General features: G+C 47.5%; 43 protein-coding genes (1 of these 43 running past the window's edge). 17 read left to right on the forward strand and 26 right to left on the reverse strand.

Annotated elements, in window-relative coordinates; genetic code table 11:
* The 7 genes from AAAT87_RS06550 to AAAT87_RS06580 all read right to left on the reverse strand — a co-directional run.
* A partial coding sequence (locus AAAT87_RS06550) for a BRO family protein (RefSeq protein WP_349225995.1) occupies positions 1-1,014 on the reverse strand: 1,014 nt, incomplete at its 3' end.
* 358 nt (positions 1,015-1,372) lie between these two features.
* Positions 1,373-1,876 (reverse strand): hypothetical protein, encoded by a 504-nt coding sequence (locus AAAT87_RS06555; RefSeq protein WP_153096689.1) that lies wholly within the window; start codon positions 1,874-1,876, stop codon positions 1,373-1,375.
* 355 nt (positions 1,877-2,231) lie between these two features.
* On the reverse strand, positions 2,232-2,666 hold the full coding sequence (locus AAAT87_RS06560; protein ID WP_349225996.1) for a hypothetical protein: 435 nt from the start codon (positions 2,664-2,666) through the stop codon (positions 2,232-2,234).
* Positions 2,667-2,874: 208 nt separating this feature from the next.
* Positions 2,875-5,964 carry a type III restriction-modification system endonuclease gene (locus AAAT87_RS06565; RefSeq protein ID WP_349225997.1) on the reverse strand — a complete coding sequence of 1,030 codons (3,090 nt, stop codon included), beginning with the start codon at positions 5,962-5,964 and terminating at the stop codon, positions 2,875-2,877.
* 4 nt (positions 5,965-5,968) lie between these two features.
* A complete protein-coding gene (locus AAAT87_RS06570; protein WP_349225998.1) occupies positions 5,969-7,939 on the reverse strand; it encodes a site-specific DNA-methyltransferase in 1,971 nt (656 codons plus the stop codon).
* Between the two features lie 70 nt (positions 7,940-8,009).
* Positions 8,010-8,684, reverse strand: coding sequence for a DUF4391 domain-containing protein (locus AAAT87_RS06575; protein ID WP_349225999.1), 675 nt, complete (start codon positions 8,682-8,684; stop codon positions 8,010-8,012).
* A 1-nt stretch (position 8,685) separates the two neighbouring features.
* Complete coding sequence (locus AAAT87_RS06580; RefSeq protein ID WP_349226000.1) at positions 8,686-11,946, reverse strand: helicase-related protein; 3,261 nt, start codon at positions 11,944-11,946, stop codon at positions 8,686-8,688.
* 238 nt (positions 11,947-12,184) lie between these two features.
* Between AAAT87_RS06580 and AAAT87_RS06585 the strand changes: the two genes are divergently transcribed.
* On the forward strand, positions 12,185-12,379 hold the full coding sequence (locus tag AAAT87_RS06585) for a hypothetical protein (protein ID WP_349226001.1): 195 nt from the start codon (positions 12,185-12,187) through the stop codon (positions 12,377-12,379).
* A gap of 1,172 nt (positions 12,380-13,551) precedes the next feature.
* Here AAAT87_RS06585 and AAAT87_RS06590 read toward each other — a convergent pair.
* The 3 genes from AAAT87_RS06590 to AAAT87_RS06600 all read right to left on the reverse strand — a co-directional run bounded on the left by AAAT87_RS06590 (position 13,552) and on the right by AAAT87_RS06600 (position 15,233).
* Positions 13,552-13,806: an NgoBV family restriction endonuclease gene (locus AAAT87_RS06590; protein WP_349226002.1), complete on the reverse strand. Its 255-nt coding sequence runs from the start codon at positions 13,804-13,806 to the stop codon at positions 13,552-13,554.
* A gap of 156 nt (positions 13,807-13,962) precedes the next feature.
* Positions 13,963-14,313 (reverse strand): Rpn/YhgA-type helix-turn-helix domain-containing protein, encoded by a 351-nt coding sequence (locus AAAT87_RS06595; RefSeq protein ID WP_349226003.1) that lies wholly within the window; start codon positions 14,311-14,313, stop codon positions 13,963-13,965.
* A 44-nt stretch (positions 14,314-14,357) separates the two neighbouring features.
* The gene (locus AAAT87_RS06600; protein ID WP_349226004.1) at positions 14,358-15,233 is read right to left on the reverse strand and encodes an Rpn family recombination-promoting nuclease/putative transposase; all 876 of its coding nucleotides are present in this window, start codon (positions 15,231-15,233) and stop codon (positions 14,358-14,360) included.
* Positions 15,234-15,440: 207 nt separating this feature from the next.
* Between AAAT87_RS06600 and AAAT87_RS06605 the strand changes: the two genes are divergently transcribed.
* A complete protein-coding gene (locus AAAT87_RS06605; protein WP_349226005.1) occupies positions 15,441-15,632 on the forward strand; it encodes a hypothetical protein in 192 nt (63 codons plus the stop codon).
* A gap of 15 nt (positions 15,633-15,647) precedes the next feature.
* Here the strand turns inward: AAAT87_RS06605 and AAAT87_RS15545 are convergent, their stop codons facing one another.
* The 3 genes from AAAT87_RS15545 to AAAT87_RS06615 form a co-directional block, all read right to left on the reverse strand.
* A complete protein-coding gene (locus tag AAAT87_RS15545) occupies positions 15,648-16,076 on the reverse strand; it encodes an HNH endonuclease (protein WP_431997026.1) in 429 nt (142 codons plus the stop codon).
* The gene (locus AAAT87_RS06610; protein WP_349226006.1) at positions 15,994-16,359 is read right to left on the reverse strand and encodes a hypothetical protein; all 366 of its coding nucleotides are present in this window, start codon (positions 16,357-16,359) and stop codon (positions 15,994-15,996) included. The genes AAAT87_RS15545 and AAAT87_RS06610 overlap by 83 nt, the downstream gene beginning before the upstream one ends.
* Before the next feature lie 284 nt (positions 16,360-16,643).
* Entirely contained in the window at positions 16,644-18,218 is a 1,575-nt protein-coding gene (locus AAAT87_RS06615; protein WP_349226007.1) for an ATP-binding protein, read from the reverse strand.
* A gap of 652 nt (positions 18,219-18,870) precedes the next feature.
* On the opposite strand from AAAT87_RS06615, the gene AAAT87_RS06620 reads away from it, so the two are divergent.
* Together AAAT87_RS06620 and AAAT87_RS06625 are read left to right on the forward strand one after the other, a co-directional pair.
* The gene (locus AAAT87_RS06620) at positions 18,871-19,455 is read left to right on the forward strand and encodes an HU family DNA-binding protein (protein ID WP_349226008.1); all 585 of its coding nucleotides are present in this window, start codon (positions 18,871-18,873) and stop codon (positions 19,453-19,455) included.
* 68 nt (positions 19,456-19,523) lie between these two features.
* Complete coding sequence (locus tag AAAT87_RS06625) at positions 19,524-19,616, forward strand: smalltalk protein (protein WP_153090123.1); 93 nt, start codon at positions 19,524-19,526, stop codon at positions 19,614-19,616.
* A gap of 112 nt (positions 19,617-19,728) precedes the next feature.
* On the opposite strand, the gene AAAT87_RS06630 is transcribed toward AAAT87_RS06625, so the two are convergent.
* From AAAT87_RS06630 to AAAT87_RS06660, 7 genes are all read right to left on the reverse strand, one after another.
* A complete protein-coding gene (locus tag AAAT87_RS06630; RefSeq protein ID WP_296974304.1) occupies positions 19,729-20,367 on the reverse strand; it encodes a response regulator transcription factor in 639 nt (212 codons plus the stop codon).
* 102 nt (positions 20,368-20,469) lie between these two features.
* Positions 20,470-23,022, reverse strand: coding sequence for a DUF5686 and carboxypeptidase-like regulatory domain-containing protein (locus AAAT87_RS06635; RefSeq protein WP_296974307.1), 2,553 nt, complete (start codon positions 23,020-23,022; stop codon positions 20,470-20,472).
* Positions 23,023-23,140: 118 nt separating this feature from the next.
* Positions 23,141-23,995, reverse strand: a complete 855-nt coding sequence (locus AAAT87_RS06640) for an HAD family hydrolase (RefSeq protein WP_349226009.1) — start codon at positions 23,993-23,995, stop codon at positions 23,141-23,143.
* Positions 23,995-25,053: a lysylphosphatidylglycerol synthase transmembrane domain-containing protein gene (locus AAAT87_RS06645; RefSeq protein WP_349226010.1), complete on the reverse strand. Its 1,059-nt coding sequence runs from the start codon at positions 25,051-25,053 to the stop codon at positions 23,995-23,997. Before AAAT87_RS06645 ends, AAAT87_RS06640 begins: the two co-directional genes overlap by 1 nt.
* A gap of 19 nt (positions 25,054-25,072) precedes the next feature.
* Positions 25,073-25,987 (reverse strand): CDP-alcohol phosphatidyltransferase family protein, encoded by a 915-nt coding sequence (locus AAAT87_RS06650; RefSeq protein WP_349226011.1) that lies wholly within the window; start codon positions 25,985-25,987, stop codon positions 25,073-25,075.
* 104 nt (positions 25,988-26,091) lie between these two features.
* A complete protein-coding gene (locus tag AAAT87_RS06655; RefSeq protein ID WP_349226012.1) occupies positions 26,092-27,726 on the reverse strand; it encodes a nucleotidyltransferase family protein in 1,635 nt (544 codons plus the stop codon).
* A gap of 33 nt (positions 27,727-27,759) precedes the next feature.
* Positions 27,760-28,911: an N-acetyltransferase gene (locus tag AAAT87_RS06660; RefSeq protein ID WP_349226013.1), complete on the reverse strand. Its 1,152-nt coding sequence runs from the start codon at positions 28,909-28,911 to the stop codon at positions 27,760-27,762.
* Between the two features lie 193 nt (positions 28,912-29,104).
* Here AAAT87_RS06660 and AAAT87_RS06665 point away from each other — a divergent pair, with 193 nt between their 5' ends.
* The 13 genes from AAAT87_RS06665 (at position 29,105) to AAAT87_RS06725 (ending at position 47,797) form a co-directional block, all read left to right on the forward strand.
* Positions 29,105-30,451, forward strand: coding sequence for an MATE family efflux transporter (locus AAAT87_RS06665; protein ID WP_349226014.1), 1,347 nt, complete (start codon positions 29,105-29,107; stop codon positions 30,449-30,451).
* A gap of 90 nt (positions 30,452-30,541) precedes the next feature.
* A complete protein-coding gene (locus AAAT87_RS06670) occupies positions 30,542-31,483 on the forward strand; it encodes a serine O-acetyltransferase (RefSeq protein WP_349226015.1) in 942 nt (313 codons plus the stop codon).
* Entirely contained in the window at positions 31,467-33,017 is a 1,551-nt protein-coding gene (locus AAAT87_RS06675; RefSeq protein ID WP_349226016.1) for a THUMP domain-containing class I SAM-dependent RNA methyltransferase, read from the forward strand. The genes AAAT87_RS06670 and AAAT87_RS06675 overlap by 17 nt, the downstream gene beginning before the upstream one ends.
* Positions 33,018-33,522: 505 nt before the next feature.
* Positions 33,523-35,769 carry a S9 family peptidase gene (locus AAAT87_RS06680; RefSeq protein WP_349226023.1) on the forward strand — a complete coding sequence of 749 codons (2,247 nt, stop codon included), beginning with the start codon at positions 33,523-33,525 and terminating at the stop codon, positions 35,767-35,769.
* 100 nt (positions 35,770-35,869) lie between these two features.
* On the forward strand, positions 35,870-37,834 hold the full coding sequence (locus tag AAAT87_RS06685) for an HD-GYP domain-containing protein (RefSeq protein WP_349226017.1): 1,965 nt from the start codon (positions 35,870-35,872) through the stop codon (positions 37,832-37,834).
* 167 nt (positions 37,835-38,001) lie between these two features.
* On the forward strand, positions 38,002-39,270 hold the full coding sequence (gene purD / locus AAAT87_RS06690) for a phosphoribosylamine--glycine ligase (RefSeq protein WP_295023733.1): 1,269 nt from the start codon (positions 38,002-38,004) through the stop codon (positions 39,268-39,270).
* 130 nt (positions 39,271-39,400) lie between these two features.
* Positions 39,401-40,363 carry a hypothetical protein gene (locus tag AAAT87_RS06695; RefSeq protein ID WP_295023734.1) on the forward strand — a complete coding sequence of 321 codons (963 nt, stop codon included), beginning with the start codon at positions 39,401-39,403 and terminating at the stop codon, positions 40,361-40,363.
* A gap of 84 nt (positions 40,364-40,447) precedes the next feature.
* Positions 40,448-40,900 (forward strand): YqaA family protein, encoded by a 453-nt coding sequence (locus AAAT87_RS06700; RefSeq protein ID WP_089544912.1) that lies wholly within the window; start codon positions 40,448-40,450, stop codon positions 40,898-40,900.
* A 39-nt stretch (positions 40,901-40,939) separates the two neighbouring features.
* On the forward strand, positions 40,940-41,833 hold the full coding sequence (locus AAAT87_RS06705; RefSeq protein WP_349226018.1) for a metal ABC transporter solute-binding protein, Zn/Mn family: 894 nt from the start codon (positions 40,940-40,942) through the stop codon (positions 41,831-41,833).
* A 54-nt stretch (positions 41,834-41,887) separates the two neighbouring features.
* Positions 41,888-42,655 carry a metal ABC transporter ATP-binding protein gene (locus AAAT87_RS06710; protein WP_349226019.1) on the forward strand — a complete coding sequence of 256 codons (768 nt, stop codon included), beginning with the start codon at positions 41,888-41,890 and terminating at the stop codon, positions 42,653-42,655.
* A gap of 158 nt (positions 42,656-42,813) precedes the next feature.
* Entirely contained in the window at positions 42,814-46,248 is a 3,435-nt protein-coding gene (locus tag AAAT87_RS06715) for a glycosyltransferase family 117 protein (RefSeq protein ID WP_296974339.1), read from the forward strand.
* Positions 46,249-46,382: 134 nt separating this feature from the next.
* Positions 46,383-46,994: a polysaccharide deacetylase family protein gene (locus tag AAAT87_RS06720; protein ID WP_089544915.1), complete on the forward strand. Its 612-nt coding sequence runs from the start codon at positions 46,383-46,385 to the stop codon at positions 46,992-46,994.
* A gap of 59 nt (positions 46,995-47,053) precedes the next feature.
* Positions 47,054-47,797 carry a hypothetical protein gene (locus AAAT87_RS06725; RefSeq protein WP_349226020.1) on the forward strand — a complete coding sequence of 248 codons (744 nt, stop codon included), beginning with the start codon at positions 47,054-47,056 and terminating at the stop codon, positions 47,795-47,797.
* Between the two features lie 279 nt (positions 47,798-48,076).
* Here AAAT87_RS06725 and glmM read toward each other — a convergent pair whose 3' ends face one another.
* The 6 genes from glmM to AAAT87_RS06755 form a co-directional block, all read right to left on the reverse strand.
* On the reverse strand, positions 48,077-49,468 hold the full coding sequence (gene glmM, locus AAAT87_RS06730) for a phosphoglucosamine mutase (protein WP_295023739.1): 1,392 nt from the start codon (positions 49,466-49,468) through the stop codon (positions 48,077-48,079).
* Positions 49,469-49,496: 28 nt separating this feature from the next.
* Complete coding sequence (gene bamK, locus AAAT87_RS06735; protein WP_298530029.1) at positions 49,497-50,207, reverse strand: BamK family beta-barrel-assembly machinery protein; 711 nt, start codon at positions 50,205-50,207, stop codon at positions 49,497-49,499.
* A gap of 165 nt (positions 50,208-50,372) precedes the next feature.
* Positions 50,373-51,407 carry a DHH family phosphoesterase gene (locus AAAT87_RS06740; RefSeq protein WP_295023745.1) on the reverse strand — a complete coding sequence of 345 codons (1,035 nt, stop codon included), beginning with the start codon at positions 51,405-51,407 and terminating at the stop codon, positions 50,373-50,375.
* 15 nt (positions 51,408-51,422) lie between these two features.
* Complete coding sequence (locus tag AAAT87_RS06745; RefSeq protein WP_089544919.1) at positions 51,423-52,334, reverse strand: glycosyltransferase family protein; 912 nt, start codon at positions 52,332-52,334, stop codon at positions 51,423-51,425.
* A 181-nt stretch (positions 52,335-52,515) separates the two neighbouring features.
* Positions 52,516-54,915: a translocation and assembly module lipoprotein TamL gene (gene tamL, locus AAAT87_RS06750; protein ID WP_296974349.1), complete on the reverse strand. Its 2,400-nt coding sequence runs from the start codon at positions 54,913-54,915 to the stop codon at positions 52,516-52,518.
* Between the two features lie 10 nt (positions 54,916-54,925).
* On the reverse strand, positions 54,926-57,671 hold the 3' portion of the coding sequence (locus AAAT87_RS06755) for a translocation/assembly module TamB domain-containing protein (RefSeq protein ID WP_349226021.1). Its footprint extends 1,988 nt past the window's final position; the window shows 2,746 of its 4,734 coding nt (coding positions 1,989-4,734); the start codon falls outside the window, past its right edge — the gene reads right to left on this strand; its stop codon occupies positions 54,926-54,928.

Below are 57,671 nucleotides of genomic sequence, written 5' to 3' on the forward strand. Positions count from 1 at the left end.
CGCCAGTCCCATGTGCGCATACTCCGCATAGAGCATGTACTGCCCGCTCTGGTAATACTGGATATGCAGGGCGCACAATGAGCGGTTCAGCTCCTGCGCCGTGATACCCAGCTCCTTCGCCACCTGGGTGGTGGTGAAGCAGGAAACGGAATCCAAGACATTGTCCGAGTAGATCGCCTTCGGCATCAACCCATCCACCTGGTGCTCCAGATGGATGATGTTCTCACCCTTTCGGGCGATATTCACCACCTGCTCATCCACCACGCCATTCAGTCTTCGGATTTCCACATCCTGCTCGCCGATGAGCTTCTTGTCAAGTCCCATCTGCACCTCCTGCTGATGCAGCAAAGCCTTCTGCTGAATCAACCGAGCATCCTGGTCTGCTATCCAAGCCTTCTGCCCATCTAATCGGGCCTTCTGCTCCTCGATCAGCTTTCTCTGCTGCTCCAGCAGTTCCTCCTTCTTCTTCAGGGTAGCCCGGAGAATCTCCTCGGCATTGCGAATCGTCTCCTCCTCGCTCTCCCCCTCCTTCACTGGGATATAACCGCCAGTCTTGCGAATCTGCGGCAGCACCACCGAGGTAACCCAATCCTTGAACTTCACCGCCGTAGTCAGTTTCGAACCGAGCACCAGGGCATAGAAGCCGCTCTCGTTAACGAAGATCATCTGCACAACCTGCATCTTACCTTCGCAAACACCAAAGCGGTTTTTAGCAAGTCTAGCAACATAGCGTTTTGCTACATCGCTAGACCTAACATGCTGGTTCACAGCGCAAGACGAATTCTTATACCCGAGCACATCACACAAATCCTTTGCACAGAACCAAGGATCGCCCTTCTCATCTATAGTAGTGCGAACCGTTCCGAACTCCGGATTCTCAAACACAGCAACCTGTACAGCCTGTTTCTTATTGGCTTCCTTCTTGTCGGCCACCTTCTTACCAGTCTGCACACTCTTCTTGGCAGAGCCGGCATTCTTGCCATTCTCTGCCTTCTGAATTTTTGAATTCATCATAAGCAAAAAAATTAAGTAAATATATAAAAGGTACCCGACGGATACCTCCGTAAAAAAATACACGCTAAAAGTTTCCGCAAATATTTTAAGTTGAGGAGTTAACTCCTCTAACTTCCTCACAAAAAGTTCTGCAATAAAAAATGTATCAACCTTGTCAAAGACCGATGGGCTGATACGCTGCGCCACTTACAACATGGCAGGAAAACTATCCCAGCATCCTGGCGATAGAAAACGCAAAAGCCCCAGACCTCAGAACCGGTATCGTTCTGAAATCTGGGGCAAAAGTACGGCGATATTTTGGATAAAAAATGGGGCGTACCCGTACGGTCGTACTAGTACTACTTACCAAAAAGCCGCATTATCGTAAATATTCTTTGATTTTTTCACCAAAATCCAATATAGAAGGCATAGAAAGCGCATCATTATAACGGGTTCTCATCACAGAAGGCTTCATATTCCAAAATCTCGAAAACACCTTCCATACATTATTTATCCCCAATGCAACGGATATCTGATATGCAAGATACGCCTTCTGATAACCGGAAAGATTGAGAGGTTGGAAATTCTCATCTAAAATCTCCTCCTTATATAATCTCATCAGGATTCTTGCCGCCTTCTCACTCTTTAATTCTTCAGGCAACTGAGGGATAAAAGGCAGAAGCGGCATAACTTTCTGAGAAAAACCAGATTTATCTTCTCCTTTATCCTGACCTTCATTCACATCCTCAAAGTCAGCTTCATTGAGATTGCTATCTGATGAAGAACCAGATGATGCTTTATCAGAAAACCCACCGAAGATGTTGTGACCAAAATGCCAAGCTGGTGCATTTTCGAAATTAACATTTAAGTTTATTGTCATCATTCAGCAGATTAACTAGTTGTTGAACACTTGTAGTCATCTCCAACATGCGCTTGCCGTTGAGATAAACTACGATACCTACACTCAAGCTGATTACGCCTATATTGGAAAGCGCAACCAACAGAAACAAAATTTTTTTAGCCATAATAATCCCTTTCTTAATCTTTAATTTTTGAAGGATTGACTAAAAACTACCATTGACTAGTTAGAGAGGGCAGCCCCCATGATTTTCATGAGGTGAGGCAGCTATCAAGGCGTTGTTGACTTATGACCAGCAAAACCCTAGTGGTTCATGTAATTTCTTTCATTTCTTTCGAGGTTTTTAAGAGTATTGATTGATTATTATTGTTTTGTATTATTATTCCGCCTTGTTCACAAACTGGCGGAGATCTACTTTCTTTTTTATCAAATCTTCCACCGCTTCAGCTCCTGCGCCGTAGATTTCTTTATATTCTCTTTGCAGTTGATTGATGCGGCCAAGTCTTTTGGTTCTATCTTTAATATGCTTTTTAGATTTGTAGTTCTCTACGGCCTCATATTCTTCATGCAGATAGTGACCTATTATATAGCAGAATTTTAGAATGGTTTCAATCTTTATTTTAGAATCGAAATTCAGGAAATTCCGAATCGTATCATAAGAGACATGGAATTCATTCACGATTGATTTCCGAGGAGAAATATCCTCACCAATCATGATACCGAGAAGAGTTCCAATCCTCTCGATATATGATAATCTCATCAACCTTACAGCCGGAGATTCTGAATTTTCTATTTCTTTTGCCTCTTCAACCATTGCTATTTTTATTTTTCCGTGTAAAATTAGCAATAATCGGTGGTATTTCCAAGCGTTTTACGTCTCTAAGGGACGTAAAAAGAGTGCGTATTTTTTTCTGATTGTCAAAAATATATATGAAAAAGAGAGAAAGTGAGCATTTTTAGTGCTACACTTCCTCTCCTCGACTTTTATGGATGGATAGGCAATTCTATTACCATTTCCACGGCTATTTCGTCACAGCATTATACAATGCCTGATAGTCCGTGACTACATCATAAATGTAACCATTCTCGCTGATGGCAGCAAAATGCTTTTTGGCACACGCTATCTTGCTTTTCTCGATGCCACGTAGATGTGAACCCAGAAGATCATTACCCTTGGTTTCTGCCACAAAATAAACATGCTTCACGCTGCCTTCACGGAATGCCACAGCCCAGTCGGGATTGTATTTGCCCATAGGAGTATTAATGTAGAAACCACGAGGCAGTTTGGTATAAACCACCACGTCATTTTCACGTTCCAATGACTCGGCAAAGTTCTTCTCTACACCCATACTGTCGAGCACTACCAGGTCGTAGAGCGACTTCTTTGACTCTATGGCATTGATACCCAACTTGCCTCGCAGAGCATCCACCGTAAAGATGTCGGTAGAGAACTCATCATTCAGCTTCTCGTATGTAATACTCTGGATAACAGCAGAAGCCTTGCAGTCGTTGATAATCAGACCGGTCTTGATGACAAATTCCTCAGGATTCATCTTGAACATGCTGAATGTTTCCGGCTTGATACCCTTCAGAATTTCCACGATGGTCTTTCTCGTCAACCCCGTAGCAGTTACCAGCTGACCTATCAGGTCGTATGTCACTTCCTTGCCCACAGCTTCCGTTACATGGATGGTTCGGACATCGCCCTGAGTCATTGCCACGCCCGCTTCAAGCGACTCCTTATCTCTGATTTCATCCATCGAACCGCCTTCTACCACGATGCGGATTTCCGTAACCCTCAACTTTTCATCAAGTTCCTCGATGGCTTTCTTCACAAGACTAGAAGTTTCAAAGCTTACCTGATAGTAGGTGCGGCGGTTGATGCGCTTCCAGAGATTCTGGAACTCCTTCTTGGCAAAATTGTCCTTCTGCAACTTGGCGAGCTTAGGCTTTCTACCATTCTCCGGTCTTACAGCCGCAGGATCAAAGACGGTATCAAGGGCTGCAATAATGCCCTCCCTCCAATCATTAGCCTTACCGAAGTCGAGCCTGTCATTGCGCTTATCCTCAAAATACTGAGCGGTCAAAGCACCGTTATCATCCACATAATCTTTGCGGATGAGGGCATTATAGATCGCTCTTGCCTGATTGATATCAAACTTGCCATTGGTTCCATCTGCCATCGTATATGACCTGCCCTCGAAAAGATGGGCGGTGATAACGATTGGTCGGTCGCCACAGGCTTCAGCCATCTCCGTCTGCAGTTTCTTGGCGAAATCATCATAACTCTCACTGGCTATCACGGTGAGGATATTGGTTTCAAACACATGGTCACCCAATACATCCGCATCCTGGCGTTCACCCTTCTGATTCACGCAAAGGCGCATTCCTCGTCCCACTTCCTGGCGTTTCTTGGTCTCATTGTCCGAGTTCTTCAAGGTGCAGATCTGGAACACGTTAGGATTGTCCCAACCTTCCTTCAAGGCGGAGTGCGAGAAGATGAAGCGTACAGGCTCGTTCAGCGAAAGCAGGCGTTCCTTTTCCTTCATAATCAGGTCGAAGGCACGCTCTTCATTCTCGCCCTGCTTTTCCTTCGATTCCACCGCCTTGCCCTTCTTATCCATGGAGAAGTAGCCCTGATGCACCTTGGATGCCGCATTGCGAGGGTCTGAAAGATAGCGCAGATAGGCTTCATCCGTAAATGATGGCAGCATTTCTGAAAGCACTCGGGTATATTCTTCCTCAAACATCTTGGCAAACTTACCCTTGCAGTCCTCACTATCATAGACTTTGTAGCTATCCACATGGTCGATGAAGAACAGACTGAGCACCTTGATATGCTGACTGAACAGCTGGCGCTCACGCTCCAGATGGGTGCGGATGGTTTCACGAATCTGAATACGACGGATATAGTCTTCGTTCACACTACCCACGGCATCGCCTTCATGCAGAGTCAAGCCGTTGAGGAAGCGGACGATTCCCTGCCTGCCGTCTATGCGTTCTACGATGAAGTTGTTGTCATACTCGGCAAGTCCCCCACTCTGTTCCTTCAGGTTGAAGCGCTCATCCACGAGTTTGCTTACCTGTTTTGTTCCAGTCTGCGTCTTGATGTCGAAGCTGATGCGAGCCTGCGGATTGCCCTTGCCGATGACGATTTCCTCCAGATAGACGTAGCCGTTGGTGGCGGTACTGCCTACCTGCCTGATACCCTTCACCTCTATCTTCTTCACCAGTTTCTGGTTGTAGGCATCGATGGCATCCAGCTTATACACCATATTATATATATCGCCCTTGCGGTGGGTGGCGCTATACAGAAGGGTGAAGAGCGGCTTGAACATGGCAATACCCTTACGGGTCTTGTTTTTCTTGTCCACACCCAATACCGTCTGAGGTTCATCGATAATCATGATAGGATGGGTCTGTGCCAGCACGTCGATAGGACGGCGGGAACCGAACTCATCACGTCGTTCGAAGATGATGCGGGCTGCCTTGTCAGCTTTCTTCAACTTGCCTTTCTCCATCTTATCGGTTGACTTCTCCTCATCCATAGATGCGTTGAATGCCTGGGTATTGATAATCATCACGTGCATGCCTGCATCGCTGGCAAAGGCATCTATCTTACTGAGCTGCTTGGAGTTATACATAAAGTATTGCATGCGCTTGCCGTATTCCTGGGCAAAATGCTCCTGCATGCTCTCAAAGCTCTTCAATACACCTTCTCGGATGGCGATGCTTGGCACCACCACCACAAACTTGGTCCAGCCATAGCGGGCATTCAGTTCATACATGGTCTTGATGTAGGTATAGGTTTTACCCGTACCCGTCTCCATTTCGATGGTGAGGGCGGTACCTACGCCTTGCAGCTGCTGCAGTTGTTCTACGGGTTTCAGCCCCTGTTCTGTCTGTATGGCTCTTACATTCTCGCAGACGGCTTCCGGTGCGAGAATAACGTTCTTGTTGCCAAAACCCTTTACTACAAAGAGGTCTTGATTTACTCCCTGGTCCACGATATGGTCGCTCTGTCCGTCGCTTTTGGGCTGACCTGTAAAGGCATTAGCCACAGCCAGCGCCGCTTCGGTTTGGAAGCGTTGATGTTTATATCTGAGTTTCATAGGCTTAAATCACTCTAATATTCTTCACTACTTCCTGGTCGCTCCAATCCAGTTTCTGCTTGAAGGTCTCGTAGATATTAATCTTGTCGGCATCCTGGGCAAAGCAACTGTCACGGAAAATGACACGCAAAGGCATCTTTTCTGCCATGGCCTTAACTACGTCTTCTGAAACGTTCTCTGCGAAGCAGGCCACCAGGTCGCCGTCGTTCACGGTATAGATGGTCTTGCCATCCACCACTTCCTGGGTCATAGGCAGAGAGAGCTGAACGCCCCAGTCGAGCATGCATCCAAAGAGCAGGTCGAGGTCGTTTCGGTCGGTCTTGATGTTGTTCAAGAACAGATCGAGCTGGTCTTGCTTGAATTCCTTTGGAGAACGTTTTACATCCTCGTAATTGCCTTCGTCGAGACGGAAGACACGGAAGCCGGTATCGAGGTCGGCAGTAGTAAGAGGAGATTCCTCCTTGATTTTCTTGCCGGCACGGCGAATACGCTCCCTGGCGATTTCTGGGATGGTATTATAGCCAGCCTTTCTTGCCTCGCTATCTTCCGGAGTTTCTTCAGGAATCTGAACCATGATGAATTTACGGTTGCCTCCATCTTCGGCGTTGAGCTGCATCACGGCGTGAGCGGTGGTGGCAGAACCAGAGAAGAAGTCAAGAACTATATCGTCTTTTTCCGAATACATCTTAGATAAATATTTCATTAAAACAACAGGTTTTGGATAATCAAAATAATTTCCTAATTCTCCCATATCAGCTGTTGCCTTTTGAGTTCCACCCATTCCATTCAGGAAAGAAATTACATGACTCACCTCTCCACGCTTTTTAATAGTTTCTATTGCGCCAGTCTTAGTTAATACAAATACCGTACTTTGCCCCTTTGTATCAACAACTGGATTATAATCATTTTCTATAAATTCAACTAACTGTGCTCTTGAAGCCCATCCTGTTGAAGCAACAACCTTGTTTGTTGTTTTAAAATTTTCTATAATAACATCATCGGAATACTTAGGCCAGACTACACTGTCTTTTTTGATAACAAAATTTTCTATCTCGCAAGGAAAACCTATAGGAATCACAACATCACAAACTGGATTTTTGGGACCATTTTTTATGATCGTATTTCTTATTTCTTGTTTAAAGATCTTACTATCTTTCGGAATATTAGGATCTATTGCTTTAGGAAGTAGAATTTGCGTTTCATTTTTTGCATATAAATATATATATTCGTGACAATTTTTAATTCTTGCTTGATTATCAAAATTACCATCAGTTCTCCAACAAAAGAATGCGAGTCTATTTGATGTACCAAATATTTCATCTGCAATTTTTGCTAAATTTGCAGACTCTTTTTCACCAATACTAATAAAAATCACTCCATCCTCACTAAGCAGCGTTCTCGCCACCATTAGTCTCGAATAAATCATAGAGCACCAATCCGAATGAAAACGTCCATTCGAATCCATGTTCTTGATATATTTATTACCTAATTCATCTACCGAATCTGAAGCCTCAGCATACTCATCGACAGACATTGCAAAATCATCATGATATATAAAGTCCTTTCCCGTATTGTAAGGCGGATCAATATAAATCATCTTTACCTTGCCCAGATAAGACTTCTGGAGAAGTTTAAGCACTTCGAGGTTATCACCCTCAATATAAAGGTTTTGGGTGTTGTCCCAATCCACACTATCCTCCTTTACAGGACGCAGCGTCTTCTTAATAGGCTTCAAAACTTCGGCACGAGCTGCCTGTTTGCCAACCCAGTTGAACTCGTATGCCTCAGGAGCATCCTCCACTGCGTTGTCACCAAGAAGCTGGCGAAGTACGTCAAAATTAACTACACGTTTTACCCCCCCCGTATCGGCATCAGCTACCTCCGTAAAGCACGAAGGCGCAATCTGATAAAGCGCATCCAGATTCAGCTGCGCTCCATCTGCCGACTGCAATTCCATTCTATTTGGTCTATCCATATTATCTATATTTTATAAATTATTCTTCATTATTTCCATATAGTGTACGAACTCGTACACTTTTGCTGAATCAGGAAAAATCTTTCATTTCTTTTTCCCATTCAGCAACCTTCTTCTTCAACGCCCGAGCCTCGTTGTTCAGCTCCAGCTGGCGGTTAAACTGCTTTTCAGTCCGAACCCGCTTCTGCAAGGCTGCTATCTCTTTCCTGCCTTTCTGTATCAAGGACTCCAGCTCCACCATACGCTTGGTTTCCTCGCTATTGCTCGTGCCATAGCCGGAAATCACACCTGCCATATTTTCATAGATGGCATCCATCGTAAGCCCCTGGATAGGCAAAGACAAATCTGCCTCACGGAGCCATTCCGAAGCGAAAGACTTCACTATCCTGAAGGTTCCAGCTGCAGCATCCAGCCATTCCTTATAGTTGAGCAGCAGCTTATACTGCCCCTCATATTCCAGAACAAACACCACGTGGCGAGGCATGTTCCTATCGATGAAGAGGAAGACATCATCCGGACAATCCTGCGACTTCAGCTGCGCAGAAAAGACCACAATCTCGTGAACCTCCTTGCCATCTGCCACATTGAGGGTGGAAGGCGCCAGCTTATAGAGCCACTTGATGGCCACCACATCATCTACGAAGTGCTGCTTCATCTTCGCATTCACTTCCAGATGCCTGTAGAAAGCGTTCTTGGGAACAGGCTTGCCAACAAACGTGGTTGGAGGATAATGTAAATCTATCATACTATCTGATAATTAAGAATGTTATTAACTCAAAGTCATCCAGCCCCTTGGCATCTCCCAGCAAGGCACTCGTCTCGCCCATGGAGAACAGGCTGTCGATATCCGACTCTTCCTTCACAGAAATGATGCTGTCAACCGCCTTCGCCAACATATCACTGTAATGGCTCATCTGGCGGCCATCAGCCGTTTCCCGGTTGATGATGGCACACAACTCCTTATCCGGCTGACTCTTGCCTCGGCAAACGTGGCGCATCACATCGAGCAGTTTCTTAGGCTGCAGGTGGTCGCAGATGACGGAGCCATCTTCGCCCAGATACACCATATAGAACGGATGCAGCAGGTTCTTCCTATCGATATTGATATTCCTGTTCCGATTCTTCAGGATGAAGATAACGCCCGGCTTGGCGTTCTCCGAACTTGCCACCACCGCATTCATACCAAACGGCGAGTGCTCTACATTCGGATTTTCCTTGACGTATGCCAGCAGGTCGAGGCGGAATTCATTCAGACCCAAATCCATGATGTTGATGCCGGTATCCATATCCTCTATGTCCATCACCTCTTCCTGAAGCTTCCTGAGCTGGTTCTTGCGGTATTCCAGGTCGCCCTTCTCGTTCTGCGACAACAGGTTGTCGTCGCCCGTACTGGTGAGGACAGTGGCCTTCATACGGCTCTCCACACGGCCTTTCAGTTCGATATACTGGTCCAGCTCCATATCCGGCCAGTAGTTAACCAGCTGGATGACATCGTTTCTGCTGCCGATACGGTCCACACGGCCGAAGCGCTGGATGATGCGCACTGGATTCCAATGGATATCATAGTTGATGAGGAAATCACAATCCTGCAGGTTCTGGCCCTCGGAAATGCAGTCGGTGGCAATGAGCACATCAATCTCCTCGGTGGCATTCGGGAAGAGAGCTGCCCGGTCTTTCGATACGGGCGAGAAATAGGTCAGCACATTGTTGAAACTCATCGGGAACTTCGGTATGGTGCATTTGCCATCCGTAGAACCCGTGATAAGTGCCACATTCAACCCACAATCCGCCTTGATGCGTGCTGCCAACTGGTCGTACAGATAGTTGGCGGTATCAGCAAAGGCTGTAAAGATAATCACCTTCTTGTTGCCCGGATTGATGGGATGCTCAAACTTGTGTTTCAAATCTTCGATGAGCATCTGCAGCTTGGAGTCGTGCTCGGGAGAAATATCCTGGAGCATAATCTGAAGCAGGGCAAGATTCTCCTGGTCGCTGCGAAGATCACGTGACCAGCGAACCACATCAATATCCCGGAGATTGATTTTGGAATTTCTGCCCACAAATGGGTCGTTATCGCTATCTGTGCTATCCAAATCATCCGTAAACTCGGTAACATCCACAGAACCGCTGCGCCCATTGCTTTCAATGGTATTCAGCGTTTCGTCTATATATTCCTGGATGCGCTGCAAGGTAAGACGGAAGGAGTTGACGCTGCTCTCCAGACGTTTGAGCAGGTTGGTAGCCATCAGCTTGCGGAGACCTTTCTCGCGTCCGTCGATAGAGATACCCGAGCCTTCCATATTGATTTCATAATCCTCCTTCACGCTATCAAAGATATAGAGTGACGGCGTATAGATGCTCAGATTCAGCCTGTTCAGCTGTTCAGCAATCTCGCTGAAAGAGATACTATCGCTCAAATCCGTCAACTTTGGGCGGCGGGATATAGGAGCCAATCTGGTAGGGAACTTACCGATATCCTTTGTATCGTAGTATTTCACGATGTGGCTTCGGCTTCGGGCGATGGTAACCGCATCCAGCAATTCGAAGAAATCGAAGTTCAGTTCTTCAAGCAGGCGTTGTGTGGTGCGCTCTTTGGGCTGCAACTTGGTCCATCGGTTGTATGCCAACTGTGCAGAACGGAACACATCATCTATGCTGCGGTCGATGTCAAGAACCTCATTGATTTGCTCAGCATGTCCTTCGTATGCCAGTTGCAACTGGTTCTTCAGGTCGTTGAAACGGTTGTTGACTGGAGTGGCACTCAGCATCAGGACTTTTGTCTTGATTCCTGCTCTAATTACCTTGTTCATCAGTCGCTGATAGCGGTTTTCCTTCTTCTTACCATCATCTACGATATCCAGGTTGTCAGCCTCATCATCCTCGTCATCCACATTACCGCCATTGCGGAAATTGTGGCTTTCGTCTATGACTATCAGGTCGTAGTTACCCCAGTTGATTCTTTCAAGATCAATTCCGTTTGACATACCTCTATCTCGGCTTAAATCGCTGTGAAACAGGATATCATAGCGAAGGCGGTCGGCGGCAAGAGGGTTGTTTTTGTAATTAGTCTTGAAGGTGCTCCAGTTGTCATAGAGCTTCTTAGGGCATAATACGAGCACCGACTTGTTGCGGTTTTCGTAATACTTGATGACGCTCAGCGCTGTGAAGGTTTTACCCAGACCCACAGAATCAGCAAGGATGCAGCCGTTGTATTTTTCGAGTTTATTGATGATAGCCAGGGCTGCATCCTTTTGGAAATTATAAAGTTTTTTCCAAATCACGCTTTCCCGGAAGCCGGTCTTCTCGTTAGGAAGAACATCCTCGTTGATATCATCGAGAAACTCGCTGAAGATATTATATAGCGTGATGAAGTAGATAAACTCGGGTGAATTTTCCTGATAAACGGTTTCAATGTATTCCAGCACCTTGGCAGTTACATCCTCGAACTTATCGCCATTCTTCCACTGTTCATTGAATACGTTCAGATACTGCTCGGCGAAAGGTGAGGGCATCACATTGATCATGGAATATAAGCTATTCCCCCGCTCGCATCCCAATTCTGTGGTGGTAAACTCATTGAAGGGTGCATAGACATAAGGGGCAGTGCCGTTTACGTGAATAAAGCCGACCATCGACTCCTGTGACACATTTGATTTGAACTTCACCTTGCGTCTTATCCAGTTGGCGCATTCCTTGGCGATGGCTTTCTGCTCCAGTTTGTTACGGAGTTTGATTTCGAAGTCGGAGCCATAAAGATTGCGCTCACGGTTGAGTTTTGGAATGAAGAACTCACGCTTCTCCTTCTTCACCTTATCCTTGATGAAAGTAGGCGAAGTGAAGATAAAACGCAACTCATCAACGTTCTCCAGTTCTTCCTTCAATGCTTCGAAAGCATAGATGGAAAAAGAGGCTGCAGCTATTGACACACGAGATCCTTCAGATAATTTGGACTTCAAATCATCTACTACCCGTTCTGACACGTTGTTTATAACCTTAATCAATTCCATAAGTTTCACCTAATAATCAGATAGTTACGCTACCAAAAGTGCAATTTTAATACACTTACTCCTTCAAAAGTACAACAATATTTCGAAACACGCAAGAAAATTGGGGAAAAGTTTAGAAAAAGTTATCAGGAAGGGGAGAATGTTTATAAGTGCGCGAAAAATATAAGAAAGATGAAATGATATCCGATTATTCGGATTCTTTTGTATCTTCGCGAAATAGAATCAAAAGAAAAGAATTATGAAGAAAGTATCAAATGACATGAGATGGTTCGTTGACCAACTAAGGATGGCAGAAGGAATTCTGGCAAATGCGTTAGAAAGAGCCGAGAATTTTTCAGAACACGACAAGCGCATCATCAGTAAAATAAGAAGGGTGGTTGATATGGCTGACCTCACATTATTGCAACTGCTCTCTCCCATAGCCCCATTATGAGCTACTATCTTTCTTACATACTCTGTTCTTTCTGCAGTTTCAACATCCAGCAACTCAAAAGTCCAATATTGTTCGCCAGAGGGATTGAATCATTTGGAAACACCAAATTTTTGGCAGAAATTTTTGCGACCTGTACGGTTGAAATTACCCAATACGCCCTGAAAGGGCAGAAGCTCCTAGCCCAGAGCATCGCCCTGGGTAATTACGGATACAAACTTGTCGCCCTGTAAGGGCAAAAGCTTTAAAATACTGGGCTATATACAAAGCTTTCGCCCTTACAGGGCGTATGGGATGTGGCTTATGACACACCCTCATTTTTTGGGGGGCATTTTTGGTCAAAGTCATTTTTGTCAAACTCGACTTTGGAAGATACGGATTCTTCATTATTCTGAGCCAACGATTTATATCCCCCCATTGCAAATGCCATGCTTGACCATTCACCTTATTGACCAAGATAAACTGATATATATTCTTCGTAGGGTAAAGTTCAAGGCATTAGAACCATAACTATCTTGCTTGGACACCAAGTCAAAACTACGATGGACAGATTACTTTTCTACTTTACCACGTCCTTTACAAGTAGGACACTCGCCAAAGACTTTGCCTTCAGCGTTACATTTCGGGCAAGTGACAGCTCCTTGCCCATGACAATGCTTACACTCCACAACACCTTGACCGCCACAGGAAACACAAATGCTTATTCCCCTGCCTCTGCACATGGAACACCTCTCCTTGCCACTACCTTGGCACATCGTACATCTTTGCACTCCTCTGCCTTTGCAAAAGAAACAGGTTTCTCCACGGGAATCTATTCCTGCCCCCAAACACATACCACAACGTTTGCCTCCTTCTCCCTGGCAAAAAATACATTCTTTTCCGCCTGTTCCTTGGCAATGAAAACAACGTTCGCCTCCTTCTCCGCCACAAGCTCTACATGTCACCACTTGAGTTCCATCACAATAATCGCAGCGGACAATTTTTTCTCCATCACATCGGTCACATTTAACCCAAGCATCACCCTCACCATTACATGTAGGGCAGGTCATATAATACACATGGTCGACCAGACAGATGATAATAATTGCCAGAACAGTAATGAGACTGCATAATCCAATGTAAAATTTACTTTTCTTTATCATTTTGTAGATTCATTTGTGTATTTATTTGCTATATCATTCCATCTTGGGATATTGAGATGAATACCAAATGGCAGGGCGAATATTAACTATCACCTTGTTCTTATACTGCACCTTGACAGGCCATGTTCCACTTGTGCTGCATATCTCCCAAAGGTTCTTCAACCATATTCGCTCTATCTCTACCACACCATTCTCCATCTTGTATTTTACGAGCGACCAATTTGATACATTACCTTTGGTCTTGGGAGAAGAGCTCTTTATAACTATTGTTTCATTTACATGTACCATAAGCCTATAGTTTAAAATTCGAATATTTTTAAAGCTTTTGCCCTTACAGGGCGTTGGTTTATATTTCATTAATACCCAGGGGGTTGCCCTGGGCTAGGAGCTTCTGCCCCTTCAGGGCGTGTGGGGCAAGCCGAAAGGGAGCAGCCGAAATATACACTACGGCTGAAGCGGCTTCAATTCTTCTTCTGTCAATCCAGTAGCCTGCATGATTTGCGACCAAGACATACCCATTGACAACAAGTTACAGGCTATTGTCAAACCTTTAGATAATTCACCTTCTGCACGAGCTTCTGCTCTACCTTTAGCTATACCTTTAGCTATTCCCTTTTTCTCTCCTTCTACATAAGAGCCATAAAGGCCAGAGTAGTAGTCGTCAACAGCCTTGATACTTTCATCGTATTTTTCCCGCTCCTCACTACTCAAGAAACGAACATCTGGCAATTTTGCAAGATGATCGAGCATCTTCTTTTGTTCCGCTAAAGGCAAATTTTTAAATACTTCATCCATTTCCTTATACTTCAATACATAAATCAATTTTTCAATGCCAGTTCTTATTTCCTCATTTTCTGAATTTCCTCCAGCGGAAGCTCGGTGGCCGTTGATACTTGCGCTTCAGAAAGACCCATTGACAAAAGGCGGTAAGCTGTGTCTAACTTTTCTTTAGCAATACCTTTAGCAATTCCCTTTTCCTCGCCTTCAACATACGAGCCATAAAGACCGGAGTAGTAATCATCAACAGCCTTAATACTTTCATCGTATTTTTCTTGCTCCTCACTACTCAAGCAACGAACATCCGCCAATTTAGCTAGATGATTGAATATCTTCTTCTGCGCCGTAAACGGCAATCTTTCCAATACTTCCATATACTTCAATACGTAAATCCATTTTTCAAAACCAGTCTCGCATTCTTCCTCACTCTTATCAAAGAAAGGAAGAGAAAGATAGATGAAACGAAGCTTATCAGAAAACATAGAGTCGCTAGACTTCTCCCTTAAAGCCACGTCTGTCCTAAACTTTGTCACCTCATGCTCCCTTGGCATAAAATTCATGATGCAAACCACATAAACCGGCACAAACTGGTATAAAACAGCTGTGCGGACACCAGCTTCATCAAACTTCTTGCGCTGGGCAACAAAAGCCTTACTAGCATAATAGATGGAACGATTCACAAAGAAAGGTACCCATCTGTTCTGCATCTCAACGATGAAATGTTTATCATCGTCGGTAACACAATAGATATCGAAGATGCAGCCACGGAGATCATTAGTATCTCCAGGTTGTTCCTTATCCTTGAATGTTACGTCCTTGATTTGAAACTCGCCTTCAAACAGGTCGTTCAAAAAATTTATCAGCAAGTCCTTGCTGAACTCTTGACCGAAGAGACGCTTGAAGCCCCAGTCGGTAAAGGGGTTGATGTATCTACCCATAAATTATCAATTTAGATTCTGTAAATCTGCCGCAAAGATAAACTTTTATTTCGAAACATGCAAGAAAACCGGGAGAAAGTTTTATAAAAAGTTGCTGGCAAGGGGAAAATATTTATAAGTGCGCGAAAAATATAAGAAAGATGAAATGGTATCCGATTATTCGGATTCTTTTGTATCTTCGCGACATAGAATCAAAACAAAAGAATTATGAAGAAAGTATCAAATGACATGAGATGGTTCGTTGACCAACTAAGGATGGCAGAAGGAATTCTGGCAAATGCGTTAGAAAGAGCCGAGAATTTTTCAGAACATGACAAGCGCATCATCAGTAAAATCAGAAATGAGGTTAGTATGGCCGACCTCACTTTGTTACAATTGCTTGCTCCCAAAGCTCCATAACAAGCTGCGGGAACCTTACAACAAGAAACAGTTCTCATTGTGGTATTTGAGATATTTCAAATGCTGATCTTCAAGCTTTACTAAATGTAAATCGCTGGTAAGTCCTATGGCTTCTCTGTCAAACTTGTCCAACAAATGAGAATACATGATTTCACCCTTGGGGTTGAAAGAAATGTATCCAAGGTCAAACAGTTTGTCATAATTAGGCAACAGAAGCAGACCATTATAACATATTTTCTTATTCATTTTTACAAAATCCGTTATAATGGAGTCATTACCTATATCTAAATATGAAACTTGTCTTCTGCATCCTTTCTTATTAAGTATTTCACAAATATTGTGCAAAGCATTTCCTCTTCGCCTACTTTTCGTTGCAGGCATATTTCGTCCCTTCAGAGAAAACTCCAGGCAACACGGTGGCAACAAATCGAAGCTTTGCATCATCCGAGATGAAGGTCTTCTCTTCGCAGAGACTGTCTATAATCTCCACACCTTTCAGCATGATACCTTTCTCCTCCTCGCTGAAGACATAAACATCATGTTCAGCGATTGGCAGACCAGACTTGAATGTGTACATCTTGCCACAAATATCACACTCTTTCTCCTTGAACTTTTGATATTCTTCACCAGAAAACTCTCTAAAGTCTTCTTCTTTAGGGATAAATCCCAATCGGAATATCCCCTGTATGGCTTGACCGCCACCAAATAGTAAATCGAAAAAATCCATATTTCTTAAGTCTTAAAATGAATAATATGACGGATTTCAGGCGTTCGTAAAAACCTGACACATCTATCGTTACTTTTAAATCACGCTGCAAAATTAATAAAATTCAGCAGACCGAATGTAGCACATCCACCCAACCTCTTCAAGGTCTCTATTACATCTTCGACTACCTTTATTTGAAAACACCAAATTTTGGGCAGAAAAATTATCACTCCGACCTCCAATAAATCGATAAGTCGGCGCTCAGGAAGATTGTCTATCCACGGACTATCTTCCCTGAGCCAAAATTACACTTCCTTCCAATCAACCAGTCCCTTTCCCATATCATCCAGCTCTATGGCAAGGGCGATTACTTTTCTCTTATCCGCCTTGAATGGCTCGGCATACTGCTTGGCTTTCATCTGCTCTTCGGCAGCATCCACGCCACCGTTGTTGCTCAGCTTCAACTCCAATACATAGATGAAGTTGGTGGTTTCTACCACCATATCAATTCTGCCCGTAGCTATCATCTTCTCTACTTCCACACGGCAACCGATGGCATTGAAGATGGTGCTCAGAATCAGGCGGTAGCGCTCCTCCATGTCCATACTGGCAAGCTTCTTGTTGCTGTAGGGCACATCCGCAATGAGCGCCTTCAGGCATTTCATGGCTTCGGGAAGATTGCCCAAGCTGAGGTGAATATTCAGAAATGCCTGGGTAGATTGAAGGTCATTGTTCTTGCGCATGGCCAATGTTGGCAACACGATTTCATTCAAGGCTTGCCTTACTTCGAAGTTAGGAATGCCAAGAAGATAAGCTCCGCTTATGTAACCCTTAATCGTGAGATAGCCCGACTGATAAAGAAACAGCTCTGCTCCGCCGCCCGTCACGTCAGAAGTTTCTATAATTGTGTCCAACAGGGCACTATGGTCAAAATCCTTCAAACGAATCTCCAGATCATCCACAAACTTTGGAAGCAAAGAGGTTGCCCCAGATGAAGCCCAATAATTCCTCAGTTTGGAATCAGCAAGGGCATTGATAAGGCTGAAAGGATTAAAGATATCCACCATATTTTCATGGCTGAAATGATAGCCATCGTAATAAGCTGTCAATTGCGCTACGGCTTCGTCGAACGTCCATCCTTTTCTTGATGCCAACTTATTGATTTCCGGCTTGAAATCACGTACCACCTCTTCTTTCGTAATACCACAGATGGCTGCATATTCCGGCTCAAAGCTGATGTTGCTCAGATTATTGAGCACAGAGAAAAGCGAGATTTGCGTGAACTTGGTGATGCCGGTGATGAAGACAAACTTCTCGTATTTGTCATCTGCCTTGAGAATGGCAAAAACCTCTCGATAGATAGCAGTACATGCTTCGTGCTGAGGAGTCTTCCAGGAATGCTGCAATGGAGAGTCGTATTCATCGATGAGAATGGCTACCTGCTGTCCGGTTTTCTCATACGCAGTTTGGATGATGGCATCAAAGCGGTCGGCAAGACTATCTGTAGGGTCAGGAACCAATGAATATACTTTTTCGTATTGTCTGAAAATATTATTGAGATAAGAGCGCAGTGTGTCCGGCTCTGCGCCGGCACGGCTCATATCCAGTCTGATGACAGGGCGCTTCACCCATTCCGTCTCCAGCTGCATGATCTTTAATCCCTCGAAGAGTTCCTTCTTGCCCAGAAAGTAGGCTTCGAGCGTATCGACCAGCACAGATTTACCGAAGCGGCGTGGGCGGCTCAGGTAATGATACGTCTTATTTCTGTTGGCAAGTTGCCAGATGATATCTGTCTTGTCAACATAAAGATAGCCTTCCTTTCTGATTTTCTCAAAAGACTGGATGCCTACTGGCAATCGTCTATCGTTTGTCTCTACCATAATTCCTAATCTGTCTTTAAATCAACTTTTCCGCAAAGTTACGACTTTATTTTCATACCTGCAAGAGTTTTCTGATAAAAGTTGAGAAAATGTGATGATTCCCTGCTCTTCTCAGGAAAGTATCAGGAGGATTACAGAGGTGGTTACAGTGGTTACGGTTACAGAAGTTACAGTTTTCATGGAGGGGGTAAAGTGCTTTCGGGGACTTACGGATTGTAAGTAGTATATATATAGATTATAAATATATAATTAATATATATTTATAATCTCTTTCTAAAGACGGAAGAAGGTAAAGGGGATTCGAAAAACTGTAACTTCTGTAACCGTAACCGCTCCTACCGAAAATCACTCTGCCGAGAACTACAGGGGAACTCCTGGGAAAACATAGGGAAACTCTCGGCTACTCATTGTTTTCTCATAGCTAACTGATAGACTTGTTTTTATTAACGGAAAACGGCGCAAATGTTAACGGCGTTTAACAGAACTCTGCGGGGCGATTTTTGGCGGTATCGGATATTTGCAGTACCTTTGCACTGTCGTTAGAAGAAAGGCTGCACTCGGCATAGTTCAAGCAAGCTTGACTCTGCGCTCGTTTGCACTTTCTTTGCACTGTCTAAAAATAATTATTAACCCTTTAAAAAACTGATTGACTATGGGACAAGGAACTAGTAAGTATCGTAAGATTATGCGTACCCCTCAGACGGGTGAGAACGCTGGTAAGAAGCTCTGGTATGCTACTGCCGTGAGCGACCGTGAGATGAATTTCGAGGACTTTGTGACTCACATCTCCGAGCACAACTCTCCATACAGCCGAGGCACCATCCACGGTGTGCTGATGGACACCCTCGACTGCCTGAAGCATCTGATTCTGGACGGCAAGAGCGTCCGTTTCTCCGATCTCGGATTGTTCTCCATCGGTATGACTTCGCGTGGCGAGGTGAGCAAGGAGAAGGTGACGGCGGCTAGCGTGCTGGGCGTGCATCTGATTGTAAGAAACACGAAGACCTGGAGCAATGCCGAGCTGAAGAAGCTCACCAAGATCGTGGCATACGACGACTATACCACCGGAGCTGATGACGGCGGCGGAACGGAGAATACGCCGGGCGGAGGTGATACCAGTCAGGGTGCTGGCGGGGAGACTAACAAGGATAACGGCGAAACATCGCAGGGCGGCGGTGGTACCAGCCAGGGTACTGGCGGAACTGACGGCGGTGGCGACGACAACGTAAGTTTGTAAATCTTGCTTGATGCGGATTGCAAATCCGCCGGAACGCCTAACGGAATTAATCACTAAAAAAACTGCCTATGAAGAAAGAAACCTGGAAAACTGTATTTCAGATAGTACTATCTATCTTGACTGCTATTGCCGCCTCTCTGGGCGTGACGAGCTGTATGTAACTTAAATGAGCATGCCAAAGTCGAAATGACTTTGGCATGCTTTTAATGTCTTTGTTGGTTTCATTTAGTTTGTTTTTAGAGTTTATAAAATTGTTATAACAGTTTATTTCTTCTAGATGTAATATTCCGCAGAATCTACCAGTCCGGCGCGAAGTGCATACTTTGTTGCTTCGTGCACGTTGTTCACGCCGAGCTTTCTGAAGATATTCTTCCGGTGGGTATTCACGGTATGGAAACTGGAGAAACGCTTCTCGGCGATTTCCTTGGTAGTCATGCCCAGGGCGATATCCTTGAGAATCTCGGTTTCGGTCTTGGTGAGATTCACTTTTTCTTCTACTTCCTGCGGCGGAGTAAGGAGCACCTCCATCATTCGCTGGCAGACAAAACGCTTGCTGTCCACGCAGAAGCGTATCGCCTCCTTGATTTCCATCAGCGAACTCTCCTTCAGGAGCACGCTGAACATACTGCTGCTGGCGATGAGCACACGTACGAAATCGGCACTCAGGTCTTCGCTGAACAGCAGCCATCGGGTATAGGGAAAGCGCTGGTTGAGAATGAGCAGTTCGGCGGAATCATTGATATCGAAAAGCGTGTAATCGAGTATCACCACCGTATCCTCGTTTTCCCGCAAGGCAAGCATCAGCTCTGTCTTGTCTTCCACATACTTGGTTTCCAATCCTTCCATTTTCTCTATCACGTATATCAGTCCGGCACGCGTGATATCCTGCTTATCTGCCAATAGAATCTTCATAAGCAAATCTCCTTCTTTTATGTTGTTATATACTCTTTTATGACCAAACTTTTATGAAGGGAGAACATAGTCTTTTACTATGTTCTCCCTGTTTTATCTTTCCTAGAATGACATGAGGAATCCCATTCGGATGCCCCACTTATCTACATTGGCATGATTCAGATAGTTGATACGGCGCACATAATCGATTCCGAAGAACTTGAAGATGTTGTGCACACCGGCTACCACCTCCCAATATGGCGTGTTGCCAAAGGTGTAGGAGTTGTTAGGGAACTTGAAAATCACGTCATCCGATGTATTCTTCACCGGATTGTTCTTGTCGGTGAGCTGTCCCCATACTCCCTTCACGGCTACATACTCGCGCCACTTCAGCTTCTTGATGAGCGGAATGCGGTTGAGAAGCTTGCCGTTCATATCCCAGGCTACCGACCAGAAGAGCTGGCGGTCGCTCAGGAACTCCCAATCTTTCATCATACTGATGGTTGCCTCCTGCTCGAAGATGGAGAGGTTGACTGGTGGCTGTACGAGCATGGTGAATGGAACCTTGTTCCACTGCATCTTGCCCACAATGTTGAAGTCCACATATCCGAAGCTGCCCAGCCACTGGCGCTTGTAGATGCCCAGCGTGGTGAGGTTGCTCTGATACTGACCGCCCATAAATCCGTCCAGACCCATGGAATGGCGGAGTGTGAGCTCAGGACTGTCGAGATTGATAGGCAATCGCTGCTGCTTGGTGTTGACATAGGTAACACCCGGATTATAGTCGATGCCCACAGATGCCTCGGTGGTGCGTATCTTCTTTACTTCCTCGCCCGTGTTCACCTTGAAATAATGCAGATTGCCCACGGTGCGGTTGCTCTGCCATCTCATTCCCGCATCGAAGCGGAGTCCCCAGTCGGTCTCATAGACGAAGCTGAACTTCTGTCGCTGATAGAGATACATCTGGTCCTGCGTAGTGGCACGGATGGTCATGAAGAAGTTATCCTTGTTGTGCAGCAGGTTGTCATCGGATGGAGAGGTGATATCGTGACCAATCTCGAAGACGAACTTGCGCATCGGGAACTCGAACGGACTGTTCTTTTTCTTGTTGAGCGAATAGGTGAAGAGATGACCGTAGTACCAGTTGTGGCTCTTCGTACCGTAGGCACCATATCCATCCCAGAAGAAGTGAGGATTGAGTGCCGCCATGGTGCGGGCTGCCAGACGCAGGCGCACGCCATCCACGTAATTGTTGGAGAGGAAGGTGTTGATAGGTCCGAGGTCGAAGAGGCTCTTTCTGCCATCCTTTCCTCCGCTTCCTATCTCTACATAGTTCTCCATGAGCGCCTTGACGCCGAAGATGATGTACTTGAATCCCTTGGAATTCTCCATGCGGTGGATGAAACTGTCCATCGAAGACTCACTCTTGGTGAGCCCCACCTGTCGGTACTTGTTCCAGTAAGCCTCATCACGGTTCATCGCATCCATATCATGCCTTACCTTTGCCTTGCCCTTGAAGAGCATCTTCGGCAAAGGGTCGAAGGCGTAATCAGTGATTCGGGTGTTTCGCACCACCAGCAGGTCCTGCAGCAGCTTGTTCATGTGCATCTCTGCTATCATATCATCCTTGGTGAGCACCCACTCGCCATTGTCGAGCTTGGTATATTCCTGCTCAATCTTCATGTCCTTCACCCAGTTGACGGCTGAGTTGTGAGGCATATAGAGATTACATTTCTTGACGTGCAGGGTACTGTCGGCAAGCACATAAAGCTCGCCTCGGAATCCGAAGTCCTGACTGTTGGCTGGGATAAACTGCAGATGATAGCAGAGGTCGCGGTTCACATACACCGTATCTTCTATATAATAATGATAGAAGCTGATGGCTGTTCTGCCCAGCGGAGACGGGAACGGATACTGGAGCAGTCGCACGTAGTCATCATAGATATCCACATCGGTGAAGACATCCTTGATGGCTGTATTCAGGATTTCTCCGGTCTGGATCACCTGTCCGATACCATTGCTCTGCTGACCCTTGATGATATCCTTTTCGCTCTTCGGGTCCTTGCGGTAAACGTGCTGCGAAACGGTCTCATCGATACTTACCGGCAGGGTGAGCTTGCCGTTGTAAGGCGAAAGCTCTACCTGATCGAGGAGATACTGTCGCTTGCTGAAGAACTTGCCCTCCATCTGTTCCTTGGTGATATCATTGAGTGCGAGGGTGATCTTCTGATATTTATCATACTGATAATAATCATAGTTGCTGAGGTCGCTCTTCTTCTTGGCAGCGATGACACGTCGCATGAGTTCCACGGCAGGGTTATCCTTGCGCTTGTATCTTCCCTTCTTCGACTTCACCACGACTTCTCCCAGCTTGTGGGAATCGTCCTTGAGCTTGATTTCGAGGAAGCTGGTTTTCTCATCTACCTTGACCGTTGCGGTCTTGTAGCTCAGAGCGCTGACGGTAAGCATCAGTCCCGGCTTCTTTTCGATGGTAAACTTACCTTCTCCATCACTGGAAACGGCAATCTTGTGTCCCTTGTACTGCACGCTTGCATACGATACGGCAAAGCCGTCATCGTCGATGACACGACCTGTTATCTTCTGCTGCGCCATCATCTGGAGTGTAGAAACCACCAGGAGGACGAGCACCAAATACAATTTTCTTATACCTTTCATTACCTTATTATATATATAGGGGCCTTGCGCCCATTATTAATCATTCTCTACTTTCAGGCTGCAAAGTTATAACATTATTCGTAAATAGCTGCAAAAACCTATTATATATTTCAGTTTTTTATGAGATTTTCAGAAATTCCTCCATCTCAGAGAGTTTCTTGATGATGCCATCGGGGATGGATTCATCCACCTTCTTCTCTTCCCACTGCAATCCCTTGATCCATAGGGTGTGGCAACCCAGCTTGTGGGCAGGAACGATATCCTTGCCATAGGTATCGCCCACTACCAGCACCTGAGAGGCAGGAAGATCGAGGGCGCAGACTCCGAGGGCGAAGATGGCTGGGTTCGGCTTGCGCACACCCACTACTGCCGATTCTATCACGTCCTCGAAATAGCCATCAATTCCTGCATCCTTCAATACCTGATTGATGTTGCCGTAGAAATTGGAAACCAGCACCATCGGATAACCATTCTGCTTCAGATGCTCCAACACCTGCTTGTTTTCATTCAGAAGAGCAAGGGTCTTGGCATTGATATAGCGAGCCATATCCACAGCAATCTGCTGGATTTCTGAATCAGAAAGGGAGAGGAAAAGGCTTTCTGATGATGCATCAGAATCTTTTCCGGGATTCCCAAGCTTCGCCTGTTTCTCAGAATCATCCTTTCCAGTCTCCAGCAATTCCTTTCCTGCCAGGAAATTCAATTCCAGGATCAGTTTTTCTCTGAGAATATCCTCGAAATGGAAATCAGGAGTCACGATGGGATTCACAGCCAGTGCTCGCTCACCATACACGTAGGCATCGCGGAAAGCCTGCTTGTAAATACTTACTCCTGGCTCAACTTCCTCGTCATCAGCCACGCCGATGCCGAAGTGCTCGTAGCCCTGCCACAGCACTTCCGACCAGTGGTCGCCCCTGGTATCGAGCGTGCCACCATAATCAAAGATGATTCCTTTTATATCCAGTACTTTCATTATTTTCCTTTATTAATTGTTTGCTGCTGGTTCTTCTGATCAGCCTCGTATTCTTCCTGAATCTTCTTCAGATCCTTGTTTCCCACCTTGATGAGCAGAATGCCGATGGCTATCCATACCAGCTCACGGATTCGGGTGATGAGACCGGTATATACACCCAGGGCACCCGTAAGATGCAGGCCATCCACCGCCAGAGCCAAACCACCCTCACGGGCTCCCAACTGCATAGGAGAGAAGAAGATGAGATTGCTGAAAAGCGATGAGAAGGCAAGAATCAGAATACTGTCGGCGATGCTGATATCCGCCGCAAAAGCCTTCAGGATAAGATAAATCTCCAGGCTCTGGAGCACTCTCGCCATCACCTCGAAGAAGAGGGAACTGTAGAAGGTGCTCTTGTGCTGACCATGCAGCAGGGCTATCTGCGAATCTATCTGCTCCAGGGTCTCCTGCTTCTCCTGCGCAAACCGCTTAGCCCAGTTCTTCACGAAAGGAATATGGGTGAGCAGACGGATGCCCTTCTGTGCCATTCCCGTCTTGTAGCCACGGGCAAAGAAGTAGATGCCGAGCAGGCAGAAGGATGCGATGAAGCCCAGCATGATGCCCATAGGGACACCTATCGGATACAGGGCGATATAGAGAAATGTAGAAAGAAACCAGAACCAGAAATGGGAGAAGATGTGCATCATCACATAGAGAATGACCGATGATGTAGCCTTGCTCACACCCGTAAAAGGCTTCAGCTCCATAATGCGGTAAGGTTCGCCGCCCATCAATCCGCAGGGAGTGGTGTAGTTCAGGGCAAATCCGCTCACGGTGAGCTTATATACTCGCCAGAACGAGAGTCCCTTTACCCTACCCTCGTCGTTGATGATAAGCCACCAGGAAATGGTGTTCACCCAATAAACCACGAGCCACAGACCGAGAATCAGCGGGAAATAGATGCCCGCCTGCTTCAGATAGCGCCAGATATCGGTATAGTCCATATCCATCGTGCAGAGCATGATGATGATGGCGATGATACCGAACGCCATGAATATATTTCTGAACTTGTTATTCATAAATGAACTTGTTTTTCGTTTATACCCCGTACTCTCCCTTCAGGACCTTCTGGTTGAGCTTCAGACAAAGACGCTCGTGGGTTCCTCTCATATAGAAAAAAATCAGGCTGAACACGGTAATCTCGATAGCCGGATAAAGCCATGGGAAACCTATCAGGATTGAGATGAACAGCGTGATGCTGCGCCAGTTGAAGGTGAGGATATTGGCATATTTCATCAGTGGAAGACTGCCCGCACGGAAGTCGGCACGCAACTGCTCAGGCAACTGCTGCGGATATCTTTCGCGCAGATTTCTCTTGAATATCTGGAAGATAGGAGTATCCCGCTCCTGTCCCAAGGTATAGTTCTTGTAGAAGAACTGGAAGAGTTTCTGCACTGGCTCCTTCTTCCACTTCATCTGCTTCCACAGATCTACCTGCTTGCTGGCATCGTCCAGTTCGCTACCCTCCTTGCCTTTCAGGAAGAAAAGGTGAATCTGACGGTAGTAGTCGGCAAGACGGCTCTGAATGGCATGGCAGCCGAAACCGGCAACGATGCAGAGTGCCCAGATTTTCCAGCCCCACTCCGGCATCAGACGGAAGGAGATGGCGAAGTAGATGCTGACAAACCAGAAGTCGCCAGCAGCACCATCCAGGATTCTGCCCAGGGCACTCTTCTGGTTGGTGAGTCGCGCCAGCTGTCCGTCGCAACTATCATATACGTTTGCCCAGATGAGCAAGAAGATGCCCAAGATGTTGATTGCCAAATCGTCGAAATAGAAGCAGATGCCCGCTCCTACGCCGAGGAAGATGGAAAGAATGGTCACCACGTTTGGGGTGACGTGAAGCATGCGGAAGAATCGCGCCCACTGGTAGCCAATGGGGCGATAGAAGTAAATATCAATGTGCTCCTCGGTATCCGCTGATTTCAGAGAAGCCTTAAATTCCTGATTCATCTTTTTTAAATTTTTTGTTTATTTTAAAGCTTTTGCCCTTTCAGGGCGCCAGACTATTATCTATAAACCCAGGGTGTTACCCTGGGCTAGGAGCTTCTGCCCATTCAGGGCGTGCAAATCATTTTTGTGGCGATATAGAAGGCAGCCTCATCACGGCATGGCGCAAAGCTAGGCCAGTCGTTGAAATCGATAATGCGGATGCTGCCATCCTCGCTGACCACACAGTCGCCGCCATATACCGGCACATTCAGCATGTCGGCAGCCTTGTCAGCCTCAGCCTTCAGATCCTCGGCATCGAAGGCGATGCCCTGAGCCTCGCCATTGATCACCTCCAGTCCGAACTTGGAGCGATGGCCGCATTTCGATGGATAGAACCAATAGAAGAAATCGGTACCCGATACGCCGTAGAACTTGATGAGGTCGCCCTTCAGATGCTCATTCACTACCACCGAAGTGATGCCGCGCAGCCAGAATTCCTTCAGCAGCGCCTCAGCCTCCTGCTCGTTCTGCACATAGCAGGTATCCTCCTTCTGCTGCGCACAGCCGTCGCCACGCTTCAGCCAGCAAGGATAGTGGATATCCTTCACCATCTCTTCATTTCTGCCGATGATGCGGCTCTCAGGAGTAGCGATGCCTCCGGCGATGAAACGCTCGGTCATGATGCGGCGGATGCAGCGGTTTACACCCAGACTGGAGTTCACCACCAATACGCCTTCCTCCTCTATTCTGCCGAGAATATCGAGTGCCTGCTTGCTGCGTGCCATCGAGAAGAAGCCATCCACTCCCACAGTCACACGGCAGCGAGGCCATCCGTAGGCTCTCTCCAATACAGTTGCCTTGCGGCAGAATTCCTTCTCGCACATCAGCATCACCTTCGCACCGAGTGCCTCCAGCTGCTGTTTTACGGCATTCATGATGGCAGCATCGTTATCCACGCAATTAGGCGAGAACTCGTTGCCGCGGCATACACCCACCAGGGTCTTACCCTCCAGCGGATGGATGAAAGCCTCGGCCTTCGCAATATCCTCCTTGTGATCTACATCGAGAATCTTGTTGATAGGATAAGCCTCCAGCTTCAATCCCTCTACCACCAGCTGGCGCTGGAAGTTGCGCATGCGGCTCATGCCCTGCTCCATGCAGTGGTCGAGCACATCGAGCGCCTTGTCGCCCAGACAGTAGATGCCACCCGAAATCAGATGGTCATCGCCCTCCTGCTTGTCATGGAAGCCCGTAATTCGGGGCTTCTTGTGCGAACCCTGCTTGTCGAGCAGACTGGCACCCTCGGCATCCTCCTGCTTCTCCACGCCTACCCACAACGGTTTTTCATCATCCACGTATGGGGTGACAGCCATGCAGCCGTCAATATCCTTTGCCTCCTGGAAGTGACGGATATACTTCTTGAATTCCTCCTCACGGAAGATGGTATCCACGGTGGTAAGGCAGAAGCGCTCGCCACGGAGATATGGCGAGAGGGCATGCAGACTGTGCATGGAACTAGGAGTGGTCTTCACCACCAGACGCAGAGGCACCGGCAGCTTCATCTGCTCCAGATGTTCACGCACCGCCGTGCTCCATTCGTTGACAATCACTACGATTTCGGTAGCACCGCAATCTACGAAGATGCGTAGAAGGCGCTCTATCATCGGTTCGCCGCATACCGGCACCAGGGGTTTAGGCTGTTCCACGCCTTCCTGTGCCAATCGGCTTCCCTCGCCCGCGGCTATAACTGCAAATCTCATTCTATCTATTTCTAATTATTTTTATTCAAATTTCTATAACTTTCTTCTGTAGCAGCGGCGGCGACGGTGCTGCACGCTTTCCAGATACTGCCACTGGCTCTGCACTCCCTTGTTGCTCTCCATCTGCGGCATCGCCTCCGCCCATTTGAAACCGTAGCGGTGGTACTGCTCGATGAGGTCGGCGAAGATGAGGGCATTGGCACCCTTGCTGCGGTATTCCGGCAACACGCCGATGAGCACCAGATCCACGGTATCAGTGGCATGGCACTTCATCACCCGCAGGAGCCGAAGCCATCCCCAAGGGAGGAGCTTGCCGTTGCGGTTCTTCTGCAGCGCTTCGGTCATGGATGGGAAGGATACGCCGAAACCGATCAGGCGGTTGTTGTCGTTGCCATCTACCACACCGGTGATGAGGTTCATATCCGCCATCTTGATATACGAATCCACATACCCGTCAATCTGTCGGTCGGTGAGCTGCTGGAAATCGTAGAGATCCTTGTAGGTTTCGTTGACGATGTGGAAAATCTCCTTGGCCATACCTCCCTGAACCAGTTCGTGCTTGGTAAACTTGCGCACGTGCAGATTGTAGCGGCGCTCGATGAACTGGGCTGTCTTGGCAAATTTCGGAGGGGTTACCTCAGGCACCTTGATGCGGTACTCCAGCCAGTCGTTGTCCTTCTGGAAGAGCTCCAGTGCATCCATGTGCTTGGGATAATAAGGATAATTGTAGTTGATATACATGGTAGATTTCTCGTGGAATCCTTCGATGAGCATTCCTTCGCGGTCCATATCGGTAAAGCCAAGTGGTCCTACCAATTCTTCCATGCCACGCTCTCTGCCCCAGTGGGCTGCGGCATCCAGCAGCATACCGGAAACCTCGAGATTATCGATAAAGTCGAACCATCCGAAGCGCACCTGCTTCTTGTTCCACTGGTCGTTGGCACAATGGTTGATGATGGCGGCAATGCGGCCTACCACCTTCGGGATGCTGTAATCGATAGCCAGGAAATATTGCGCTTCGCAGAAATCGAAGGCAGGATTCTTGTCTTTGCTCAATGTATTCCACTCGTCAAAACGCAAGTAAGGAACGGCATATTTGCTACCTTCATAAAGGTCGTAATAGAACTGTATGAAAGTTCTCAATCCTTTCTTGGTAGTAACGGGTATGATTCTAATATCACTCATTGATCTGATTTTTTTCTAAAACTTTTTGCTCTGATTTTTCTTTTTATAATAATGTATCATCAGAAAAACGGTGCAAAAGTACGAGTTTTTTCCGAGATGGCAAACGAAATCATTGTTTTTTTTCCTGCCGAGCGTTAAAATCATCGAATATTTCCCCCCTTTCGGAAATAAAGCAGTAACTTTGCAGGCTGAAATGAAGAAATCAAGAGATAATTATACATTCCTGACCCATGCACCGGTGCATCGGGTGATTTTTACGATGGCGATTCCTACCATTATCAGCATGTTATCGACGAGTATGTACAACCTCGCCGACACCTACTTCGTGGGCAGCATCAATACCCAAAGCGTGGCAGCAGTAGGCGTTTCCTTCGCTATGATGGCAGTAATCCAGGCTGTTGGTTTCTTCTATGGCCATGGTGCCGGAAACTATATCTCCCGAATGCTGGGAGCCAAGGAGGTGGAGAAGGCGAAGAAGATGGCAGCTACGGGCTTCATACTGAGCTTTCTGACGGGACTTTTCATCGCCATTCTTGGACAACTTTTCCTGACACCACTCTGCGTTCTTCTGGGATCCACTCCCACCATCCAGCCATATACCGAGCGCTATCTCGGCATCATTCTGCTGGGCGCTCCTTTCATGACGACCTCTCTGACACTCAACAACCTGATGCGTTTCCAGGGCAACACGATGTATGCGATGAAGGGAATCATGTCAGGAGTGCTACTCAACCTCATCCTAGCCCCACTGCTCATCCTTTATTTTGCCATGGGCATCACGGGTGCCGCCATTGCCACCCTCATCAGCCAGTGCTTCGGCTGCGCCATGCTTTTCTGGATGTCACACAAGGGTCAGAACATCCGAATCCATCTGCACAACTTCACGCCAACCAGGGCTTACTTCAAGGAGATTATCTTTGGCGGCACGCCTTCCTTATCAAGACAGGGTCTGGGAAGCATCGCCACGCTAGTGCTGAATGTGGCTGCCGGAGCCTATGGAGATGCAGCCATTGCGGGTATGAGTATCGTGACGAGAATCTCGTTCTTCACCTATGCCGTGGTCATCGGACTGGGTCAGGGTTTCCAGCCGCTCTGCGGTTTCTGTTATGGAGCCAAGTTGTACGGCCGCGTGAAGGAGGCTTTCTTTTTCTGCATCAAATGCGGCACGGTATTCCTGGCGGTTTGTGCCGTTTTCGGCTTCCTTTTCTCCGAGCCTATCATCGAACTCTTCCGTGATGATGCCAGCGTGGTAGCCGTGGGTTCCGTTGCTCTGAAGTGGCAAGTTATCAGCTTCCCTCTGGTAGCCACCATCGTGCTGACGAATATGCTGATGCAGACCATCCGCAAGCCCGTACGTGCGAATATCGTGGCAGCAGCACGTAGCGGCTTGTTCTTCATTCCGCTCATTTTCATCCTCCCTCATTTCTTCGGATTACTGGGCGTGGAGATGTGTCAGGCGTGGGCAGATATCTGCTCCTTCCTCGTGGCGGTACCGATAGCCTGGAGTGCATTCAGGGATATGAAATTTCAGAAACGCTAAAAAAATCACAAAAAACAAGAACGAATTCTTTGCAGTTCAAGAAATTAATCGTATCTTTGCACTCGAATTTTATTGATACATTAAGAAAACATGAGTAAAGATACACTAACTCATCAGCTGACAGAGACTATCGACGAGCTTTCAAGTGCCGAATCGCTGAAGGGTCTCTTCCATCAGCATCGAGACGGAAATCCACTTCCTTCGGGCAAGGCGCTCGAAGACATCATCAATCTGTCTCGATCCATCCTCTTTCCGGGATATTTCGGAAACTCATCCGTGAATATCTCTACCATCAAATACCATATCGGAGTAAGAGTTGAGAAACTCTACGAGATGCTCGCAGAACAGATTCTCGCCGGACTCTGCTTCGCCAACGACTGCGAATCGGAAACCCAGACAGAACTGCAGCACCATCGTGCCAAGGCAGGCGTCATCGCCGCCAAAGCCATCATGGAATTTCCCAAGCTCCGCAAGATTCTCGCCACCGACGTAGAGGCAGCCTACAACGGCGACCCGGCGGCGATGAGCCACGGAGAAATCATCTCCTGCTATCCCGTGATCAAGGCTTTAACCAACTATCGTATCGCCCATGTTCTGCACAAGCTCGGCGTGCCCCTCATCCCAAGAATGATGACGGAGCTGGCACACTCGGAGACGGGTATCGATATCAATCCGGAGGCTACCATCGGCCACCACTTCACCATCGACCACGGCACGGGTGTGGTTATCGGTGCCACCTGCATCATCGGCAACAACGTGAAGCTCTACCAGGGTGTTACCCTCGGAGCCAAGAGTTTCCCACTGGATAAGGACGGCAATCCTATCAAGGGAATCCCTCGCCACCCTATCCTGGAAGACGATGTCATCGTGTATGCCAACGCCACCATCCTGGGCAGAATCACCATCGGAGAAGGCTGCATCGTGGGAGCCAACGTGTGGGTGACCAAGGACATGAAGCCGAAAACAAAGAAATATAGAAAAGAAAAACAAAGTTTATTAGATATAGAATTCAATAATGGAACAGGAATTTGAACTCATTGCCAAGACCTTTATGGGTCTGGAGCCAGTCTTGGCTGAGGAGCTCACCCAACTGGGTGCTAACAATGTACAAATAGGTCGCCGCATGGTATCTTTCACAGGCGACAAGGAAATGATGTATCGTGCTAACTTCCAGTTACACACAGCCATCCGCATTTTGAAACCTATCAAGCACTTCAAGGCACGTTCTGCCGAAGAGGTGTACGACGAGGTTCAGAAGATCAAGTGGGATGACATCTTAGACGTGAAGAAGACTTTCTCGGTAGATTCAGTAGTCTATTCTGAGGAGTTCCGCAACTCACGCTTCGTGACTTACAAGGTAAAGGATGCCATCGTGGACTGGTTCCGCGAGAAGCAGGGCACACGTCCTAACATCAGCGTGTCTAACCCAGACATCCGCCTCAACATCCATATCGCAGAGGATAACGCTACCCTGAGTCTCGACTCAAGCGGTGAGAGTCTGCACCGCCGCGGCTACCGTCAGGAGCAGGTAGAGGCACCTCTGAACGAGGTTCTCGCTGCAGGTATGATCCTGATGACCGGCTGGAAGGGTGAATGCGACTTCATCGACCCAATGTGCGGTTCGGGAACCATCGCCATCGAGGCTGCCCTCATCGCCCGCAACATCTCTCCAGGTGTATTCCGCAAGGAGTTTGCCTTCGAGAAGTGGAACGATTTCGACCAGGATCTCTTCGACATGATCTATAACGACGACTCTCAGGAGCGCGAGTTCGAGCACCACATCTACGGATATGATGTAGATATGAAGGCGGTGAACACTGCCAACCTCAACGTGCGTGCTGCCGGACTGAGCAAGGATATCACCATCTCACAGCAGGACTTCAAGGACTTCACACAGCCTGCCGAGAAGAGCATCATCGTGATGAACCCTCCATACGGCGAGCGTATCTCTACTCCTAACCTGCTGAACACCTATAAGATGATAGGCGAGCGATTCAAGCGTGCCTTCGTAGGCAACGAGGCTTGGGTACTGAGCTACCGCGAGGAGTGCTTCGAGCAGATTGGTCTGAAGCCATCTATCAAGATTCCGGTGTATAACGGAAGTCTGGAGTGCGAGTTCCGCAAGTATGTGATGTTCGACGGCAAGATGAAGGAGTTCCGTTCTGAGGGCGGTATCGTGAAGACTGAGCGCGAGAAGAGCGAGATGGCGCAGAAGCACCGTTTCAAGAAGGAGCGCGAGTTCAAGAAGCGTGTGACCGAGGAGATTGAGAACGAGGATGCAGATATCCGCAGCTTCCAGTTCCACAGCCATCGCCTGGAGGACTTCGAGAAGCGCCGCAATGAGATTCGCCGTGGCGGACGTCCACGTGTGGGTGCTGCCGGAAGACGCGACGATGATGATGACCGCAAGGGCGGCCGTAGCTTCGGAGGAAAGCGCGGAGGCGACCGTAACGACCGTAACAACAAGCGCGGTGGTTTCAAAGGAGACCGCAGAGGTGGCAAGAACTTCGGAGGAAAGCGTGGCGGCAAGCCAAGCTTCGACACCGACTTTGATGACGAGGATTAAGATTTTCTAGCAATGCACTAAAACAGTGCGTCACTAAAGATTTCTAGCAATGCGGTGAAACGCCGTATTGCTAAGAATTCTAGCAATGCAGCGAAACGCTGCGTAGCTAAGATTCCCGGCGGATTTAAAACGTCTTCCGTCAGGCGTCCCGGCGGATTTGAAATCCGCCGTAAAAAAAGGTTCGACCTATTAAAACCGGGGGATTTGTAATCCCCCAACAAAAGGAAAGGCATTCTCCTTTGCTGCGGATTGCAAATCCGCAGAGCCGAAATAGGTTAGGACATTTTTTAACGCCGGATTACAAATCCAGCGGAACGCCTAGCGGACTTGCGTTCTTGATAAAACGCGGTATCACTAGAAATAAGAAACAAATCCTAGTTATCAGACAAATAAATCTAGCAACATAGCAAAACACTATGTCGCTAGAAATAAAAAAACAAGAAAAAAAATGATGAATCTGAAGAATTCAATTTATAAATTATCTTTTGCAGCTATGATTTCCATGATGGCAATGAATGCAACCGAGATACAGGCTCAGGGCGTAGTTCCTGCACAGAAGGGCGAGAAAGCCTTCACACTGGAAGACCTGAACTTTGGTGGCAACAACTACCGCAACATGGTGGCAAAGAACCGCTGGTGCACCTGGTGGGGAAATGAACTCATCCATCAGGACATCGAAGCATGCTATCTCGTAAACAAGACTACCGGAAAGGAGACAAAACTCTTCGGTATCAACGATATCAACCAGTGGATTGCTCCTACCAAGGACATCAAGGTAAGAGCCCTCTACAACGCTCAGTTCCCTTTCGCAGGCAAGAGCATCGTGATGGTAAGCAACGGCAGCAAGACCTACACCATCGACTTCAAGAAGCATAAGCTGCTGAGCGAGATGGAGTTTGAAGATGGCGAGAACCTCCTCGAGGCTAACGCGCAGCAGAATGCATTCGCCTATCTGAAGGGCAGCAACCTCTATGTGCGCACCTTCGACATAACCAACAATGCCATGACAAGAGAGAAGAAGTCTCACGATTTCCAGATCTCTACAGACGGCAGCCGAGAAATCGTATATGGTCAGAGTGTTCACCGCGATGAATTCGGCATCAGCAAGGGTACCTTCTGGAGCCCTAACGGCGAACTGCTCGCCTTCTACCGCATGGACCAGAGTATGGTAACAGATTATCCGCAGGTGGATATCCCGGAGATTGATTACTTCAATCATCCTGAGACAGAGACCTGCTGCGCCAAGCCTGCACCAGACAAGTATCCGATGACAGGCGAGACATCTCATAAGGTGACCGTAGGCGTGTTCGACTGCATGACCGGCAAGACCATCTATCTGAAGGCTGGTGACCCAACAGACCGCTACTTCACCAACATCGCATGGAGCCCGGACAGCAAGACCATCTATATGTTTGAGTTGAACCGCGACCAGAATGACTGTCGCCTCACTGCCTACAGCGCAGAGACTGGCGAGAAGACCGGCGAGCTCTATCGCGAGACCGATGAGAAGTATGTAGAGCCTTGCCACCCAATCCAGTTCCTGCCTTGGGACAACAGCAGCTTCATCATGCAGAGCCGCAAGGATGGCTACAACCACCTCTACCTCTGCACCCTGGGCAAGCACGGCAGCCGCATGGCAAGCAACACGGAATCACTCGAAATCAAACAGTTGACTTCCGGTAAATGGGAAGTGATGGAAGTGCTCGGCTTCAACGCCAAGCGCAAGAGCATCATCATCGCATCCAACGAGTGCTCTCCTATCCAGCGTAACATCTTCGTGGTGGATACCAAGACCGGCAAGCGCACCATGATGGACGATTGCGGCAAGGGATGGCACAACGCTACCCTGAGCGGGAACGGACAGTTTATCTATGATAACTACTCTACCCCAACCGTGCCTCGCAAGATTGCCATCGTAAACACCGAGAACGGCAAGCGCACCGCCTATTTCACAGCCAAGAACCCATGGAAGGGCTACAACGTGCCTGAATACAGCTGCGGTTCGATCAAGGCCGACGACGGCGTAACCGACCTCTACTGGAGAATGGTGAAGCCGGTGAACTTCGACCCTAACAAGAAGTATCCTACCATTATATATGTATATGGTGGACCTCATGCCCACAACGTGGATGCCCGCTGGAACTACAGCAGCCGTGGCTGGGAAACCTACATGGCAGAAAAGGGCTATCTGCTCTTCATCCTCGACAACCGTGGCAGCGAGAACCGTGGCAAGGCGTTCGAGCAGACTACCTTCCGCCAGCTGGGTCAGGTAGAGATGAAGGACCAGATGAAGGGTGTAGAATATCTGAAGACCCTGCCTTACGTAGATGCCGACAAGATTGGTGTTCACGGCTGGAGCTTCGGCGGATTCATGACCATCTCGCTGATGACCAACTATCCAGACGTATTCAAGGTAGGCGTAGCAGGCGGTCCGGTAATCGACTGGCACTGGTACGAGGTGATGTATGGCGAGCGCTATATGGATACCCCACAGACCAACCCAGAGGGTTACAAGAAGACATCCCTACTCTATCAGGCTAAAAACCTGAAGGGTAAACTGCAGATTATCCAGGGCTTAAACGATGTGACCGTGGTGCCACAGCACTGCCTCACCTTCCTGAAGGCTTGTATCGCAGCAGGTACCCAGCCAGATTTCTTCGTATATCCAGGTGAGCCTCACAACATGAGAGGGCATCAGAGCACTCACCTGCACGAAAGAATCAGCAACTACTTTTTCGACTACCTGAAGTAAAAAGAAAAATTTTAAATGTATAAGAGACTCTATCTGAAGAAAATTCGGATGGCAATATATCCAAGAGTCTATCTGAAGTAAAAATCTTCGGAACAAAAAGATGACTAACAAGATAAGAAAAGTAATTTTATTAATTACCACCATACTCTTTGCCTGCCACCTGCAAGTGGCAGGTAAAGAGTCTTTTGTTTCTAAGCAGAGCATCCCCGACTTTAAATTTATCTTCGACAAGCTATCTCAGAACCGCATCACCTACAATCGCTACAACGACAGCATCTTCAGCATCCACAACCACGACGAATGGGTAAGATTCTTCATGACAAGAAGCCGGAAGAACCATTTGATTTATCACGAGAACGAGAAGCTGCTGAATAGCATTGCAGATTATTTCGAAACCGATATGGCAGATACGACGAAGGAGACCATTCTGCCAGATGTAGCCTACGACAGTCTGGACAAAAACTTCTTTCATAACTATGCCTATGCCCTGACGGATCCATTCATCACAAACAGGGTTACGGATATTCTGATTCGAAATTTCAGAAAACGCCCGGAAAGGAACTACGAATTTCTGAGAGCCATGAGCTGGAAGGGTTCATCCTATTACCAGATATGGAGACTGAACAGAGACAACGAGACATTGAAAAAAGCATACGATTGCATCGCATACGTAGCCGACAGTACACACTGCCATACACTTGAAGAACTGGGTCTGTACGGCTATGCCCTACAGGATCTGTGCCTATCCGCATGGACACTCCACCATATCCAACCCCTGAAAAAACTGAAGGAAAGATACGAAAAGCTGGAAATTTTAGCCAGAAATCATACGGCAGACGAGCTGGAAGTACCCGAAAAGAGAAGGCAGCTATGGATTAACCGAATCAAGAATAGAGACTTGGAGATAGTTAGAGGTATCTATCTCACCAATCCGGAACTGATAGAAAAGAAAGAAGGAGACGCTTTGGTAAAACGGGTGATAAGGCAGTATCCGGATACCGTAGGACTCAGCATCTCATCGAAGCTCAATCTCATCGTCATGAAGCTAAGAATTGGAGAAATCCGGACAAGAACAGCCTTGAAAGAGGCTGAGGAAATATACGGAACGCTGATCAAACCACTTACACAACAAAAAGTTCTGGGAGAAGGTGCCTTCAATTCGCTGATGAATCACTACACCAATCTGGCGTTTATCGTAGATACGGCAAGGGTTTCTACCAATTACAAAAAAAAGCACATCAGGACATTCTGTGAAGATATTATCAGGATGTTCAGACATCGCAAAGACCAGCAGAACTCCACGCAGTATAATCAGACACTGGAAAATGTGAGCACCTATCCCCGACTCATCAAATACCTGAGCGATGAAGAAAGAATAGGATTCGTGATGGAACTGAACGTGGCAACCCAGGTTACCACCTACGCCCACTCTACTCACGTGGCACAACTTGCAGAAGCCATGATGAAAGCCATCATCAGGCACCGGCGGGAACTGCTGGTAGGAAAACTGGGCATCAGCAGCAAATGGCAGGTAAGGCTTCATCAGCAGCAGCTCATCCACTTCATCACCCGTGCTGCACTCTGTCACGACATTGGCAAGAACAGTATCGTAAGCGTGGTAAACAACGACTATCGACAGCTGTGCGATGAGGAGCGAAGAATCATCAGAATGCATCCCCGAATGGGACTGAAATACCTGAAGATATCGCAGGAACTGAAATACTACCACGATACCACGCTGGGACATCATAAATGGTACAACGGCAAGGAAGGCTATCCAAACGACTTTGACAACACCAAGTCGCCTTACCGCTTCATGATAGACATCATAACCCTGTGCGACTGCATGCAGGCTGCCACCGAACGAGTAGGCAGAAACTACAAGCAGGAAAAGAGCTTCGAAAAAGTGATGGGAGAGCTGAGAGAAGGCGCAGGAACCCGATACAATCCCGACCTGGTGAAGCTGATAGATGACATACCGGAACTCTACAAGGAACTGGAGAGGATAGCCATCTACGGATGGCCAGATATCTATTATGAAATCTATAAGAACTATATGCGATAAAGATTTTAGGCTTTTTGCTTGTATAGTTCGCTGAAATTTAGTAATTTTGCAGCAAATTAGAAATTTGGATGCAAAAAGGAGTAAATATCTATCCTGATTGTAAAAGAAGGAGAAGACCAATATCCTGATTGTAACATGTAATAGAAGAATTATTAAACGTAACTACGATGAAAATATTATTGTTAGGAGGCGGTGGCCGCGAGCACGCCTTAGCTTGGAAAATCGCTCAGAGCGAGAAGTGTGAGAAACTCTTTATCGCTCCTGGCAATGCCGGTACGCAGAATGTCGGCGAGAATGTGAATATCAAGGCTGACGACTTCGAGGCGCTCAAGAACTTCGCTGTCGAGAACGGTGTTGATATGGTGGTAGTAGGTCCGGAAGACCCACTGGTAAAGGGTGTCTATGATGACTTCAAGGCTGACCCTCGCACCCAGAACATCCCTGTGATTGGTCCATCAAAGGCTGGTGCCGTGCTGGAAGGAAGCAAGGACTTCGCCAAGCAGTTTATGAAGCGCCACAACATTCCGACAGCTCAGTATGAGACTTTCGACGGCGAGCACGTAGAAGAAGGCTTGAAGTTCCTGGAGACTCTGAAGGCTCCATACGTATTGAAGGCTGACGGCTTGTGCGCCGGTAAGGGTGTTCTCATCCTTCCTACCCTGGAAGAGGCCAAGAAGGAGTTCAAGGAGATGCTCGGCGGTATGTTCGGCAACGCTTCTGCACGCGTAGTTATCGAGGAATTCCTCAGCGGTATCGAGTGCTCCGTATTCGTATTGACCGATGGCAAGAACTACAAGATTCTGCCTGAGGCTAAGGACTACAAGCGCATCGGCGAGCACGATACCGGTCTGAACACCGGCGGTATGGGTAGCGTTACCCCTGTGCCATTCGCAACCAAGGAGTGGATGCAGAAGGTGGATGAGCGCATCATCCGTCCTACCGTAAAGGGTCTGGCTGAGGAGAACATCGACTACAAGGGCTTCATCTTCTTCGGTCTGATCAATGTAGAGGGCGAGCCAATGGTTATCGAGTACAACTGCCGTATGGGTGACCCAGAGACTGAGAGCGTGATGCTCCGCCTGAAGAGCGACATCGTGGATCTTTTCGAGGGTGTAGCTGCCGGCGATCTTGACAAGCGCAGCATCGAGTTTGATGAGCGTGCTGCTGTCTGCGTGATGCTCGTAAGCGGTGGTTATCCAGAGGCTTACAAGAAGGGTTATCCTATCCATGGTATCAATGATGTGGAAGGTTCTGTTGTTTTCCACTCAGGTACAGCCATGAAGGATGGAGAGGTTGTAACCAATGGCGGCCGTGTAATCTGCGTAAGCAGCTACGGCAAGGATAAGGAAGAGGCTCTGAAGAAGAGCTTTGCCGAGGCTCAGAAGATCCAGTTCACAGACAAGTACTTCCGCTCTGATATCGGACAGGATCTTTAGTTTTTTAATGTTAAATGTTGAATGTTGAATGTTGAATGTTGAATTGCCTAACGGACTCAAGGGCGCTAGCCTAATTCAACACTTAACATTCAACATTCAACATTGTTTTAAGCATTCAACATTGATTTAGATGTTAAGAAAGAAAACTTTTCAAAATAAAGTGGCGGCTAGCCGCTACGCTCTACCTGTAACAGCAACCCTTGCCGCCTTGGTATGGGTTGCTGTAGGTTTTTTAGTAGCTAACATTTGGGTGCAGTTCGCCTTCACCATTCTCTCTACCCTGCTGATGGTGGAGCTCAACAACCATAATTCCCTGATGCGAACCTACAGCCGAATGGTGTCCTGCAGTTTCCTGGTGTTCATCACCATGACCTCTCTGCCTACACCCTCCTTTAAGGCAAGCATCGTGACGATGTGCTCCATCGCCTTCTACCTCATCATCTGGAACAGTTACCAGGACAAGCGGGCGGCAGGATGGACCTTCTATGCCTTCTTCTGCGTAGGACTCGCCTCAATGGTGTTCATCCAGGTGGGATATTTCCTGCCCTTCCTGTGGCTGATGATGATGGTATTCACCAATTCCTTCAGCTTCAGAAACTTCTTTGCATCTATCATCGGTCTCATCATGCCGTATTGGTTCTCAGCGGGTTACTTCGCCTACACCAATAACATCAATGGACTGATCAGTCATTTTGCAGAATTTATCAACTATCAGGATCTGTTCGATTATTCGCAGGTTACCGACCACGAGGTGGTGAATCTTCTGTTCCTCATCATCCTGAGCACATTGGGCAGCATACACTTCCTGCATACCTCTTATGCTGATAAGATCCGTACCCGAATGATTTACAATTCATTCATTCTTATCAACTATGTGAGTCTTGCCTTCATCATCCTGCAGCCTCACCACATCAAGGAGTTGGGCAGCATCATGATTGTAAATACGGCACCACTCACCGCTCACTTCATCACCTATACTAAAGGAAAGCTGGCGAACATCGTCTTTATCTCGGCGCTGGTCATCATGGTATTGATATTGCTATACAATATCTTCATTCCGGAAACGGTATTGCTGCAGGCTATTCAGGGATAAGATTGATTCTGGGATTAGAGTTATTCAGAGATAGACTTGATGCAGCGAAACGCTGCATCAAGAATGTTAAACAAATAATATTCAATGGGTTACATAATAGACTTTTTAATCAACTGGGGCTATTGGGGCATGCTTGTTTCCGCCTTTCTTGCCGGCAGTTTCTTTCCTTTCAGCAGCGAGGTAGTGATGTCGGGCTTGCAGGCAGCAGGTTTGGATCCCATCCCTCTGGTGATATATGGCAGCATAGGAAATGTATTGGGCTCGCTGTTCAACTATGGTGTGGGCAGACTGGGCAAGATGGAATGGATAGAGAAATATCTGCACGTGAAGAAGGAGAAACTGGATCAGGCAGAAAGATTCATGGCTGATAGAGGTGCCTGGATGGGCTTCTTCGCCTTCATCCCGATTTTGGGAAGCGCCATCACCATCGTGCTGGGGCTGACAAGAGCCAATATCATCATCTCTACCATCAGCATCACCATCGGAAAAGTGCTGAGATATATCCTCTTGGTTTATGGTCTCAGCTTCATCGTATAAACATATAAGCAGATTTATAACACAAGAAGATTTTAATATATGAAGAGATTTCTATACCTTATTATATTATGTGTTATTCTTGCCGGATGTAAGGGTACACCTCAGAAACAGGCAGATTCGGGAAAGGCTTCAAGAACAGAGAAGCCTGCGGTTACGGTTACAGTTACGATTTCCCCCTACAAGTATTTCGTAGATCAAATTGCCAAAGGCAAGGTGGATGTCAACGTGATGGTATCGAATGGCAACAACCCGGAGACTTACGAACCATACGCCCAGCAGATGATGGAACTATCGAAGAGTGCCCTCTATCTGAAAGTGGGCAGCATCGGTTTTGAGCAGACCTGGATGAAGAAGTTGCAGGACAACGCTCCAGATATGAAAGTGATAGATACTTCCGTGGGCATCAAGCCTGCCAAGACTCCGGGTGGCAACATCGACCCACACGTATGGATGAGTTGCAGCAACGCCCGCATCATAGCCAGCAACATCCTCAAGGCGCTCTGCGAACTGGAGCCAAAGAACAAGACATTCTTCGAGAAGAACTATCAGTCGCTGCTCAGCATCATCGACAAGAGAGACAGCACCATCAAGGAGAGTTTCAAAAAGGATCCAGACCTGGTACGCAAGTTTGTGATCTATCACCCTATCCTCACCTACTTTGCCCGTGATTACCAGCTGGAGCAGCTTGCCATAGAGGAAGAAGGCAGGGAGCCTAGTGCCTCCCAGCTGAAGAGCCTCATAGAGAGAGCAAGAAAAGAAAAGATCAAGTTCTGCCTGATACAGGCAGAATTTGCCAACCGCAACACCACAACCTTCATCAACGAAAGCCACACCAAGCCAATGAATATCAATCCATTGCAGGGCGATTGGAACAGGGCGATGCTGGAAGCGGCACTGGCTGTGCAAGGCAAAGAGATAGTGGTTGGGAAGTAAGCCCGCCAATATTTTATAAAAAGTATAAAGAACAATAACTAATCATAAAGTTCAATGTTCAAAACTCAAAGTTCAAAGTTAATCGAAATAGAGCACCTATCTGCCGGATATGACGGCAAGCAGGTGCTCAGCGACGTAAATCTCACAGTATATCAAGACGATTATCTTGGCATCATCGGACCAAACGGTGGTGGCAAGACTACTCTCATGCGCCTCATTCTGGGACTGATGAAGCCTACGGAAGGAACCATCAGATACTTCAGAAAAGTAAAGGATGAGAGCGGGGAAACGGTTCTTGATGAAAACGGCGAAGCAAAAGTTGAGGAAGTAAAGGAGATTTCGATGGGCTATCTCCCACAATACAACCAGCTCGACAAGCAGTTTCCTATCTCTGTATATGAAGTTGTACTTGCCGGACTCAGCAAGACCAAAGGTCTCTTTTCGCGATACACCCAGGCTCAGCACCAGCAGGTGCTCGATACCTTGGAGCGCATGCAGCTGACGGAATTCAAAGACCGACACATCGCTGCCCTCAGCGGCGGTCAGCTTCAGCGAGTGCTCCTCGCCCGTGCCATCGTATCAAAGCCCGATGTCGTGATTCTCGATGAGCCTAACACCTACATCGACCGCCGATTCCAAAAGCAGATGTACGAGATGCTGGAGCAGATCAACAAGGAGTGCGCCATCATCATCGTCAGTCACGATGTAGCCGAAGTGCTCAACAACGTGAAGCATATCGCCTGCGTAAACCAGCACCTGCATTATCACGATACGGCAGATATGCCAAGAGAAAAACTGGAAGAGCATTTCCTGAATGTTTAATGTGTTTTTCTACAACATCACCTATTTAAATTTAATATAACCTAAAAAAGAGAAGCAATCCTACGCTATCTCTTTACTTTTTAGTATCTTTGCAACGTTTTATACACATTATATAAATAGGAAACATAGAAATATAATACATTAAAGTTTAAACAATAATGAAACAGTACAGATTAGTGGACAATATCTTCGGATGGGTCGCATTCATCATTGCGGCATTCGTATATTGCTCCACAATTGAACCGACAGCCAGCTTCTGGGACTGTCCTGAGTTTATTACAACTGCCTACAAGCAGGAGATCGGTCACCCACCTGGGGCACCATTCTTCATGCTCATGGGCAATTTCTTCACACATTTCGCCAGTGATACCACGCAGGTAGCCAAGATGGTGAATACGATGAGCGCACTCCTCAGTGCCGTCTGCATCATGTTCCTCTTCTGGACCATCACCCATCTGGCACGCAAGCTCATCATCGGCGACTGGAAGGAGATGACCACCAGCAAGCTGATTGCCATCGAAGCATCAGGTATGGTGGGCGCACTCATCTACACCTTCAGCGATACCTTCTGGTTCTCTGCTGTAGAGGGTGAGGTTTACGCCTTCTCTTCTGCCTTTACCGCTGTGGTATTCTGGCTGATTCTGAAGTGGGAAGACCATGCCGACGAACCTCATAGCGACCGATGGCTCGTGCTCATCGCCTATATGACCGGTCTGAGTATCGGTGTGCACCTGCTCAACCTGCTCTGCATCCCAGCCATCGTACTGGTATATTACTACAAGAAGGTGCCTCATGCCAACCTGAAGGGTTCGCTCATGGCGCTCTTCCTTTCATTCCTGGTGGTAGTAGCCGTACTTTATGGTGTGGTTCCTGGCATCATCACCGTAGGCGGATGGTTTGAGCTGTTCTTCGTCAATACGCTCGGCTGCCCATTCAATACCGGTGAAATCGTATATATCATCTGCCTCGTAGCCTCTGTTATCTGGGGTATCTACGAGACCTACAATGCATCAGAGAAGAACGAGAAGAAGCAGAACATCGCCTTCGTTCTCGGTTTCGGCATGCTCGGCATCCCATTCTTCGGATATGGATGGAGCGCAGTCATCACCGGCATCATCATCCTGGCGATCCTCTGGTTTGTACTCAACTACAAGCGCAAGAAGGAAGTAGTAACCGGCGTTGACCAGGCTACAGGCATCGAGAAGAAGAAGATGCAGCTGCTGCCTCTCATCTCTGCACGCATCAAGAACACAGCATTGCTCTGCATGCTGATGCTGATGATCGGTTACTCAAGCTATGCGCTCATCGTAATCCGTTCGTCCGCCAACCCTCCTATGGACCAGAACTCTCCTGAGGATATCTTCACCCTGGGTAGTTATCTGAGCCGCGACCAGTATGGCGATACTCCATTGCTCTATGGTCAGGCTTACACTTCTCAGGTGGCTCTCGAAGCTGACGGCAACATGTGCAAGCCTGTAACGAAGGAAGGTGCACCTGTTTATCAGCGCAAGGAGAAGGCTTCTGCCGATGAGAAGGACTCTTACTTCGTAGTAAGCCATAAGAACAAGTATGTATATGCACAGAATATGCTCTTCCCACGTATGCACAGTTCGGCTCATGCCCAGGCATACGAAGACTGGATGGGTGGCGTAGAGGGTAATCAGGTGCCTTACGACCGTTGTGGCGAGAACATGATGGTGAAGGTTCCTACACAGATGGAGAATATCCGTTTCTTCCTCTCCTATCAATGCAACTTCATGTACTGGCGCTACTTCATGTGGAACTTTGCCGGACGACAGAACGATATCCAGGGCAACGGTGAGCCTGAGCACGGTAACTGGATTACCGGTTTCCCATTCATCGACAACGCTCTCTATGGCGACCAGAGCAAAATGCCAGACGACCTGAAGGCAAACAAGGGACACAACGTGTTCTACTGCATGCCGCTGATTCTCGGTCTCATCGGTCTCTTCTGGCAGGCTTGGTACACCCGCAAGCGCAAGGTCATCAAGAACGGCGTGGAGACAGAGGAGATTCTCCCTGTAGGTATCCAGCAGTTCTGGGTGGTATTCTTCCTGTTCTTCATGACAGGTCTTGCCATCGTGCTCTATCTGAACCAGACTCCTATGCAGCCACGTGAGCGTGACTATGCCTACGCCGGTTCATTCTATGCATACGCTATCTGGTGCGGTCTTGGCGTTCTCGCCATCATCGACCTTCTGAAGCAGAAGATGAAGCTCAGCGGTACTGCCGTAACAGCTATCGTGGCTGTGGTAACCCTGCTCGTTCCTATCCAGATGGCATCACAGACCTGGGATGATCACGACCGTTCAGGACGTTACACCTGCCGCGACTTCGGCCAGAACTATCTGATGTCGCTTCAGGAGAAGGGCAACCCTATCATCTTCACCAATGGTGATAACGATACCTTCCCACTCTGGTACAACCAGGAGGTAGAAGGCGTAGGTACAGATGCCCGCGTATGTAACCTGAGCTATCTGCAGACCGACTGGTATATCGACCAGATGATGCGTCCTGCATACAACTCACCATCCGTGCCAATCACCTGGCCACGTCTCGACTTCTGTTCGGGTACCAACGAGTATGTTTCTGTCCAGCCAGAGGCTAAGCAGCAGATTCTCGACTTCTACAAGCAGGATCCAGTGAATGCCAAGAAGCAGTTTGGTGATGAGCCTTTCGAGCTCAAGAACATCCTGAAGTACTGGGTACGCAGCAAGAACTCAGACATGCACTTCATCCCTACAGACACCGTCTATGTAACAATCGACAAGGAGGCTGTGAAGAAGAGCGGCATGATGATGGCTTCTGATACCATCCCAGACAAGATGGTGATTTCACTCGCAGGCAAGAATGCTCTCTACAAGGGCGACCTGATGATGCTCGAAATGCTGTCACAGTGCAACTGGACACGTCCTATCTACGTGGCTCTTACCGTGGGACAGGAGAACTATATGAACCTTGGCGACAACTTCGTACAGGAGGGTCTTGCCAACCGTATCACTCCATTCACCACCAACAAGCCAGGTGCGAAGAACTTCGATGCAGAGAAGACCTATCACAACATCATGACCCGATTCAAGTTCGGTAACCTGAAGCAGAAGGGACTCTATATCGACGAGACTACCATGCGTATGTGCTATACCCACCGTCGCCTGCTCGCCCAGACAGCCCTCCAGCTCATCGCCGACGGCAAGAACCAGAAGGCTATCAACATCCTGAAGAAGGCTGATGTGGAGATTCCTGCATACAATGTCACCCTCGATTATATGAGCGGTGGTCTGGATATGGCTCGCGGCTGGCTGCTCACCGGTCAGAAGGCAAAGGGTAAGGAATATGTAGAGGCTGTCTGGAAGAATGCTCACCAGTATCTCGACTATTACCTCTCATTGACCAACGACCGCTTCCTGCAGAGCCAGAACGACTGCATCCGTCAGATCATGATTATGCAGAGTGTCTGCGATGTGGCAGGTATGGTAAGCCCTCAGTTGCAGAAGAGTTATGAGAAGCAGCTCAATGCTCTCTATACACTCTATCGCGGCAGAGGCGGCAGCATGCCACAGGGCAATCAGTAAAAACTGAAGCATTGCCACAAGGCTGTCAATAAAACATAGCCACGAGGCAATCAGTAAAATAAAGAATATCAAGGAAGACCTGGCATTTTTGCTAGGTCTCCCTTTTTGTATCATCCCCTAATCAAGTTATTCCTATGTTCATAGAGCAACCTGCCAAATGGCTCAGATGGTTATATCCGAAAGCAATATGGAGAATGGACAAGAACGACCATTCGGTGTATCTCACATTCGATGATGGTCCGATTCCCGAATCCACCCCATTCATCCTGGAAACCTTGAGAAAGTACAATATCAAGGCTACCTTCTTCATGGTGGGCGAAAACGTATTGCGCAACCACGATCTCTACAACCAGATTGTAGCAGAGGGGCATCAGATAGGTAACCATACCTTCAATCATATCGGTGCCTTCAAGCATCGTGTCATCTCCTACGTGCTCAACACCAACAAGGCAAATGACATCATCCACGCCCATCTCTTCCGTCCACCTCACGGCTGGATGCGACAGAGCGAGTACTGGTGGCTGCACCGCACCTACAAGGTAATCATGTGGGATGTGGTAACCCGAGATTATTCCAAGTGGATGACGGCAGAAGATGTGGTGAACAATGTGAAGAAATATGCCCGCAACGGCAGCATCATCACCTTCCACGACTCGCTGAAGAGCATCGACAAGCTGAAGACGGCACTTCCACAATCCATAGAATGGCTGATGGAACAGGGATATGAATTTAAGATTTTTGATTAAATCATTTTTGATTAAAACATTTTGATTAAATCATCTTTGATTAAAACATTCAAAAGACAATGAGCAAGAGAATCAATAGTTATCAGGCTGTAGCCTCTTTCGTAAGAGGATTCTTCGAGGCATACGCACGCGGCATCATGGATGCTGCGGTTGGCGGCGATGACTTCCAGAAGAAGAACGACCCCAAAGAGGTGAAGCAGATGATGCTGGAACACTATGGAGAAGTGAACCAGTACTTCTTCGACATCATGTTCTCTACCCTCGTACGACTCAACTACAAGAGTGCGGAAGAGGCTAACGAGCGCATGCAGAAGAATTTTGAGAGCATGAAGAAGACCGATCCTACCTTCGAGCCAACCATGCTCGACTATCTGCGCATCGCCTGCAAATCGAACCAGCTGTACAAGGCGATGGAAGCTGAATACAAACGCAACTTCACCTGGCTCCTGCAGGGTAAGTTTACAAGCATAGAGGAGCACGTACGAGATTATACCCACGGTGTGCTCATCAGCCTTGCCGACGAGCCGATGGCTATCCATCTGCTGGTGCGCATCATCGTGAAGGCATACGCTGCCGGACTGAAATGTGTCAGCAAGGAAGGTACCCAGCAGCAGCTACACATGCCTACCCTGCACGGCATGCTACTAAACAATGTGAACATTCTCCTGAACGAGGCTCCGCTGAAGGGCGATCCTGAAGATCCTGTTGCCCTCTTCAAGGAGGCATGCAAGAACGAAGAAGAAAACATCAACGTTCTTTTCAACACATTAAACGATGCGATGAAAGAGCTGGCAGAGGAATAAGTTTTCCATCAAATTATACCGGAACTAAAATAACTGCACTTCAGCTGGGCAACGAGCGCACAACACGTGATATGCAAGCGCACAACAGCTGATATGCAAGCGCACAACAGCTGATATGCAAGCGCACAACAGCTGTTGTGCGGCTTTAGAAGCTGACTGTTCCGAAAATAAATAAGTAATATCCGGACAACTTTTACTATAAACGAGAACGACTTCTCACACTTATAAGCATTGCTGCCTATAATTGTGAGAAGTCGTTCTCATATATAATACAGTATCTTACTGCATATCATAAACTACCTGCATGAGCTTCTTACCAAGTTCATCAGCCTGCTCCATGGTTGAAGCCTCACTATATACGCGGATGATTGGTTCAGTGTTACTCTTGCGGAGGTGAACCCACTTGTCAGGGAAGTCAAGCTTCACACCGTCGATATCAGTAACAGTTACATCCTTCTCCTTGCCATACAGCTCCTTCACCTTGACGAGGATAGCATCTACATCGGTAGAAGCAGTCAGGTCGATGCGGTTCTTGGCGATGAAGTAGTTAGGGAAGCTGGCACGAAGCTCGCTCACCTTGCAGCCCTTATGAGCCAGACTGCTCAGGAAGAGAGCGATACCTACGAGGGCATCACGACCATAGTGGCTCTCAGGATAAATAACTCCACCATTGCCTTCGCCACCAATCACTGCATGAACATCCTTCATCTTGGTAGTTACATTCACCTCTCCTACGGCAGAAGCACAATATGAACCACCATGCTTCTCGGTTACATCGCGGAGAGCACGGGTAGAAGAAAGGTTGCTGACGGTGTTACCTGGAGTCTTGCTCAATACATAATCAGCTACACTTACCAGGGTATATTCCTCGCCAAACATCTTACCATCCTCGCAGATGAATGCCAGGCGGTCAACGTCCGGGTCAACAACGATACCCATATCATAGCCACCCTTCTTCAACTCATCCATGATGCCACCGAGGTTCTTCTCCAATGGCTCTGGGTTGTGAGCAAAATCACCGGTAGGCTCAGCATTCAGGAATGTATATTCTACGCCGAGTGCATCGAGCAACTCTGGGAGAATAACACCACCTACAGAGTTGATGGCATCTACACAAACCTTGAAATGAGCGTTCTTGATAGCCTCAACATCCACGAGCTTCAATGCAAGCACCGAGTCGATATGGCGCTTATTGAATGTATTATCTTCTGTATATTTTCCGAGAGCATCTACATCAGCATACTCGAAGTCTTCCTTCTCAGCGATACTCAATACCTCGCTACCATTGGCAGCAGTCAGGAACTCACCCTTCTCGTTGAGAAGCTTGAGAGCATTCCACTGGCGTGGGTTATGAGAAGCTGTGATGATGATACCACCGGCAGCACCACTCATGGTTACAGCCAACTCTGTAGTAGGAGTAGTAGCCAGACCGATGTTCAATACATCGTAACCCATACCCATCAAAGTTCCACAAACCACATTCTTTACCATCTCGCCTGAGATACGTGCATCACGGCCAACCACGATGGTGTTGCTCTTAGAAGCACCGCTACGACGGATGAATGTAGCGTAAGCAGATGTAAACTTGACGATGTCGAGCGGATTCAAAGTATCGCCCGCTGGACCGCCGATTGTTCCACGGATACCAGAAATAGACTTAATCAGTGTCATAATAATATCTTTTTAAAATGAAATTATCTTATCTGCCTCTTTGCAAGGTTAAATCATAGAGGCAGGCATATACGCTTCCTGATGCCGCTGTAGTACCATAGGTATGAGGAACTACCAGACGAACGTGAGCAATTCTCTCGCCCTCGGCATTACCACGACCAATCTTTACCCAACTGAAAGGAACCAGCCAGCCACTAGGTACTGTTCCGCTATAACCGCCGGAGTAGTTTTTGTTGTAAGTGGCTGCCATCAAGCTGCTATTCACATCAAAAGTACCGGTGAAAGTGCCGGAAGTATTGGTCACGGTCATCTTATCAGTATAGAAAGAATACTGCTTCAGATTATTGCTCAACTGCAAAGAGTTAAGACTCATCTCTGCTGCGGTATTCAGATTGTATTCAGAGAAACGAACGAGCACGTCGGTAGTCTCGCCCATCTTGATATAGTCGCCGCAACCCATTTCCAATACCTGCATATAAATACCGTTACTGTTGAAGAGCACATACTCGTTGTTGTTCTTGGAAGTATCAGTAAGAACCACGCTGTTGTCCTTCTGCTTCTTCTCCCAACGACTCTTGAATTCCTCTTCTGAAATGACCTTCACGTTTTCGTGACGCAAGAAAGAACTGATAGAGTCCAACTCGCGGTCACGCAAATCCTTATATGTCTCAGTATCGTTACATGCAGCAAACGAGAAAAGTGCTGCTATAGCCATGATGGCAAACAAAAATTTCTTCATTCCTTTTACTAAATTCTAATTTATTGGGCAAAGGTACAAAAAAGAAAAGACAACACCGAGAAGTATAGGATGATTTTATTATTATTTATCACTTATTATCATCCTAATGCCTCTTTCGGGGTTGTTTTTCCTTATTTTTCTGTTTTTTCAGGCGCAAAGGCCTCCTTATCTCAGTAAATCGGCAAAGGCAAGAATTGCCTTCTGGGCAATCTTCTCAGCCTCCTCAATACTGCAAAGCAGCTTACCGCCTGATGCGTTGCGATGACCGCCACCATTGAAGAACTGCTCCGCCATCTTATTGCATGGGAAATCATCCACAGAACGGAGACTCACCAATATGCGGTTGTCGATATCGGTATCCTCTCGGAGCGAGATGGAGAGCTTGTGACCTCTGATGGTAAGAGGCACGTTCACCAATCCTTCCAGATCGCCCTTGATGAAATCATACTCCTTCATCTCCTTGCGGGTTACGGTATAGTAACTGGCATGGAGCGACTCGATGACCTGCAGCTTCTCGTTCATCAGATGACCGCGGAAGCGGACCGCAGAGACACGGGCGTTGTTGAAGACGTTGCGATAAATCTTATCCTTGTCGATACCCTTGGTAAGCAGCTGGCAGATGATGTAGTAGATGTCCGGATTGGTAGAGTTATAGGTGAATCCACCCGTATCGGTCATCATACCGCAATATACGCAGGTAGCCCAGGTCTTATCCAACTCAGGGAAACCACCCAACTGCCATATCACACGGAACACCAGTTCGCTGGCGCTGCTGGCATGAGGCTGCGAAATCATCAGCTTAGCCTCCAGGTTAGGAGCCAGATGATGGTCGATGACAACACGCTGGGCCTTGCAGCCAGCAAGCACATGATCCATCTCATCCAGTCTGCCAGTGCTGCCGAAATCCACGCAGCATACCAGATCAGCCTCATCAAAAGCCTGCTGCACCTTGTCGGGATACTTGTCGTATCTCACGATATCATCACAACCAGGCAACCAGGAAAGGGCATCCGGTATCATATCAGGCACACAGATAACAGGCTTCTTACCCAGAGAGCGCAAAAAATAAGCCCATCCCAAAGATGAGCCAATAGCATCGCCATCAGGTGACTTGTGGGCACAGATGACAATATGCTGAGAAGCCGCTATCGTCTCTCGGAGAATAGCGGCTTCCTGTTCGTTTAAAATATCTAATTGAATATCCATCTAATAGAATTAGAAGAGCTTGTTAGGATATACACCCTCGTCGATGAGACTCTGGATTCTATCTACTACACTCTGGCGGTCGGCTGCATAAGTTACACCAAACCACTTGCTGGTGGTATCGAGTACCTTAACGGTAGATGTACCCTCATTGATGAGCTTGTTGACCATCAATGGGATAAAGAACTCAGCCTTTTTGTTCTCCATGTTCTTAGGATCGCTCAGGAACTCCTTGAAGTAAGCCTCGCTGTGAGCGAAGTAATCTGGAGTAAAGCCCCATACGTTCATAGATACAGGAGTGTTGTCGCCTACAGCAACCCACTTGCCTTCCTCGTCCTTGTAAGAAACCTCACCATTGATACGCATGATCTCGGTGCGCTCTACACAAGTTGTCAGGTTCTCGTTCTCGTCCTTAGAGCAGATACCACGAGCTACTGTACCGTTCTCGCTCAAGGTGTTGCCTACGCGGAAACCTACCATAGCATACTTGTTGGTGCTACCCTCTGGAAGTTCAGAGAGGAACTTGCCGATAACCATGAAGCAGTCACGGTTGTAGAAGTCATCGCAGTTGATTACGCAGAAAGGCTCCTTGATAACGTCCTTTGCCATCAACACTGCGTGGTTGGTACCCCATGGCTTCTCGCGACCCTCAGGTACGCTGAATCCTTCTGGGAGTGCATCCAAAGACTGGAAGCAAAGCTCTGCTGGAATATGGCCCTCGTACTTAGAGAGGATTTTCTCGCGGAACTGATCCTCGAAATCCTTGCGGATAACGAAAACGATCTTACCAAAACCAGCCTGAATAGCATCGTAGATACTGTAGTCCATAATAGTCTCACCATTAGGGCCCAGACCATCGAGCTGTTTCAAACCACCATAACGGCTACCCATACCAGCAGCCAAAAGCAATAATGTAGGTTTCATAATCTATATTTTTATTTAATAGTTGATATTTACGTTTAATCACCTGCAAAAGTAATAAAAAAAATGCACCTAACGGCATCTTTTCCTATTTTTTTTTGATTTACATCAATATTTGAATGATTTATGGAGCTTCATCCCCCAAAAACCGGGGCTAGAACGGATAGCCCACTGACAAATGATGCTAGAACGGATAGCCCACAGCCAAATGCAAGCTCTGGTTCTTCTTGAAGCTTGGAATGTTGTAGAATCCGCTCTTACCAGTATCGTATGGCAGATGCAGACCGATTCCCCAATCCACTCGAACCACAAACATTCCCATATCGTAGCGGATACCCACTCCAGTGCCTACAGCCAGCTGCTTGTAGAACTTATCAAACTTGAAGGCCTCGAAAGAGGAAAAATCGGCATCCTTCATCCAGACATTACCGGCATCCAGGAACAGGGCACCATAAAGATCGCCCCAGATCTTAGGACGGTATTCCAGATTCGCCTGGAACTTGATATCTCCCGTACGAAGGATGTTGGCATACTTGTTACTCAGGGCACTGTAGTCTTGCTCGCCTGGTCCGACACCTCGCACACTGAAGGCACGGATACTGTTGGCTCCACCTACATAGAACATCTCCGTGTAAGGTGCCTGACTCGAATTGCCGTAACTCCAGATCATTCCGGCATTCAGATGTCCCACCAGGGTGGATGTTTCATTCAGCTTCCAATACTTCACGAAATCTGTTTCCAGCTTGAAGAACTGAGAATACTCGTTCTTGAACATCGTCTTATCCTTGTCGTTCCATTTTCTGCCGCCCAGGAGATAGCCCAGCGACAGAATGTTGCCGGCTTCGCTCACCGTAGTTGACCACACGATAGGACTGCGGTATTTCTGCGCACTGCGATAGGTGTAGGTATAGCTCATCTTCGGGATAAAACGGTCGGCCATCGAAGTTGCCACATACACATTGTTATTCATGATGCTGTCGAACTTCGGAGAAGTATAGTTCATATACTCATACGAAAGAATCAGCGGACTGAACGAATGGCGATGCTGATAAGAAGTTGCCCAATCATAAGTCAGCTCTCCTCCAACCACATGACGACGGAAATAGCCGGCACGGTTCAGGATGTTCATAGATGCCTTGATGGTGGTATTCGGCGTACCGTAGTAACGGCGAGGGATATGACCTCTGCGGAATCTGCGCTCATTCTGTGCCATCGTGCGGAAAGCATTCCAAGGAGTGATGATGCTTGGGAACGACAGCGTGACATCCGATCCGAACTCATAGGAATTGATCTTGTTGGAACTTCCCCCCTGCCCCGTTATGGTCTGCCACTCATGAGAGCCATGGAAGTTGATATCCAGCTTCTCTCCACCCCGGAAGGCATTGCGCTTGGTCAGACCCACCACCAGCTCCGGACCTACCCTACCGGTAGTCTTGCCCTTGGCGTTGGCTTCTACATAGAAATCGTATGGTTTGTCGAACACCAGATCGATGTTGGCATCCAGAGTATCGCAATATTGCACATTTCCCAGACTGTCCAAAACCTGAGTGCTCCTAGGCACAAACTGCAGGTTGGTATAACTGAAGAGTCCCATCGACTGCAATCCTGCCTTTGCCGTATTTTCATCATCCACCATATAAAGTTTTCGTGGTCGGAGCTTCAACTCCCTGAGCACTACTCCGGCACGAATCGGCATTTTCTTGCCTGCATATCTGAAACTCAGATAGCGGCGCACAAAGCTATCGGTCATCTCCTCTATGAATTGTTTCTTGAAGTTGATGTTGATATTGCCGATATACCATTGTCGGGTTGCTTCCGGCTCAATGCTGTCCACCATCGACAGACGGAGGTTCACCTTGCCGGGCGTATTCACGGTATCTGCAAGATAAGAAGCATAGCCATTTTGATAGAAGTAATAGCCATGGTTGCGGAAAAGACGGGTGAGTCGCTGACGCTCCTGCTCCAGATTGGAGACATTGAATGGGCTTCCCTTTCTGATAACGGCCTGCGACATCGTAGAATCGATGAGCTGCTTGCCATGTTCCGGGAAATTGAGATAAGCCACGGAATCCAATCTCCACAAATGTCCCATATTCACCTTATAAGCCACCTTGGCTTCCTTCGGATTGCTCTGGGTGAGCACTTCGTAATCTACCTTGCCATTGAAATAGCCCAACTTGTCGAGCTGATGCTCAGCCACCTGTGCTCTCAACTTCGGATTCACATTCTCCATCAGCTTAGGTTTCGAACCGAACACCTTGGTAATCCATCTGGAAAGAGCATCATCCGACGGAGAGAAGGCATTCCATATCCATAAGCGGACAGGAAACGGAGTACGGAAATAGCTGCTTCCCATAAAAGCTCCCGTCGGGGCTGATGCAAGAGCAAACTCCATCTCTTCCTTCACCGAGTCGGCATAGGTATTCGCCTCGTAGTTGGAGTATTCTATAGGCTTCAAACCGGTAAACAGCTGCTCGTCTTCCTTCAGGGCACTCGTAGAAGAGCACCCTGTAAACAGGAAGCTGAACAGCATCACCGCTGCCGCTATATATATAATAAGGTGAAGTCGATTCTTCTTTTTCATATTCACTAGCTTATTTTTCGTTGTTTCTAATAACAGAATCCTTGCGGGTCCGCAGCATCACTGAATCCTTACGGGTCCGCAGCATCGGAGAGTCTGTAGGCACCTGCTGCTTCTCAGTCTTCCATCTGAAGATATCCGAGAACTTGGAGAGTTTTCTGCGCCAGGTGAAACCGCCGCCATACTCCCCAATCTGACCATCCAGCCAATCATAGGTGTTGGCATTATAAAAGGCTCTTACATACATGCTGGCTCCTTCGTTGAGACGATACTGAACCTCCACATTGTTGAAGAAAGACTCATTCTTGTTGGCATTCTCCAGTTCTGCACCGGTTGAAACCTGTCCACCCACAGAGAAACTCAGGCGATTATTGAAGAATCGCTTGGCGAACTTGAAGTTGTAGTCGGTATGCGTTCCGCCAGAGGCATTGGTCTGGTTATCCACCGACATACCCACATCGAGTCCGATGCTTCGCATGGCTGTACCTGCAATGTTATTGATCTCGGAGTTGAGGAATGAAGTCAGGGCGGTATTCATCGAGAACGAACTGGTGGTTCCACTCGCCAGATACATACCCGAAGCCAGCATCGTGATGGCTATCTTGCCTCGCTCCTCTACACTCATCGAATTCAACTCATCCTGGATGGTCTGGTCGTTGGATGCCGAGATGATAAACTGGATACCCGGTTTCTCCAGAGTCTGACTCAGCTTCACACCACAGATGAAATCCACCGAGCGTCCACTACCCTCACCCTCGTTGACGGTAGTCTTGATATCCTCCGTTGCCGTAATATTCAGGGTAGGATTAAACGGATCACCCGTAAACTGGATATAGCTTCCATCCTGGATATCAAAGGTCTTCAATGGAATGATAGGCAGAGAGTACTTCATCTCACCATCATTCAGGGTATATCGACCCGTCAGCCGGATACCGTCAGCCGTATTGTACCGCATCTGCAAATTGCCTCCTCCCATCAGATCCACATAATTGGTCTTATCGGCATTCAAGGCACAGAGAATACGCGCCGACTCATCGATTGACATACTCAGCAACATATCGAAACCATCCAGCGTAGGCTTCTGAACCACAACCTCCTTGCCACTCTTGAAATTGGCAAACTTCACCAGTTCCTCCAGCTGGTTATCGGTAGTGAGTTCCGACTCACGCAAGATATAGGTCATATTGGTCTTGCCCAGTACATCCAGCTTACCCATCATCTTCAGATTAGACAATGAGCCCTGCATGCTTCCGAAGAAGTTGACATACGCCTTGCCGAATGCCTCTGAGCGGGCATTCTCCTCTGCATCAATCAGCAGGAAGTCCTGCGCTCTCATCCGGATATTCAGCTTCATATTCTCCACATCCGTGAAGTCGAGGGCACCCTGGATATTGAGCGGACTCTCGTTGTTGGCATACATCATGAAGTTCTCGAAGAGCAGATTACTGTCTGTAATGCGCACTGGATCGTTGGCAAATCGCATGGAAATACCGTATGGCACACTTACCAGATAAGCAGAATCGAGATATACCTCACCATCGATATCAAGATTACTCAAGGCACCCTTCATCTTCAGGGCACCTTCGCCATATCCCTTCAAACCGATGAGCTGATCAGGTACAAAACCATTGATAAAGTGCAAAGGAAGCTTCTCTAATCCTACCTCTGCATCCAGATCGCCGGCACCTTCCGACTTGTATGTACCCGTAACAGTTGCCACCTCATCACCCTCATAGGTAAGGATGGCATCTACATAGTGAGAACCGTCACTCTTTGGCATATAAGTAAACTCCGAGCCCACATTGCCCATCGGACATTTCTCGTAGGTCATATTATCTATCTTCAGATTAGAAGAAACAGAGAGTTCTTCCTTGGTCTGGATAAAGTGGAAGTCACCATCCATGATACCCGTGATATCCGGCATATACGGAATCACACTCAGCACCTTGTCCAGATTGAACCTGCTCATGCTGACGGTGATATCCTGCAGGGCATCCTCGTTCTTATCGTTGGAATAGACACGCATACCCATATTGCCCGCTGCTGCCTTCAGCACCAGATCGGCAGATACACGTCCGTCATCACTCAACATCACATAGTTGGAATCATTGGCTACGAACTCCTTATAACCCAATATCGGATGGGTATCTATCAGAGACACTTTCACACCATTAGGCTGCAACATGGCAGCGAGTCCCACATCCACACCCAACTTATTGGATGCATCATAGAGGCGAGCCTTGATATTGGAACCATGCTCCTGAACCTCGCCATCTACCAAAGCCCGGAACACATACTGCGGATTATGACGGTTGTTCTGAACACGGGCAGAATAGCGGATGGTATCTCCCTGCGTATGGACCAAGGCACGGATGGTATCCAGTTGCATGCCACCCGCTACCAGGGAGTCGATGTTCATATATCCTTCGAGTCCCGCCACAGGCGAAGCATTCAGCTCCATCTCCACCGACTTGAAATGGTAACCCATATATTCGATGAATCGGGAAATGAAGTTATCCTTACCTGTAGAAAGGTAGATATGTCCGCTAGGGAAACTGTTGCGAATCATCACCTGATCGATGCGACGGTTCTTGAGCTGCTTCCATAATTCCTTCTGCAAACCGGTAACTCTGTGCAGGAGTTTCTCGTAGCCTCCATGCGCATCCATGTTCAGACGGAAATCTCCACACTCTGCTATGGCATGGGTGGTATCTCTATCGGTCAGGATATCTACCTTCACACCTACTGGGCGATAGACT

Origin of the sequence: Segatella sinensis, assembly GCF_040095255.1 — a bacterium.
Classification (GTDB): domain Bacteria; phylum Bacteroidota; class Bacteroidia; order Bacteroidales; family Bacteroidaceae; genus Prevotella; species Prevotella sinensis.

Excerpts from the sequence above, each read along its gene's own strand:
- AAAT87_RS06670 (WP_349226015.1), top strand. The coding sequence starts at position 30,542 with ATGAGTAAAGATACACTAACTCATCAGCTGACAGAGACTATCGACGAG.
- AAAT87_RS06675 (WP_349226016.1), top strand. The coding sequence starts at position 31,467 with ATGGAACAGGAATTTGAACTCATTGCCAAGACCTTTATGGGTCTGGAG.
- AAAT87_RS06685 (WP_349226017.1), top strand. The coding sequence starts at position 35,870 with ATGACTAACAAGATAAGAAAAGTAATTTTATTAATTACCACCATACTC.
- AAAT87_RS06595 (WP_349226003.1), bottom strand. The coding sequence starts at position 14,313 with ATGGATGAAGTATTTAAAAATTTGCCTTTAGCGGAACAAAAGAAGATG.
- AAAT87_RS06710 (WP_349226019.1), top strand. The coding sequence starts at position 41,888 with ATGTTCAAAACTCAAAGTTCAAAGTTAATCGAAATAGAGCACCTATCT.
- AAAT87_RS06665 (WP_349226014.1), top strand. The coding sequence starts at position 29,105 with ATGAAGAAATCAAGAGATAATTATACATTCCTGACCCATGCACCGGTG.
- AAAT87_RS06655 (WP_349226012.1), bottom strand. The coding sequence starts at position 27,726 with ATGAGATTTGCAGTTATAGCCGCGGGCGAGGGAAGCCGATTGGCACAG.
- AAAT87_RS06560 (WP_349225996.1), bottom strand. The coding sequence starts at position 2,666 with ATGGTTGAAGAGGCAAAAGAAATAGAAAATTCAGAATCTCCGGCTGTA.
- AAAT87_RS06715 (WP_296974339.1), top strand. The coding sequence starts at position 42,814 with ATGAAACAGTACAGATTAGTGGACAATATCTTCGGATGGGTCGCATTC.
- AAAT87_RS06605 (WP_349226005.1), top strand. The coding sequence starts at position 15,441 with ATGAAGAAAGTATCAAATGACATGAGATGGTTCGTTGACCAACTAAGG.
- AAAT87_RS06610 (WP_349226006.1), bottom strand. The coding sequence starts at position 16,359 with ATGGATTTTTTCGATTTACTATTTGGTGGCGGTCAAGCCATACAGGGG.
- AAAT87_RS06640 (WP_349226009.1), bottom strand. The coding sequence starts at position 23,995 with ATGAAAGTACTGGATATAAAAGGAATCATCTTTGATTATGGTGGCACG.
- AAAT87_RS06620 (WP_349226008.1), top strand. The coding sequence starts at position 18,871 with ATGGGACAAGGAACTAGTAAGTATCGTAAGATTATGCGTACCCCTCAG.
- AAAT87_RS06580 (WP_349226000.1), bottom strand. The coding sequence starts at position 11,946 with ATGGAATTGATTAAGGTTATAAACAACGTGTCAGAACGGGTAGTAGAT.
- glmM (WP_295023739.1), bottom strand. The coding sequence starts at position 49,468 with ATGACACTGATTAAGTCTATTTCTGGTATCCGTGGAACAATCGGCGGT.
- bamK (WP_298530029.1), bottom strand. The coding sequence starts at position 50,207 with ATGAAGAAATTTTTGTTTGCCATCATGGCTATAGCAGCACTTTTCTCG.
- purD (WP_295023733.1), top strand. The coding sequence starts at position 38,002 with ATGAAAATATTATTGTTAGGAGGCGGTGGCCGCGAGCACGCCTTAGCT.
- AAAT87_RS06590 (WP_349226002.1), bottom strand. The coding sequence starts at position 13,806 with ATGGTACATGTAAATGAAACAATAGTTATAAAGAGCTCTTCTCCCAAG.
- AAAT87_RS06600 (WP_349226004.1), bottom strand. The coding sequence starts at position 15,233 with ATGGGTAGATACATCAACCCCTTTACCGACTGGGGCTTCAAGCGTCTC.
- AAAT87_RS06585 (WP_349226001.1), top strand. The coding sequence starts at position 12,185 with ATGAAGAAAGTATCAAATGACATGAGATGGTTCGTTGACCAACTAAGG.
- AAAT87_RS06705 (WP_349226018.1), top strand. The coding sequence starts at position 40,940 with ATGAAGAGATTTCTATACCTTATTATATTATGTGTTATTCTTGCCGGA.
- AAAT87_RS06555 (WP_153096689.1), bottom strand. The coding sequence starts at position 1,876 with ATGATGACAATAAACTTAAATGTTAATTTCGAAAATGCACCAGCTTGG.
- AAAT87_RS06630 (WP_296974304.1), bottom strand. The coding sequence starts at position 20,367 with ATGAAGATTCTATTGGCAGATAAGCAGGATATCACGCGTGCCGGACTG.
- AAAT87_RS06680 (WP_349226023.1), top strand. The coding sequence starts at position 33,523 with ATGGCAATGAATGCAACCGAGATACAGGCTCAGGGCGTAGTTCCTGCA.
- AAAT87_RS06615 (WP_349226007.1), bottom strand. The coding sequence starts at position 18,218 with ATGGTAGAGACAAACGATAGACGATTGCCAGTAGGCATCCAGTCTTTT.
- AAAT87_RS06745 (WP_089544919.1), bottom strand. The coding sequence starts at position 52,334 with ATGAAACCTACATTATTGCTTTTGGCTGCTGGTATGGGTAGCCGTTAT.
- AAAT87_RS06565 (WP_349225997.1), bottom strand. The coding sequence starts at position 5,964 with ATGAAACTCAGATATAAACATCAACGCTTCCAAACCGAAGCGGCGCTG.
- AAAT87_RS06625 (WP_153090123.1), top strand. The coding sequence starts at position 19,524 with ATGAAGAAAGAAACCTGGAAAACTGTATTTCAGATAGTACTATCTATC.
- AAAT87_RS06695 (WP_295023734.1), top strand. The coding sequence starts at position 39,401 with ATGTTAAGAAAGAAAACTTTTCAAAATAAAGTGGCGGCTAGCCGCTAC.
- AAAT87_RS06720 (WP_089544915.1), top strand. The coding sequence starts at position 46,383 with ATGTTCATAGAGCAACCTGCCAAATGGCTCAGATGGTTATATCCGAAA.
- AAAT87_RS06725 (WP_349226020.1), top strand. The coding sequence starts at position 47,054 with ATGAGCAAGAGAATCAATAGTTATCAGGCTGTAGCCTCTTTCGTAAGA.
- AAAT87_RS06650 (WP_349226011.1), bottom strand. The coding sequence starts at position 25,987 with ATGAATCAGGAATTTAAGGCTTCTCTGAAATCAGCGGATACCGAGGAG.
- AAAT87_RS15545 (WP_431997026.1), bottom strand. The coding sequence starts at position 16,076 with ATGATGCAAAGCTTCGATTTGTTGCCACCGTGTTGCCTGGAGTTTTCT.
- AAAT87_RS06645 (WP_349226010.1), bottom strand. The coding sequence starts at position 25,053 with ATGAATAACAAGTTCAGAAATATATTCATGGCGTTCGGTATCATCGCC.
- AAAT87_RS06635 (WP_296974307.1), bottom strand. The coding sequence starts at position 23,022 with ATGAAAGGTATAAGAAAATTGTATTTGGTGCTCGTCCTCCTGGTGGTT.
- AAAT87_RS06570 (WP_349225998.1), bottom strand. The coding sequence starts at position 7,939 with ATGGATAGACCAAATAGAATGGAATTGCAGTCGGCAGATGGAGCGCAG.
- AAAT87_RS06660 (WP_349226013.1), bottom strand. The coding sequence starts at position 28,911 with ATGAGTGATATTAGAATCATACCCGTTACTACCAAGAAAGGATTGAGA.
- AAAT87_RS06700 (WP_089544912.1), top strand. The coding sequence starts at position 40,448 with ATGGGTTACATAATAGACTTTTTAATCAACTGGGGCTATTGGGGCATG.
- AAAT87_RS06575 (WP_349225999.1), bottom strand. The coding sequence starts at position 8,684 with ATGATAGATTTACATTATCCTCCAACCACGTTTGTTGGCAAGCCTGTT.
- tamL (WP_296974349.1), bottom strand. The coding sequence starts at position 54,915 with ATGAAAAAGAAGAATCGACTTCACCTTATTATATATATAGCGGCAGCG.